The 57,011-nt window shown below is 65.6% G+C and carries 51 protein-coding genes and 1 tRNA gene (1 of these 52 running past the window's edge); 35 read left to right on the top strand and 17 right to left on the bottom strand.

The window, feature by feature from the left end:
* Positions 1-417 precede the first annotated feature (417 nt).
* Genes CXQ91_RS18910 through recN form a run of 6 tightly spaced genes read left to right on the top strand, consistent with a single transcriptional unit; the run spans position 418 to position 7,189 of the window.
* Positions 418-2,313 carry a hypothetical protein gene (locus tag CXQ91_RS18910; RefSeq protein WP_104175434.1) on the top strand — a complete coding sequence of 632 codons (1,896 nt, stop codon included), beginning with the start codon at positions 418-420 and terminating at the stop codon, positions 2,311-2,313.
* 6 nt (positions 2,314-2,319) lie between these two features.
* Positions 2,320-3,312, top strand: a complete 993-nt coding sequence (locus CXQ91_RS18915; protein WP_104175435.1) for an HAD-IIA family hydrolase — start codon at positions 2,320-2,322, stop codon at positions 3,310-3,312.
* 22 nt (positions 3,313-3,334) lie between these two features.
* Positions 3,335-3,595 carry a hypothetical protein gene (locus CXQ91_RS18920; RefSeq protein ID WP_104175436.1) on the top strand — a complete coding sequence of 87 codons (261 nt, stop codon included), beginning with the start codon at positions 3,335-3,337 and terminating at the stop codon, positions 3,593-3,595.
* 2 nt (positions 3,596-3,597) lie between these two features.
* Positions 3,598-4,410, top strand: coding sequence for a TlyA family RNA methyltransferase (locus tag CXQ91_RS18925; RefSeq protein WP_104175437.1), 813 nt, complete (start codon positions 3,598-3,600; stop codon positions 4,408-4,410).
* Positions 4,411-4,423: 13 nt separating this feature from the next.
* A complete protein-coding gene (locus CXQ91_RS18930; RefSeq protein WP_104175438.1) occupies positions 4,424-5,446 on the top strand; it encodes an NAD kinase in 1,023 nt (340 codons plus the stop codon).
* 3 nt (positions 5,447-5,449) lie between these two features.
* Complete coding sequence (gene recN, locus CXQ91_RS18935; protein WP_104175439.1) at positions 5,450-7,189, top strand: DNA repair protein RecN; 1,740 nt, start codon at positions 5,450-5,452, stop codon at positions 7,187-7,189.
* A gap of 23 nt (positions 7,190-7,212) precedes the next feature.
* Here recN and CXQ91_RS18940 read toward each other — a convergent pair whose 3' ends face one another.
* Positions 7,213-7,731 carry a DUF2867 domain-containing protein gene (locus CXQ91_RS18940; protein ID WP_258074128.1) on the bottom strand — a complete coding sequence of 173 codons (519 nt, stop codon included), beginning with the start codon at positions 7,729-7,731 and terminating at the stop codon, positions 7,213-7,215.
* 78 nt (positions 7,732-7,809) lie between these two features.
* Here CXQ91_RS18940 and CXQ91_RS18945 point away from each other — a divergent pair, with 78 nt between their 5' ends.
* The 8 genes from CXQ91_RS18945 to CXQ91_RS18980 all read left to right on the top strand — a co-directional run bounded on the left by CXQ91_RS18945 (position 7,810) and on the right by CXQ91_RS18980 (position 15,666).
* Entirely contained in the window at positions 7,810-9,603 is a 1,794-nt protein-coding gene (locus CXQ91_RS18945) for a CTP synthase (protein WP_104175441.1), read from the top strand.
* A 27-nt stretch (positions 9,604-9,630) separates the two neighbouring features.
* Positions 9,631-10,293 (top strand): NUDIX hydrolase, encoded by a 663-nt coding sequence (locus tag CXQ91_RS18950; protein WP_104175442.1) that lies wholly within the window; start codon positions 9,631-9,633, stop codon positions 10,291-10,293.
* On the top strand, positions 10,293-11,348 hold the full coding sequence (gene xerD / locus CXQ91_RS18955; RefSeq protein ID WP_181038956.1) for a site-specific tyrosine recombinase XerD: 1,056 nt from the start codon (positions 10,293-10,295) through the stop codon (positions 11,346-11,348). Before CXQ91_RS18950 ends, xerD begins: the two co-directional genes overlap by 1 nt.
* Before the next feature lie 411 nt (positions 11,349-11,759).
* Positions 11,760-11,936 (top strand): sigma factor-like helix-turn-helix DNA-binding protein, encoded by a 177-nt coding sequence (locus CXQ91_RS25395; RefSeq protein WP_258074129.1) that lies wholly within the window; start codon positions 11,760-11,762, stop codon positions 11,934-11,936.
* Between the two features lie 22 nt (positions 11,937-11,958).
* Positions 11,959-12,984 carry a hypothetical protein gene (locus CXQ91_RS18965; RefSeq protein ID WP_104175443.1) on the top strand — a complete coding sequence of 342 codons (1,026 nt, stop codon included), beginning with the start codon at positions 11,959-11,961 and terminating at the stop codon, positions 12,982-12,984.
* A 25-nt stretch (positions 12,985-13,009) separates the two neighbouring features.
* On the top strand, positions 13,010-13,498 hold the full coding sequence (locus CXQ91_RS18970) for an 8-oxo-dGTP diphosphatase (RefSeq protein WP_104175444.1): 489 nt from the start codon (positions 13,010-13,012) through the stop codon (positions 13,496-13,498).
* A gap of 174 nt (positions 13,499-13,672) precedes the next feature.
* Positions 13,673-14,179 (top strand): RNA polymerase sigma factor, encoded by a 507-nt coding sequence (locus CXQ91_RS18975; RefSeq protein ID WP_104175445.1) that lies wholly within the window; start codon positions 13,673-13,675, stop codon positions 14,177-14,179.
* Complete coding sequence (locus CXQ91_RS18980; RefSeq protein ID WP_104175446.1) at positions 14,176-15,666, top strand: hypothetical protein; 1,491 nt, start codon at positions 14,176-14,178, stop codon at positions 15,664-15,666. The genes CXQ91_RS18975 and CXQ91_RS18980 overlap by 4 nt, the downstream gene beginning before the upstream one ends.
* Positions 15,667-15,772: 106 nt before the next feature.
* On the opposite strand, the gene CXQ91_RS18985 is transcribed toward CXQ91_RS18980, so the two are convergent.
* From CXQ91_RS18985 to CXQ91_RS19000, 4 genes are all read right to left on the bottom strand, one after another.
* A complete protein-coding gene (locus tag CXQ91_RS18985) occupies positions 15,773-16,912 on the bottom strand; it encodes a bifunctional 2-methylcitrate synthase/citrate synthase (protein WP_104175447.1) in 1,140 nt (379 codons plus the stop codon).
* A 66-nt stretch (positions 16,913-16,978) separates the two neighbouring features.
* The gene (gene prpB / locus CXQ91_RS18990; RefSeq protein ID WP_104175448.1) at positions 16,979-17,884 is read right to left on the bottom strand and encodes a methylisocitrate lyase; all 906 of its coding nucleotides are present in this window, start codon (positions 17,882-17,884) and stop codon (positions 16,979-16,981) included.
* Positions 17,884-19,404, bottom strand: coding sequence for an MmgE/PrpD family protein (locus CXQ91_RS18995; RefSeq protein ID WP_104175449.1), 1,521 nt, complete (start codon positions 19,402-19,404; stop codon positions 17,884-17,886). Before CXQ91_RS18995 ends, prpB begins: the two co-directional genes overlap by 1 nt.
* 10 nt (positions 19,405-19,414) lie before the next feature.
* The gene (locus CXQ91_RS19000) at positions 19,415-20,056 is read right to left on the bottom strand and encodes a GntR family transcriptional regulator (RefSeq protein WP_104175530.1); all 642 of its coding nucleotides are present in this window, start codon (positions 20,054-20,056) and stop codon (positions 19,415-19,417) included.
* A gap of 174 nt (positions 20,057-20,230) precedes the next feature.
* Between CXQ91_RS19000 and CXQ91_RS19005 the strand changes: the two genes are divergently transcribed.
* Positions 20,231-22,132, top strand: coding sequence for an AMP-binding protein (locus CXQ91_RS19005; protein ID WP_104175450.1), 1,902 nt, complete (start codon positions 20,231-20,233; stop codon positions 22,130-22,132).
* Between the two features lie 41 nt (positions 22,133-22,173).
* On the opposite strand, the gene CXQ91_RS19010 is transcribed toward CXQ91_RS19005, so the two are convergent.
* Complete coding sequence (locus CXQ91_RS19010; RefSeq protein ID WP_104175451.1) at positions 22,174-22,884, bottom strand: response regulator; 711 nt, start codon at positions 22,882-22,884, stop codon at positions 22,174-22,176.
* Positions 22,884-24,569 carry a sensor histidine kinase gene (locus CXQ91_RS19015; RefSeq protein WP_258074131.1) on the bottom strand — a complete coding sequence of 562 codons (1,686 nt, stop codon included), beginning with the start codon at positions 24,567-24,569 and terminating at the stop codon, positions 22,884-22,886. Before CXQ91_RS19015 ends, CXQ91_RS19010 begins: the two co-directional genes overlap by 1 nt.
* A 140-nt stretch (positions 24,570-24,709) precedes the next feature.
* Between CXQ91_RS19015 and CXQ91_RS19020 the strand changes: the two genes are divergently transcribed.
* From CXQ91_RS19020 to CXQ91_RS19065, 10 genes are all read left to right on the top strand, one after another.
* Positions 24,710-26,053: a cation:dicarboxylate symporter family transporter gene (locus CXQ91_RS19020; protein ID WP_104175452.1), complete on the top strand. Its 1,344-nt coding sequence runs from the start codon at positions 24,710-24,712 to the stop codon at positions 26,051-26,053.
* A gap of 233 nt (positions 26,054-26,286) precedes the next feature.
* The gene (locus CXQ91_RS19025; protein ID WP_104175531.1) at positions 26,287-27,186 is read left to right on the top strand and encodes a ParA family protein; all 900 of its coding nucleotides are present in this window, start codon (positions 26,287-26,289) and stop codon (positions 27,184-27,186) included.
* A 71-nt stretch (positions 27,187-27,257) separates the two neighbouring features.
* Positions 27,258-28,100 (top strand): ScpA family protein, encoded by an 843-nt coding sequence (locus CXQ91_RS19030; protein ID WP_258074137.1) that lies wholly within the window; start codon positions 27,258-27,260, stop codon positions 28,098-28,100.
* A gap of 101 nt (positions 28,101-28,201) precedes the next feature.
* Complete coding sequence (locus CXQ91_RS19035) at positions 28,202-28,786, top strand: SMC-Scp complex subunit ScpB (RefSeq protein ID WP_374953682.1); 585 nt, start codon at positions 28,202-28,204, stop codon at positions 28,784-28,786.
* 109 nt (positions 28,787-28,895) lie between these two features.
* Positions 28,896-30,089 (top strand): pseudouridine synthase, encoded by a 1,194-nt coding sequence (locus CXQ91_RS19040; protein ID WP_104175454.1) that lies wholly within the window; start codon positions 28,896-28,898, stop codon positions 30,087-30,089.
* Between the two features lie 3 nt (positions 30,090-30,092).
* Positions 30,093-31,202, top strand: a complete 1,110-nt coding sequence (locus CXQ91_RS19045) for a prephenate dehydrogenase (protein ID WP_104175455.1) — start codon at positions 30,093-30,095, stop codon at positions 31,200-31,202.
* Positions 31,202-31,915, top strand: coding sequence for a (d)CMP kinase (cmk, locus tag CXQ91_RS19050; protein ID WP_104175456.1), 714 nt, complete (start codon positions 31,202-31,204; stop codon positions 31,913-31,915). The genes CXQ91_RS19045 and cmk overlap by 1 nt, the downstream gene beginning before the upstream one ends.
* A gap of 64 nt (positions 31,916-31,979) precedes the next feature.
* Positions 31,980-32,663 carry a 1-acyl-sn-glycerol-3-phosphate acyltransferase gene (locus CXQ91_RS19055; RefSeq protein ID WP_104175533.1) on the top strand — a complete coding sequence of 228 codons (684 nt, stop codon included), beginning with the start codon at positions 31,980-31,982 and terminating at the stop codon, positions 32,661-32,663.
* A gap of 10 nt (positions 32,664-32,673) precedes the next feature.
* Complete coding sequence (gene der, locus CXQ91_RS19060) at positions 32,674-34,224, top strand: ribosome biogenesis GTPase Der (protein ID WP_104175457.1); 1,551 nt, start codon at positions 32,674-32,676, stop codon at positions 34,222-34,224.
* Between the two features lie 149 nt (positions 34,225-34,373).
* Positions 34,374-34,450 (top strand) — tRNA-Pro (locus CXQ91_RS19065).
* Positions 34,451-34,538: 88 nt separating this feature from the next.
* Here the strand turns inward: CXQ91_RS19065 and CXQ91_RS19070 are convergent.
* Complete coding sequence (locus tag CXQ91_RS19070) at positions 34,539-35,429, bottom strand: Fpg/Nei family DNA glycosylase (protein ID WP_104175458.1); 891 nt, start codon at positions 35,427-35,429, stop codon at positions 34,539-34,541.
* A 147-nt stretch (positions 35,430-35,576) separates the two neighbouring features.
* On the opposite strand from CXQ91_RS19070, the gene gcvH reads away from it, so the two are divergent.
* From gcvH to CXQ91_RS19095, 5 genes are all read left to right on the top strand, one after another.
* Positions 35,577-35,963: a glycine cleavage system protein GcvH gene (gcvH, locus tag CXQ91_RS19075; RefSeq protein WP_104175459.1), complete on the top strand. Its 387-nt coding sequence runs from the start codon at positions 35,577-35,579 to the stop codon at positions 35,961-35,963.
* A 134-nt stretch (positions 35,964-36,097) separates the two neighbouring features.
* Positions 36,098-36,574, top strand: a complete 477-nt coding sequence (locus tag CXQ91_RS19080) for an FHA domain-containing protein (protein WP_104175460.1) — start codon at positions 36,098-36,100, stop codon at positions 36,572-36,574.
* A gap of 23 nt (positions 36,575-36,597) precedes the next feature.
* Positions 36,598-37,314, top strand: a complete 717-nt coding sequence (locus CXQ91_RS19085) for a MerR family transcriptional regulator (RefSeq protein WP_104175534.1) — start codon at positions 36,598-36,600, stop codon at positions 37,312-37,314.
* A complete protein-coding gene (locus tag CXQ91_RS19090) occupies positions 37,314-37,817 on the top strand; it encodes a bifunctional nuclease family protein (RefSeq protein ID WP_011691403.1) in 504 nt (167 codons plus the stop codon). The genes CXQ91_RS19085 and CXQ91_RS19090 overlap by 1 nt, the downstream gene beginning before the upstream one ends.
* Before the next feature lie 241 nt (positions 37,818-38,058).
* Positions 38,059-38,655, top strand: coding sequence for a MerR family transcriptional regulator (locus CXQ91_RS19095; RefSeq protein ID WP_104175461.1), 597 nt, complete (start codon positions 38,059-38,061; stop codon positions 38,653-38,655).
* 110 nt (positions 38,656-38,765) lie between these two features.
* Here the strand turns inward: CXQ91_RS19095 and CXQ91_RS19100 are convergent, their stop codons facing one another.
* Positions 38,766-39,602: a ParA family protein gene (locus CXQ91_RS19100; protein ID WP_104175462.1), complete on the bottom strand. Its 837-nt coding sequence runs from the start codon at positions 39,600-39,602 to the stop codon at positions 38,766-38,768.
* A gap of 310 nt (positions 39,603-39,912) precedes the next feature.
* Between CXQ91_RS19100 and CXQ91_RS19105 the strand changes: the two genes are divergently transcribed.
* A complete protein-coding gene (locus CXQ91_RS19105; RefSeq protein WP_104175463.1) occupies positions 39,913-43,308 on the top strand; it encodes a pyruvate carboxylase in 3,396 nt (1,131 codons plus the stop codon).
* A 119-nt stretch (positions 43,309-43,427) separates the two neighbouring features.
* On the opposite strand, the gene CXQ91_RS19110 is transcribed toward CXQ91_RS19105, so the two are convergent.
* Positions 43,428-45,266 carry a long-chain fatty acid--CoA ligase gene (locus CXQ91_RS19110; RefSeq protein ID WP_104175464.1) on the bottom strand — a complete coding sequence of 613 codons (1,839 nt, stop codon included), beginning with the start codon at positions 45,264-45,266 and terminating at the stop codon, positions 43,428-43,430.
* A 226-nt stretch (positions 45,267-45,492) separates the two neighbouring features.
* Here CXQ91_RS19110 and CXQ91_RS19115 point away from each other — a divergent pair, with 226 nt between their 5' ends.
* Positions 45,493-46,584, top strand: a complete 1,092-nt coding sequence (locus CXQ91_RS19115; RefSeq protein WP_104175465.1) for an ROK family glucokinase — start codon at positions 45,493-45,495, stop codon at positions 46,582-46,584.
* A 3-nt stretch (positions 46,585-46,587) separates the two neighbouring features.
* Here the strand turns inward: CXQ91_RS19115 and CXQ91_RS19120 are convergent, their stop codons facing one another.
* The 3 genes from CXQ91_RS19120 to CXQ91_RS19130 are packed head-to-tail and all read right to left on the bottom strand — an operon-like array spanning position 46,588 to position 48,691.
* Positions 46,588-47,112: a hypothetical protein gene (locus CXQ91_RS19120; protein WP_104175466.1), complete on the bottom strand. Its 525-nt coding sequence runs from the start codon at positions 47,110-47,112 to the stop codon at positions 46,588-46,590.
* Positions 47,112-47,906: a carboxylesterase gene (locus tag CXQ91_RS19125; protein ID WP_104175467.1), complete on the bottom strand. Its 795-nt coding sequence runs from the start codon at positions 47,904-47,906 to the stop codon at positions 47,112-47,114. The genes CXQ91_RS19120 and CXQ91_RS19125 overlap by 1 nt, the downstream gene beginning before the upstream one ends.
* Complete coding sequence (locus tag CXQ91_RS19130) at positions 47,903-48,691, bottom strand: carboxylesterase (protein WP_104175468.1); 789 nt, start codon at positions 48,689-48,691, stop codon at positions 47,903-47,905. Before CXQ91_RS19130 ends, CXQ91_RS19125 begins: the two co-directional genes overlap by 4 nt.
* A gap of 111 nt (positions 48,692-48,802) precedes the next feature.
* Here CXQ91_RS19130 and CXQ91_RS19135 point away from each other — a divergent pair, with 111 nt between their 5' ends.
* Both CXQ91_RS19135 and CXQ91_RS19140 read left to right on the top strand, forming a co-directional pair.
* Positions 48,803-49,540: a 1-acyl-sn-glycerol-3-phosphate acyltransferase gene (locus CXQ91_RS19135; RefSeq protein WP_104175469.1), complete on the top strand. Its 738-nt coding sequence runs from the start codon at positions 48,803-48,805 to the stop codon at positions 49,538-49,540.
* Positions 49,541-49,646: 106 nt separating this feature from the next.
* Positions 49,647-51,038, top strand: a complete 1,392-nt coding sequence (locus CXQ91_RS19140; RefSeq protein WP_104175470.1) for a class II 3-deoxy-7-phosphoheptulonate synthase — start codon at positions 49,647-49,649, stop codon at positions 51,036-51,038.
* Positions 51,039-51,159: 121 nt separating this feature from the next.
* Here CXQ91_RS19140 and CXQ91_RS19145 read toward each other — a convergent pair whose 3' ends face one another.
* Together CXQ91_RS19145 and CXQ91_RS19150 are read right to left on the bottom strand one after the other, a co-directional pair.
* Positions 51,160-53,280: a Stk1 family PASTA domain-containing Ser/Thr kinase gene (locus CXQ91_RS19145; RefSeq protein ID WP_104175471.1), complete on the bottom strand. Its 2,121-nt coding sequence runs from the start codon at positions 53,278-53,280 to the stop codon at positions 51,160-51,162.
* A gap of 102 nt (positions 53,281-53,382) precedes the next feature.
* On the bottom strand, positions 53,383-54,741 hold the full coding sequence (locus tag CXQ91_RS19150) for a lytic transglycosylase domain-containing protein (protein WP_104175472.1): 1,359 nt from the start codon (positions 54,739-54,741) through the stop codon (positions 53,383-53,385).
* Between the two features lie 242 nt (positions 54,742-54,983).
* On the opposite strand from CXQ91_RS19150, the gene CXQ91_RS19155 reads away from it, so the two are divergent.
* Complete coding sequence (locus tag CXQ91_RS19155) at positions 54,984-55,337, top strand: Rv2175c family DNA-binding protein (RefSeq protein WP_104175473.1); 354 nt, start codon at positions 54,984-54,986, stop codon at positions 55,335-55,337.
* 54 nt (positions 55,338-55,391) lie between these two features.
* Here the strand turns inward: CXQ91_RS19155 and CXQ91_RS19160 are convergent, their stop codons facing one another.
* Together CXQ91_RS19160 and CXQ91_RS19165 are read right to left on the bottom strand one after the other, a co-directional pair.
* On the bottom strand, positions 55,392-56,486 hold the full coding sequence (locus tag CXQ91_RS19160) for a polyprenyl synthetase family protein (protein ID WP_104175474.1): 1,095 nt from the start codon (positions 56,484-56,486) through the stop codon (positions 55,392-55,394).
* A protein-coding gene (locus CXQ91_RS19165) for a hypothetical protein (protein WP_104175475.1) crosses the window boundary here: on the bottom strand, positions 56,483-57,011 show its 3' portion. Its footprint extends 2 nt past the window's final position; 529 of the gene's 531 nt are visible here — the last part of the coding sequence; its start codon straddles the right edge of the window (only 1 of its three bases is visible, at position 57,011); it ends in the stop codon at positions 56,483-56,485. The genes CXQ91_RS19160 and CXQ91_RS19165 overlap by 4 nt, the downstream gene beginning before the upstream one ends.

Consider the following 57,011-nt stretch of genomic DNA (forward strand, 5'->3'; position numbering starts at 1 on the left):
AGAGGCCGGCCAGCACCCAAGCCACACACCGCCGTCGTAAATTCACCGGAAACTGAGAGAGCGTCCGGGAATTTCCCGCAGGAAGTGAGAGAGCGTCGCCCCGAGATTTCGCTGGAATCCGGGAACCCGTTCCTCCATTGCCCTGGGCGCGCCTCGGTCAAGTCTCCCCAGGTTTCGTCCACCAGGCCGAAGGCTGAACCGGCACGCTACTGAGGTGGATTCGTTGGCCTTGTGAGGCTTGACACGAGAGTGCCTTGCGGGGCCGGGACGGTTAGTTCGTGAGCGGCGACTCGCCTAGAATTGCATGAGATGTACGGACTTGGAAGCGCTTTATTTCGGGTTGCGTAGGAAAACGAAACACGGATAAGAGCGGCTGCGATTGCGCCAGTGGTCGGCTCACAACAGGAGGAATCCAACATGGCTGAGCACAACGGCGGAAATCGAAGCGGCAAAGATCGCGGCAGTTACGGAGGCGGGCGGCCTTCAGGTGGCGGCCCGTTCCGGGCATCAAATAATTCAGGCGGCGATCCCCGCGGATTCCGCGCCAAGGATGACCGCGGTGAGCGTCCGTCGCGCGAGGGGACAGGTGACCGTAAGCCGTTCGGTGAGCGTCCGTCCCGCGAGGGCGGAGCAGAGCGTCGCAGCTTTGGTGCCGGTGATCGCGATCGTAAGCCGTTCGGCGCCGGTGACCGGGACCGTAAGCCGTTTGGTGACCGTCCGTCCCGTGAGGGAGACCGGGACCGTAAGCCGTTCGGCGAGCGTCCGTCGCGTGAGGGTGCGGGTGATCGCGATCGTAAGCCGTTTGGTGCGGGAGATCGTGACCGTAAGTCGTTTGGTGATCGTCCGTCCCGTGAGGGCGACCGCGATCGTAAGCCGTTTGGTGCCGGCGATCGTGACCGTAAGTCGTTTGGTGATCGTCCGTCCCGTGAGGGCGACCGCGACCGTAAGCCGTTCGGCGCCGGCGACCGCGACCGTAAGCCGTTTGGTGACCGTCCGGCCCGCGAGGGCGGAGCAGAGCGTCGCAGCTTTGGTGGCCGCGACCGTGACCGCAAGCCGTTCGGCGCCGGCGACCGCGATCGCAAGCCGTTTGGCGACCGTCCGCGCCGTGAAGGCGACGGCGAACGTCGCAGCTTTGGCGGCGGTGACAACCGCAAGCCTTTCGGTGACCGCCAGGAACGCGCCCCCCGGAGCTTTGACCGTGGCGAATCAGGCCCCCGCGAGTTCGGCCGCGACCGTCCCGAGGACCGTCCTACCCGTGTCCCGAACGCGCGCGACCTGCGCAGCGCCAATCGTCCGGACCGTGAGCGTTCTCCCGAGATCGACGATGACGTCACGGGCCAGGAGCTGGACCGCGCTACCAAACACGAGATCAAGACCCTCGAAGCCAAAAGTGCAGAGTGGGTTGCGCGCCACCTGGTAATGGCCGGACGCCTCATCGACGAAGAACCGGAACTTGCGTTCCAGCATGCCCTTGCTGCCAGCCGCCGTGGCGGACGACTGTCTGCAGTCCGCGAAGCCGTAGGCCTGACCGCCTACGCCGCGGGCCACTACGGCGAAGCCCTGCGGGAATTCCGCACCTACCGCCGGATCAGCGGCTCCAACGTGCACCTGCCTGTTATGGCCGACTGCGAGCGGGGCCTGGGCCGTCCCGACCGCGCCCTCGACGTCGCACGCTCCGACGAAGCCAACGACCTCGACGCACCGGGCAAGGTTGAGTTGGCCATCGTGGCCGCCGGCGCCCGCACGGACCTTGGCCAGCTGGATGCTGCCGTGGCCGAACTGGAAATCGCGCAGCTGGACATCAACCGCGCCTTCTCCTACAGCCCGCGTCTGTTCCGCGCCTACGCAGATGCCCTTGCAGCTGTAGGCCGCGAACAGGAGGCCGGGAAGTGGCAGCGCCAGGCGGTTGTTGCGGAGAATGCGCTCGGTCTCGGAGGCGACGAGGAACCCGACATCATCGACCTTGGCTGGGACGAGGAAGAGGAAGCCCGCGAGGAGGAAGCACGGCGCCGCCTGCTCGCCGAGCAGAAGGCTGACAGCGCTCCCGCCCCCTCCGCGGCCGTTCAGGACGCAACTCAGGCAGCCGTTGTCGAGGCCGCCGCGTCCGACGCCGCCGCTCTCGATGAAGGCTCCGACGACGCCGAGTCCGATCACTTTGAGTCCGACGACGCTGAATCGGACGAGGACTCCGTGGAGGAAGACGAGTTCGAGGCCCGCGGCACCAATGAAGCCGGCACCGATGCAGGTACCGACGAAGGCGCCCACGATGCCGGCGATACGGATTCCGCACAGTCGGACAGCGAGAAGGAATAGCCGCGCATGAGCGCTGATTCATTGATCTCAAGGTTCGACGCCCTACTGTCGGACCTCGACGGTGTTGTCTATGCCGGCCCCCACGCGATTCCGGGTGCCGTGGAGGCACTCCGCCAGCTGGCCGAAATCGACGTCGGGCTTGGCTACGTGACCAACAACGCCTCCCGGACACCCGCGCAGGTGGCGGCTCACCTGCGAGATCTTGGCGCTCCCGCCGAAGACGAACAGGTTGTCAGTTCGTCGCAGGCTGCCGGCGAGCTGCTGGCCGGCCTGCTCCCTGCAGGGGCCCGGGTGCTGATAACGGGCAGCCCGGCGTTGGCACATGAGGTGGAGCTGGTGGGGCTGACACCGGTTCACAGCGCCAAGGAAAATCCGGTGGCCGTGGTCCAGGGTTTCAATCCCGAGATCGGCTGGAAAGACCTCGCCGAAGCCTCCTACGTCATTGCCGGCGGCGCCCTCTGGGTGGCCACCAACACGGACATGTCCATCCCGCAGGCCCGCGGCATCGCTCCGGGCAACGGAACGCTGGTGGCTGCCGTGGCGGCGGCCACCGGGCAGCGGCCGCTGGTTGCCGGAAAACCCGAGGCCCCGCTGTTCCGCACCGCTGCCAAGCGGCTCAGTTCCGAGCGGCCCCTCGTTGTCGGCGACAGGCTGGACACCGACATCCTCGGCGGGAACAACGCCGGGTTCGCCACCGTGGCGGTGCTCACCGGCGTCGACACCCGCGAGTCGATCCTCGCCGCCCGCACGGCCGAGCGGCCTGACTACCTCATCAATGACCTCAGCGACCTGTACCGCCCGTACTCCGTTGTAGAGGAGCACGACGGCGGCACGTTCCGTTGCGGTGCGGCCTCCGCCGTCGTGCGGGGGGAAGCAGTCCACATCAGTGGAGTTCCGGGGGACCTGGACTCGTGGCGTGCGGCCTGCTCGGCGTGGTGGACAGCCAATCCGCAGGCAGCCGCTCCTCTGGCGCCGGCCGTCGAGTGGCTGACGCACTAGGCCGACTCACTAGACTGGGAATATGACCGAGCTGAACAATTTTCCGGAAACGGACTCAGATCGGGCTGGGGTCAGCTGGCCTGCAGCTCCGGCCGGCAACGGCGAGCCGGCCAGCCACAACACGGGCACAGTCCAGGACGCTACAGTTGCCGCTGTGCTGGGCCGCCTGGCTGACATTCCGGAGCTGCCCGTTGGCGGGCACGCGGAGGCCTATTCGGCACTTCACGATGCGCTGCTGGACGCCCTGAACGAAGACGACCCGTCGGCTGCGGGTGACGCCTGAGGATGGCCAGGCTGGACCAAATGCTCGTCACCCGGGGATTGGCGAGATCACGCACCCATGCCGCGCGGCTGATTGCCGAAGGCAAAGTCAGCTCGGACGGCACCGTTTTCGCGAAAGCCTCCACCCAGGTGGACGACCTCACACCCTTGGACATCGCCGACGACGGCCAGGACACCTACGTCAGCAGGGCGGGCCACAAACTGGCCGGGGCACTGGACGCTTTCCCGGAAGTCGCCGCGGAAGGAAAACGCTGCCTGGACGCCGGTGCCTCCACCGGCGGCTTCACGGAGGTCCTGCTGAGGCGCGGCGCGGAACACGTGGTTGCTGTCGACGTCGGGCACGGCCAGCTGGTTCCCGAGCTCAGGAACGACGCACGGGTCTCGGTGCACGAAGGCCTGAACGTGCGCTACATGACGCCGGACCAGATCGGCGGCCCGGCCGCGGTGACTGTCGCGGACCTGTCGTTCATCTCGCTGACCCTTGTCCTGGAGCCGCTTGCGGCGTGCACGGATCCCGGCGGCGACCTTGTCCTGATGGTCAAGCCGCAGTTTGAGATCGGCAAGGACCGCCTGGGCCGCACCGGAGTGGTGAATTCCGAGCGTGAACGCCGGATGGCGGTGGAAAAAGTCGCCAATGCGGCGCTCGACGCCGGGCTGGATCTGCACGGCCTCGCGGCGAGCCCGCTGCCGGGCCAGGACGGAAACGTCGAATACTTCCTGTGGATAAAGCGCAGGATCACCACAGACTTGCCTAAGATCGAAGAGCGGGACGCAGCCGTTGCTGCGTTGCTCGGAACAATCTGGCCGAACCACTAGAAAGCGGAACCCGATGAGCAGGCGTGTACTGGTCCTTGCCCACACCGGCCGCGAGGAATCACTGAAGGCTGCCTGGGAGGCGTGCATCCAGCTGCATGCCTCCGGCATTGTCCCCGTGATGCAGAAATCAGAGCTCGAGGACATGGAGGGGTTGTTCGGCAGGCTCGAAGACCCTGTGGAGATCCTCCACGACCACATCCAGCTTCCCGACGTCGAGCTGGTCATGGTCCTCGGCGGGGACGGCACCATCCTCCGGGCCGCGGAACTTGTCAGGGAAGTGGATGTGCCTCTTCTGGGCGTCAACCTGGGCCATGTTGGCTTCCTGGCCGAAAGCGAACGTGCCGACCTTGCCCAGACCGTCGAATGGATCGCGAGCCGCGACTACACGGTGGAGGAACGGATGACCATCGACGTCCAGGTCTGGGTCAGGGGACAGAAAATCTGGCACACGTGGGCCCTGAATGAGGCCGCCATCGAGAAGGGCAACCGGGAACGGATGCTCGAAGTGGTCACCGAAGTGGATGAGCGCCCGCTGACATCGTTCGGCTGCGACGGCGTGGTGATGGCAACGCCCACCGGATCAACCGCCTACGCCTTCTCCGCCGGCGGCCCGGTGGTGTGGCCGGAAGTTGAAGCCCTGGTGATCGTTCCCATCAGCGCCCACGCGCTGTTCGCCAAGCCGCTGGTGGTCTCGCCCCGTTCCAGGCTGGCCGTCGAGGTCCTGAACCGGACCGATGCCCAGGGTGTGCTGTGGTGTGACGGCCGCCGTTCGGTGGACCTCCCGCCGGGCGCCCGCGTCGAAGTGACCCGCTCGGCCACGCCGGTCAGGCTGGCGCGGACGCACCAGACACCGTTTTCGGCGAGACTGGTCCGTAAATTCCAGCTCCCCATCCACGGCTGGCGCGGGCCCATGCCCCAGGCAGAGTCCGTCCATACCGGGCCGGTACCCATCATCCGTACCCCCAGGCCCATGGTGCCGCCTGCGGGTCCCCGGTCCGCCGGGACGTCCGAGACTGATCCGACGACTGCGAAGTGAACCATGCTTGAAGAACTGAGAATCCGCGACCTCGGCGTCATCACCGACGCAACCCTCCCGCTCGGCCCAGGCCTCAGCGTGGTGACCGGTGAAACCGGCGCCGGCAAGACCATGGTGGTCACCGCCGTCGGACTCCTTTTGGGTGCCCGGTCGGATGCGGGCGCCGTGCGGAGTGGCGCGAAAAGCGCCTCCGCGGAGGCCGTGCTCAAACTCGACGCCGGACACGTGGCCGTCGTACGCGCGCTGGAGGCGGGTGCGGAGGTGGAGGAGTTCGACGGCGGCGCTGAACTGATCCTTGCCCGTCGCCTAGGTGCGGATGGACGCAGCCGGGCGTACCTTGGCGGCCGCGCCGCCCCCGTGGGGGTCCTTGCTGAGATCGGCGAAACCCTGGTGGTGGTCCATGGCCAGTCTGATCAGATCAGGCTGAAGGGGGCGCTTGCCCAGCGCGGTGCGCTGGACAAGTTTGCCGGCGATACCCTGGCAGGCCCGCTGGGTACATACCAGGCCCTGTACAGCCACTGGAAAGCCAGCCAGGCGGAGCTGGACACGCTGCGGGGCGCGGCCCGGGACAGGCTGCGGGAAGCCGAGTCGCTGGAGATCGCGCTGGCTGAAATCGACGAGGTGGACCCGCAGCCGGGCGAGGACGAGTCCCTCAAAGCGGAGGCCGTGAAACTGGCCAACGTCGAAGAACTCAGGATTGCGGCAAACACCGCGCACCAGGCGCTCATCGCGGAGGACTACGGCGATGAGGGCGACGCCACCACCCTGGTGGACTCTGCGAAGAGGACCCTGGAGCATGTGGCTGAGCACGACGCCGAACTCGGCGCGGCAGCCGCCCGCCTGGCCGAGGTGGGCTTCCTGCTGAACGATATCGCCACGGAACTGGCGAGCTACCAGGCAGGGCTGGACTCAGAGGGTCCGGAGCGGCTGGCGGAAATCGAGGACCGGCGGGCCGCCCTGGCCAAGCTGGTCCGCAAGTATGCCCCCAGCATCGACGAGGTCCTGGTGTGGGCGGAGAACGCGCGCGTCCGGTTCGACGAACTGCAGGACGACTCCACCCGGATCGAGGCGCTGGATGCGGAGGTCGCCCGGACCGAGGCGGAACTGAAGAAGCAGGCCGCCGCCATCAGCAAGGTCCGGGGCAAGGCCGCCAAGGATCTCTCGGCACGGGTCAGCGCCGAACTGAAGGCGCTGGCCATGGCCGACGCGACCCTGGTGATCACCATCGAGCCCGCCGCCCAGCTGATGCCGTACGGCGCGGACGAGATCTCGTTCCTGCTCCAGCCCCACTCCGGTGCGCCGGCCCGTCCGCTGGGCAAGGGCGCCTCAGGCGGTGAACTGTCCCGCGTGATGCTGGCCATCGAGGTGGTGCTCGCCGCAGTGGATCCGGTGCCCACCTTTGTGTTCGACGAAGTGGACGCCGGTGTGGGCGGGCGGGCCGCCGTCGAGATCGGCCGCCGGCTGGCCATGCTGGCTCAGCACGTGCAGGTCCTGGTTGTCACACACCTGCCTCAGGTCGCCGCGTTCGCGGACCAGCACATCACCGTCACCAAAACATCGGTCAGGGGGGCCGACGGCGGCACCGCCACCGGGTTCACCTCCAGCGACGTCCGGCTGCTCGATGGCCCCGAAAGGGTCAAGGAGCTCGCCCGGATGCTTGCCGGCCAGGAGGATTCCGAGACAGCCCAGGCGCACGCCCAGGAGCTGCTGGACGACGCCAAGCTGCTGCCCCAGCGGGCCTGAGGGCGGGCCGTGGGAGGCGGGGCTTAGGGATGCTGAAGGCGGCCCGCCGCCCGCACCATCATCGCGTGCACCACCAGCGGGTGCAGCACGCGGACAGGCGCGAAGTACAGCCGGCCCCGCCAGCCCTTGAGCCGCACTGTGGTGGTGACCCGAAGGAGCCGGGCTCCGGCGTCGAACGCCACCCCGCAGCGGAAGTCCAGGTGCTTGTCGTCGGCGCTGATGAGCGCCTCCTCGCCGCGGACATCCGAGACGGCGAAGACACCCTGCGGGGCCCTGTTGATTCCGACCACGCCCACCAGGGCCTGGCGCAGGCCCATCAGGGCCGTCACCCATGCCGGCATTGACTGCGGCGAGAAGAGCGTCTCCGCCCAGACCCGCGGATCGGAAGGGCACCCCGCCGGTACTGGGACAACAATCACATCGGCATAGTCCGGGACCGGGATCGACTCGAGCGCGAGGGACCTGAAGACGGGGCTGGGGCCCGCCCGGGCCAGGTCCTGCGGGTGTTCCGGGGTTTCGCCGGACAGATCCTCGGTGGTCACCCCTTGATCGTAGGGGGATGGCACGGGAGACTGAAGCATTTGGGGAATCCGATTTTCGACCCGTGGAAGGCTCAATTGATGATAGGCTCGAATTCCGTGGTGCAGCGATCAAATTCCCGTGTAAATTCCCGGTTCCCGGGCTCGTCCAAGACGACCAAACACATCTTCGTCACCGGCGGTGTGGCGTCCTCGCTAGGCAAGGGACTGACGGCTTCGAGCCTCGGACACCTGCTGCGGGCACGCGGTTTGTCTGTAACTATGCAAAAGCTCGATCCTTATCTGAACGTGGATCCGGGCACGATGAACCCCTTCCAGCACGGCGAAGTCTTCGTGACTGACGACGGTGCCGAAACGGACCTCGACGTCGGCCACTACGAGCGCTTCCTCGATGAGAACCTCGAAGGCTCGGCCAACGTGACCACCGGCCAGGTCTACTCCACGGTCATCGCCAAGGAACGCCGCGGCGAGTACCTCGGCGACACCGTCCAGGTCATTCCTCACATCACCGATGAAATCAAGCGCCGGATGCGCCTGCCCGCCGAGGGCAAGAACGCCCCGGACGTCATCATCACCGAGATCGGCGGCACCGTAGGCGACATCGAGTCGCAGCCGTTCCTCGAATCCGCCCGCCAGGTGCGCCAGGACATCGGCCGCGGAAATGTCTTCTTCCTGCACGTCTCCCTCGTGCCGTACATTGGCCCGTCGCAGGAACTGAAGACCAAGCCGACGCAGCACTCCGTTGCCGCCTTGCGCTCCATCGGCATCCAGCCGGAGGCGATCGTGATCCGTTCGGACCGCGAAGTCCCGCAGCCGATGCGCGACAAGATCGGCCGCATGTGCGACGTCGACATCGACGCTGTCATCGGCTGCCCGGATGCCCCGAGCATCTACGACATCCCGAAGACCCTGCACACGCAGGGCCTGGATTCCTACATCGTCCGTGCCCTTGACCTTCCGTTCAAGGATGTTGACTGGACCAGCTGGGACAAGCTGCTCGAAGCGGTCCACAACCCCAAACACGAGGTTGAAGTCGCCTTGGTCGGCAAGTACATCGACCTGCCGGACGCCTACCTGTCGGTCACTGAGGCCCTGCGTGCCGGCGGTTTCGCCAACGACACCAAGGTCAAGATCCGCTGGGTCCCGTCGGACGAGTGCGAAACCCACGAGGGAGCGGTTAACGCACTCTTCGGCGTTGACGCCATCTGCGTGCCCGGCGGTTTCGGCATCCGCGGCCTCGAAGGCAAACTTGGCGCGCTGAAGTTCGCCCGCGAAACCAAGCTGCCGGTCCTGGGCCTGTGCCTGGGCCTTCAGTGCATGGTCATTGAGTACGCCCGGAACGTGGTGGGACTCGAAGGCGCATCGTCCAGCGAATTCGAACCGGACTCCAAGTACCCGGTTATCGCCACCATGGAAGAGCAGCTGGACATCGTCGACGGCAAGGGCGACCTTGGCGGCACCATGCGCCTTGGCCTCTACGAAGCCAAGCTCGACGAAGGTTCCGTGGTCGCCGAGACCTACGGCAAGACCACCGTCAGCGAACGGCACCGTCACCGCTACGAAGTCAACAACAAGTACCGTGACCAGATCGCATCGAAGGGCCTCGTGTTCTCCGGAACATCCCCGGACGGCAAGCTCGTGGAGTACGTTGAGCTTCCCCGTGAAGTCCACCCGTACTATGTGGCCACCCAGGCGCACCCGGAGCTCAGCTCCCGGCCCACCCGGCCGCACCCGCTGTTCGCCGGCCTGGTCAAGGCCGCCCTGGACCACCAGAAGGGCGGGGACGTCCTTCCCGCCGCCAAGGGTGCGGCAACAACCAGTGCGGAATCACCGGCTGAGACCGGCGGCACTGCCCGCAAGGTCTCGGCCAAGTAAACACCAACTAAATCAAAGGACGGCGCGATGCCCGGTATGCCTGAAACCCCCAATGCTGCACGGCAGGTTTCGGATGCGCCGAGCCCGCGCCGTCTTTTGTCGTCCCGGAAGGTGTATGAAGGACGCATCTGGGACGTCGTCAGCGACAGCTTCCAGCTCAGTGAACACGGCGACGAACTGGTCCGTGACTACATCGACCACCCGGGGGCGGTGGCCGTCCTGCCGATGAATGACGCCGGCGAGGTGCTCCTGATGAAGCAGTACCGGCATCCCGTGGGCATGGACCTGTGGGAGATCCCGGCCGGGCTGCTGGACGTCGAGGGCGAGGACTTCGTAGTGGGCGCCGCGCGCGAGCTTGCCGAGGAAGCGGATCTGGTGGCCGGGACCTGGAACGTGCTGGCGGACTTCTTCAACTCACCGGGATCCTCCAGTGAGGCGATCCGTATCTACCTGGCCCGGGGCCTGAGCGACGTGCCCGATCACGAACTCCACGTCCGCACGGATGAGGAAGCCGAGATCGAACTGCACTGGACGCCTTTGGACGAAGCGGTGGCGGCCGTCCTGGCAGGCAGGCTGCACAACCCGTCCGCCGTCGTCGGAATTCTTGCCGCGGCGGCTGCCCGCGCCGACGGCTTCGAGCATCTGCGTCCGGCAAACGCCCCCTGGCCCGCCCATCCCAGCCAGCGTTGATGGGCAGCACCGTCACTCCCGCGCCGGAACGCTCCGGGGCCGAGCACGCACTGGCGGAATCTCCCTTTGCCCCGGCTTCGAAAGCCGCGCCGGCGCACACCGGCCAGGCTGACCGGCCGCGCAATGCCATTGACCGCGCCGTCAACGACTATCTCCAGCACATGGGCGTGGAGCGCGGGCTCGCAGCGAACACGCTCTCCGCCTACCGCCGGGACCTGGCCCGCTACGCAAACTACCTCGCCGCGCGCGGCCCTGAGCGCCCCGGCGAGGTCAACCGCCGGCACGTCACCGGGTTCGTGCAGGCACTCTCCGACGGCTCCGACGGCGGGACAGCCCTCGGCGTCAGGTCCGCTGCAAGGACCGTGGTGGCGGTCCGCGGCCTGCACAAGTTCTGGGCCCTGGAAGGAATCACGACGGCGGACCCCGCCAGCGATGTCCACCCGCCGATGCCCGGCAAGCGGCTGCCCAGGGCCATTAGCGTCGACGAGGTCACCCGGATCCTCGAAGCGGCCGGCACGGACACGGCAACAGGCCTGAGGGACAGGGCATTGCTCGAATTCCTCTATTCCACCGGCGCACGCATCAGCGAGGCGGTGGGCCTGGACGTCGACGATATTTCGCTGCAGCCGGACCAGGCCGGCCCGGCGATCGTCAGGCTGTTCGGCAAGGGGTCCAAGGAACGCCTGGTGCCCCTTGGTTCCTACGGCGCACGTGCACTTGACGCCTACCTGGTGCGCGGACGGCCGCTGCTCGCCGCCAAGGGCAAAGGCACGCCGGCGCTGTTCCTGAACGCCCGCGGCGGGCGCATCAGCAGGCAAAGCGCTTGGACCATCCTCAAAGCCGCGGCGGATAAGGCCAGCATCACCAAGGACGTTTCCCCCCACACCCTCCGCCACTCCTTTGCCACGCACCTGCTGGAAGGCGGGGCGGATGTCCGGGTGGTCCAGGAGCTCCTGGGACACGCCTCGGTCACTACCACGCAGGTCTACACGCTGGTCACGGCCGATACCCTGCGCGAGATTTACGCCGCGGCCCACCCCCGCGCACTCGGCTGAAACCCTCGCGGACACAGGGTGAGAATTATTTTTCCGCCAAATGTAATAACTGTGCCCCCGCCAGACACTTAACGGTTAGCAAGTGAGTATCAGGATTTTAGGGGGAGGAATGTTGGTTACTAGGGAACGCTCATTCACGGCGTTGCACTCGGAGAACTTCGGACGTATCTACCGGTACATCGCTTATCGAATCAGCGATACAGACCGGGCGGAGGAGCTCGCCGGGGACGTCTTCAGGATTGCCTGGGAGAAAGACCTCCCGGAAGAACCCGGGATTGGCTGGCTCATTGCCGCCGCCCGGAACGTTGTGGCCAACGAATACAAGGGCGCAACCGCCAGCAGCTTCTGCGGGAAGGCCTGCAGGAGCGGGCGAGGGTCGCAGCGGCGACCAATGACAATGAAAGCGACGCCGTGGCAGGCGTCCTCGCGAAGCTGAATGACAAGCATCGGGAGGTCCTGATGCTCGCCTACTGGGACGGGCTCACCACAGCTGAACTCGCCGAAAGCCTCGGCTGCTCCATCTCGCTGCAGGCGTCCGCCTGCACAGAGCCAGGAAAGCATTCGCCGGCGTGGTCCCGGCACACCTGATGCACGAAAGGACGGCCTAGCCATGGATCGGATCGAACAGCTCATGAAGAACGCAAAACCGCAGATTCCCGGTCCCCGGCAGCAGACCGTCCCGGCCAACCCTGAGCCCGCCGGCGGCGAACCTGAGGCACAGGCTGCCCACACGTTCTCCGGAACCTTCACCGACGGCGACGGCGACGGCGTCACTTCCCTGGACCGTGCACGGCAGTCCAAACGCCGCACCGCCATTCGCACCGGCGTCGCAGGACTTGCAGCGGCGGCCGTGGTGACACTGGCGGTCGTGGCCGGCAACATGGGAGCCATTAACTCTCCGACACCCGGACCGGCCGCCAGCAACACGGCCAGCGATGCAGCTCCGTCGCCCAGCCCGTCTGCAAGCCAGACTGCCACTGCGGCAACAACTTCGGCCTCACCGTCCGCGTCCGCAGCACAGTCATCGGCGCCGTCGTCGGAACCGGCGTCTGTGCCGGGAGCAGCAGCCTGGCAGACCTTCGCCAGCGCCAACGGAAAGGTCGCCTTTGACCACCCGGCAGGCTGGAAGGTGGTGCCGCTTTCGGGGGACGGAGTTGGCAACGTTGTGAAGCTCCAGGTGACCGACGGTGCCGGCAAGCCCGTCGCGGACCTCGTCTACGGTGATACCGGCGGCGCCCTGGGCGGCGCGTGCAGCAGCGAACCCCGGGCGTACACTGTCCTGGACACCGTGGAGATGCAGTTGCCCTACAACTCCGGCGCGAGCGAGGTCACGCCAAGATTCACCTTCCGCGCCCTCGAGACCGGATCCGGCGTCAACGCATCGTTCGGCATCACCACCCGCAGGGCCGGTGCAGACGGACGGTCGTGCATGTTCTACAACGTGGTGAACGGCCCCCAGGAGTCGCCGGTCTACATGTTCGCGGACTCGCTGCAGGTGAACTCCGCTCCTTCGCCGGACGGTGCAACGGGTGCCAAATCGTTCAGCAGCGTTGCCGAAGCCCGGGCATACATGCAGACGTCCGGATACCTCGACGCCAAACGCATGATCACGTCGCTGAAGATCACTGCGGGCTGAACCCGGCCGGGTTACGCTGTTGACCATGACCTCCGTTCCCGTGACCCTGTGTTTCCTGCTTCGGGACGCCGAAGCAGGGCTCGAGGTCCTGCTCGGCCTGAAGAAAACCGGATTCGGCACCGGCAAGATCGTGGGCCTCGGCGGTCACGTCGAAGCAGGCGAAAGCGACGCCGAAGCAGTGTGCCGGGAGGTTCTCGAGGAAGCAGGCGTCATGGTCCTGGAGGAGGACCTCCGGCACGCCGGCGTAGTGGAATTCGTGTTCCCCTCGCGGCCGGAATGGAACATGCATACGCGCCTGTTCACCACGCGGCGCTGGGAAGGCGAGCCTTCCGAGAGCGCCGAAATCGCACCGGAATGGTTCCGTGCTGGGGCGCTTCCCGCGGACCGCATGTGGCAGGACGCTGATCATTGGCTCCCGGTGGTGCTCTCGGGAACGGAGATCGACATTGTGATTGTCCTCAACGATGACAACGAAACGGTCCGGAAAGTGCTGGACAATGCGGCCAACCGCTAGACGGCGCATCAGGTAGACGGCAAGGCGCCGGCGTCATCCGCCGGCGCCTTTGCTATCCCCGGCAACCGGCAAAAACTGCAGGAGAATATTTCCAGCGGAATGTAACCGCACCACCGCCTGCCGGAAACTACACAGTTAGCCTGCAGATCAGGGCACTACGTAATAGGGGGAATCGTGCTTTCTGAGCGCGAACTGGCATTTATTGCCCTTCACAAGGACAACTACCCACGGGTGTACTCGTACATCCGGCGCCGGATCGATGATCCGGAGCTCGCCCAGGAGCTCGCCGCTGATGTCTTTCGGGTGGTCTGGCAGAAACCGCAGGCAACAGGGTCGGAAATCGCCTGGCTGCTGACCATCGCCCGGAACCTGGTGGGAAACGCCTACCGGGCCAGGGACCGCCAGCAGGCGCTCCAGGAGAAACTTCGGATCGCCACCACAACGACTTTCGAAGGCAGCGACGAGAACGCGACAGTACACGATGCCATGGCCGCGTTACGCGAAAAGGACCGGGACATCCTGCAGTTGGCCTATTGGGACGGGCTGACCATGGCCGAAATAGCCGGCGTACTGCGGTGCACTGAATCTGCCGCCAAGGTCCGGCTGCACCGGGCACGGGCGGCATTCAGAAAGCATCTGTCGGCCCACTCGGAATCGATCACACAGAAAATGGGTGCATGACCATGGATCCGATCAAGAACCTGATTGCAGGCGCGGACCCGCTCCACTCCGATCCTTCCGGCATCCCCGACGGTGAAACCGCCCTGCGCCGCATGCTCTCCGAGCCGGCAGCCTTCAGCGACGACGCAACCGTGGGTATCGCCTCCATGGATGACGCCCGACGGCGCCGCCGCGCCAAAGTTGCCGGGCTGGTGACCATTGCGGCAGCGGCCGTCGCTGCCGGTGTGCTGGTGGCCAGCAACCTCGGAGCCCTGACCTCAGCGCCCGAGCCCGCAAGCACCGTGGCAGCCACGGAAAGCGCCGCCCCGACACCGACTCCTTCGGCCACCGACACGCGCACTGCCACGCCTACTCCCACGCCCAGTGCTGCGCCCGTCGCGTGGACGAAATTCACCGACGCCACAGGCCAGGCGACGTTCGAACTCCCGGTCGGTTGGACGGTGACGGAGGCACCGAACACGATCCAGGGGGCCGGATACAACGTCATTGAGGTCAAAAATACTGATGGCAAGAAGGTCGCGAGCCTGGACCTTATTTATGACCGGGCGGCAGGCTACACCTGCCCGATGCCTAAGCCCTTCTCCACCTTGGATGCGGTGGTCTTGGACATTCCCCAGAAGGCGGCGAAGCTGAAGGACCGGGGTCCATCGGAGTTTGTGTTCCGCGTCATTCAGTCTGACAAGGTCTACGGAAGCATGGCCCTCAATGATGCTGAACTGGCGCACGGGACCACGACGTGTGTCCTCCACAACAGCATCCTGGGACCCGAGGGCGTTCCCATTGTCAGCTTCGGCGATACGTGGTCCTTGCAACAGGATGGCATGGACGCTCCACTGACGTTCGCCTCCATGGCAGAAGCTGAGGCCTTCATGCAGACCCAGGAGTACCGGGACATCAAGCGGATGCTGATGTCCCTTGAATTGCGGTCCGTCACGAAGCAGGTGGAGTGGAAGAGCTACACCAGCGGGAATGGACTGGGCACTTTCGAGTACCCGGACAACTGGACCGTCGCCGGCCGGGAAAACGGCCGCTATTCAGACGTCGTCAACGCATCAGGCCGGACGCTGCTCACGCTCGGCTTCAACCAGACCCGGAACATGCCGAACCTCATTTCTCCCTGCCCGCCTTTCACCGTTCTGGACAGCGCCCCCATGTCCTTCCCCAGCAACCGCCAAGGAGGGCGGGCCATTCCGCCGCAGTTTATCTTCCGGGTTTGGGATGTGACGTCTATTGCCGGTGACTCAGCCCCCTTCGCGGCCAACCTGGGCATCGCCGATGAGAGCTGGGGCGTGGACGGCACCACCTGCGACCCCCAGAACGTGGTGAGAGGCCTGCCGTCAGGAGAGTATTTCTTCGCCCAGAACTACAACACCGGCGCCGCGTCGGACCTGAAGTTCTATTCCATGGACGAGGCCCGCGCCTACATGGAAACCGAAGAGTTCAAGACACTCAAGCGCATCGTTATGTCCCTGAAGATCAACGGCTGAGAGCCCTGCTACCAGACGAACGACAGCGGGGCCGGTCACCTGTGAAAGGTGACCGGCCCCGCCGTCGTGCTCCGCCCCCAAGACCGTGTGGCCCCGGGCGGAGGGTTTACGAAAGGTGCCGTTCCTCCACGCCGTTGTACTCGCTCAGCGGTCGGATGAGGGAGTTGGCATCGAGCTGCTCCATGATGTGCGCGGTCCAGCCGGTGATGCGGCTGGCAACGAACAGGGGAGTGAAGGTATCAGTGTCGAAGCCCATGAGGTGGTACGTGGGGCCCGTGGGATAGTCGAGGTTCGGCTTGATTCCCTTGGCCTCGTCCATGGCGGTCTCCAGCCCGTTGTAGAGCCCCAGGAGTTCCGGACGGCCGTAGTGCGCGATCATCTTGTCCAGCGCGGCTTTCATGGTGGGGACGCGCGAGTCGCCGTGCTTGTAGACACGGTGGCCGAAACCCATGACCTTCTTCTTCTGGGCCAGGGCATCCTCCATCCACGCCTTCGCCCGGGCGGCGGCGTCCTCCAGGGATTCCTCCGGCCGGATGCCGATCTCGTCGAAGGTGTGCATCACGGCTTCGTTGGCGCCGCCGTGGAGCGTTCCCTTTAGAGCGCCGATGGCGCCGGTCACGGCGGAATGCAGGTCCGAGAGCGTGGACGTGATCACGCGGGCCGTGAACGTGGAAGCGTTGAAGGAGTGCTCGGCGTACAAAATCATGGAGACATTGAAGGCGTCGACCACTTCGGGGACGGCCTCCTCGCCGAACGTCATCCAGAGGAAATTGGCGTCGTAGCCAAGGTCATCACGGGGCTCAACCAGGTCCTGGCCGTGGCGGCGGCGCTGGTCGTAGGCCACGACGGCGGGCATCGCGGCGAACAGATCCATGGCCTTGGCCAGGTTGGCTTCGCGCGAGGAGTCCTCGGCGAGTGGGTGCCGTGCGCCCATGACCGATGCCGCCGTCCGGCAGACATCCATCGGGTGGGAGGTGGTGGGCAGGGCGTCGATCACCTGTTTGACCACCGGATCCAGGGCACGTCCGGCGCGTTCCTTGGCCGTGAACTCGGCCAGCTGCTCCGGCGTGGGCAGTTCGCCGTTCCAGAGCAGGTAGGCCACTTCCTCGAAGCTGCACCTGGCGGCCAGTTCCTGGACGGGGTAGCCGCGGTAGAGCAGCGAGTTCGTGTCTGAATTGACCTTGGACACCGCGGTGTAGTCCACCACGACGCCGGCGAGGCCCTTTTTGATCTCATTTTCAGCCATGCTGAAACTCCTTCGTTCCTTGTGCCTGTGGGCCGGCCGAAGCCGGAAGTCCGGGATGGTTGGGGGTCAGTGGGTACCTGGAATCTTGAAATTGAAGACTCCGGTGTCAAAGCGGTTGTAGGCTTCGTAATCCACGAGGTCGTACAGCCGCGCACGGGTCAGCATGCTCTCTACCTGTGCCTCCTGGGTGCCGTCGGACCTGATCGATTCCAGAGTACGCTCCGCGGCGCCCATGGCACTACGGAGCAGCGTGACCGGATAGATGACCATGTTGACGCCGACGCCCTGGAGCTGGTCGACGGTGAACAGTTCGCTCTTGCCGAACTCGGTCATGTTGGCCAGGATCGGTACGTCCACTGCATCACGGATGGCTTGGAATTCGCTGAGATCCTTCATGGCCTCCGGGAAGATGGCGTCCGCCCCGGCCTCGACGAGTGCCTTGGCGCGCTCCTGTGCCGCTTCCAGCCCGTCCGTGGCCCGGATGTCCGTCCGGGCCATGATCAGGAAGTTGGGGTCCCGGCGGGCGTCCGCCGCGGCGCGGATGCGCTTGGTGGCGGTGTCCAGGTCCACCACGTTCTTGCCGTCGAGGTGGCCGCACCTCTTGGGGTTGAACTGGTCCTCGATGTGGCAGCCGGCAAGGCCGGCGTTTTCGAGTTCCTGGACGCTGCGGGCAACGTTCATGGGCTCGCCGAAGCCGGTGTCGGCGTCGACGATGGAGGGCAGGTCGGTCATGCGGGCGATCTGCCCGGCCCGGGTTGCCACTTCGGTGAGCGTGGTCAGCCCGATGTCCGGCAGGCCGAGGTCGTTGGCCAGGACCGCGCCGGAAATGTAGACACCGGCGAAGCCCTTCTCCTCGATCAGCCGGGCCGAGAGCGGGTTGAACGCGCCGGGGAACTGCTGGATGGTCCCGGACGCCAGGAGCTTGCGGAACCGGATCCGCTTCTGTTCCGGGGTGACCTTGGAGTACAGCATCAGAAGAGTCCCTTCGGTGCTGCTGCCAGGTCGATTACGCCGTCGGCTGCCTTGATGTTGAGCTGGTCCAGCTCGCCGGCGGCCAGTTCCGGGAGCCGGGCTGCGGCGGCGAGGAACCGTTCGATCTCCTCTTCCGCCACCAGCCCCGCGGCGAGTGTGCGGAATTTGTTGACGTACTGTTCCCGGGCGAACGGCCGGGCGCCGAGCGGGTGGGCGTCGGCCACGGCGATCTTGTCGGTGATGACGGTGCCGTCGTTGAGCGTGATCTCCACGGAGCCGCCGAAGGCCTTCTCCGCGATGTCCAGGGAGTGGTAGCGGCGGGTCCATTCCGGGTCCTCGACCGTGGTGACCTTGTGCCACAGCTCCACGGTGTCCGGGCGGGCTGCGCGTTCCGGGGCGTAGGAGTCCACGTGGTGCCAGGCGCCGTCCTGCAGGGCGACGGTGAAGATGTAGGGAATGGAGTGGTCCAGGGTTTCGCGGCTGGCGGTGGGGCTGTACTTCTGGGGGTCGTTCGCGCCGGAGCCGATCACGTAGTGGGTGTGGTGGCTGGTTTTGATCAGCACGGACTTCACGTTGGCGGGGTCGGCGACCTCCGGGTGTTCGCCGTGGAGCTTCCGGGCGAGGTCGATCCACGCCTGCGCCTGGTACTCGGCGGAGTGTTCCTTCGTGTAGGTGTCAAGGATGGCGCGCTTGGCCTCGCCGGGAGTCGGCAGCGGCACCATGTAGGAAGCCTCCGGGCCGTCCAGCATCCAGGCGATGAACCCGTCTTCCCCTTCGTAGATCGGGACGGGGGAGGTCTGGCCGCGCATGGAGCGGTCCGCCGCCTCGACGGCCATCTTGCCGGCGAACGCCGGGGCGTGCGCCTTCCAGGTGGAAATCTCGCCCTTGCGCGACTGGCGCGTGGCGGTGGTGGTGTGCAGCGCCTGGCCGACCGACTGAAAGATCGTTTCGACGTCGAGCCCCAGCAGGGTGCCAATGCCGGCGGCCGCGGACGGGCCGAGATGGGCCACGTGGTCGATCTTGTGTTTGTGCAGGCAGATGGCCTTGACCAGGTTCACCTGGATTTCGTAGCCGGTGGCGATGCCGCGGATGAGGTCGTGTCCGCTGGAGCCGACGTGCTGGGCGACGGCGAGGATCGGCGGGATGTTGTCGCCGGGGTGGGAGTAGTCCGCTGCCAGGAAGGTGTCGTGGTAGTCGAGTTCACGGACAGCGACGCCGTTGGCCCAGGCGGCCCATTCCGGTGCCACGCGCTCGTCGATGCCGAAGACCTTGGATCCCTTGCCGCCCGTGGTGGGCCCGTGGGTCAGTGCCTGTGCGCGGGCGGCAACGATGGGGGCCCGGTTCAGGGAGGCGATGGCCACCGAGGCGTTGTCGATCACCCGGTTGATCACCATGTCGGTGACCTCCTCGGTGACGGCGACGGGATCGGTGGCAACCTTGGCGATCATGTACGCGAGCTGGTCCTCGCGGGGCAGGTTTTCCTCGCTCTTGTAAACGCGGACGTGGTGTTCCTTGACCATGGTGCTCCTTTTAGTGAGGTGTATGCGTGACTTTGACGTGGGAAAGACTTCGGTGCAGATGAAGGGTGGTGGCCGCTTCGGCCAGCCGGGGATTGCCTGCGGCGATCGCTTCCGCGATGGCGGCGTGCTCTGCGGCGGCCGCGGTGAGCCGCTGTGTGTCGTCGGCGGCCAGGCGGCGGACCCGGACCAAGTGCACACGGAGGCTGCGCATGGCCTGGGCCAGGTAGGAGTTGGAAATCGCGGCGTCGATGGCCGCGTCGAGACGGCCCGCCAGCTCGTAGTAGGCATGGCGTCCGGGATCGCTGCCGTTGATCAGCTCCGGAGCCTGGAGGAGCTCAAGGCGGAGCTGTTCAAAGGTCGCGGAGTCGCCGCGCTCGGCGGCCAGGGCGGCCGCCTTGCCTTCAAGGGTTTCGCGCAGTTCGAAAAGCTCGTCGATGTCGTCAAGCGAAATATCGGTGACGACGACGCCGCGGCCGCCCGCCGTTGTCGTCAGGCCCTCCGCGGTGAGCCGGCTCAGGGCCTCCCGGAGAGGTGTGCGGGAGATGCCCAGCCGCTCGGACTGCTCCACTTCCGCGAGGACAGTCCCGGGCAGGAGGCGCCATTCGATGATGTCATCGCGCAATGCCGCATAGGCCCTGTCGCTGGCGCGCATCTCTGCCTCCTTCATTGGTTGACGCTCCTCAGTGTATACACAGAAGGCTTGATTGCCCAGCAAAAGCTACACTTCCGCTATTTTCTTCCCTTCTGTGTATACAAAGAGCTTGTGCGTGCCACCGGCCGGGGCTAGCATGGGCGTCATCACAATGTCGTGGACGGGATGCATCTCATGGTTACCAGGAGTTATCAGGACACTTATGCACGGAGCCTGGAGGAGCCGGATGAATTCTGGCTGGATGCTGCCGGGAAGATCTCCTGGACGAGGCCGCCGCAGCAGGCCCTGGATTCCAGCCGGGCACCGCTTTACAGCTGGTTTCCGGACGGCGTCCTCAACACGTCCTACAACGCCCTCGACCGCCACGTGGCAGCCGGGCGGGGCGAACAGGATGCGCTGATCTACGATTCCGCCATGCTCGGGACCCGGCGCCGCTACAGCTATGCGGAGCTCACCGGACTGGTGGCCCGCTTTGCCGGTGTGCTGCGCAGCCAGGGCGTGGGCAAAGGGGACCGGGTGGTCATCTACATGCCGATGATTCCCGAAGCCGCCATCGCCATGCTGGCAACGGCGCGGCTTGGTGCGGTCCATTCTGTGGTCTTCGGCGGTTTCGCGCCCAAGGAGCTCGCTGCCCGTATTCGGGACGCCGCGCCCGCCGTGGTGGTCACGGCTTCCGGCGGAATCGAGCCATCGCGCCGGATCGAATACCTTCCTGCTGTCGAGGAAGCCCTCCGCCTCGCCGGCGCTCCGGGACTCCCCGTGATTGTCACGGCGCGGGATGGATTTGCCTCCTCAGTGTCTGACCACCCGGGCTGGCTGGACTGGGACACCGAGATGGCGGCCGCTGAACCGGCGGCGCCGGTGGACGTCAACGCCACTGACCCGCTCTACATCCTCTACACCTCGGGAACCACGGGTGCACCCAAGGGGGTGGTGCGGGACAACGGCGGCCATGCCGTGGCGCTGAGCTGGACCATGGAAAACGTCTACGGCGTCGGCCCGGGGAACGTCATGTGGACCGCTTCCGACGTCGGCTGGGTGGTAGGACACTCCTACATCGTCTACGGGCCGCTGCTGGCCGGCGCCACCACCGTCCTCTATGAGGGGAAGCCGGTAGGAACACCTGATGCGGGCGCTTTCTGGCGCGTGATCCGGGACCACAAGGTCAATGTCCTCTTTACCGCCCCCACAGCGCTGCGCGCCATCCGCAAGGCCGACCCCGAAGCGAAACTGCTGCGGGACTACGACATCTCCAGCCTGCGAACGCTTTTTGCCGCGGGGGAGCGGCTGGACACCGATACCTTCCACTGGGCAGCGCAGACCCTGGGTGTCCCGGTGGTGGACCACTGGTGGCAGACCGAGACGGGCTGGGCCATCTGCGCCAACCCGCGCGGGCTGGAAGAGCTCCCCATCAAGGCAGGCTCGCCCAGCGTTCCGATGCCGGGTTTCAAGCTCAACATCGTCGACGGACTGGGGGAGGACGTCGAAACCGGGACGGAAGGAAACATTGTGCTCGGGCTGCCGCTGCCGCCCGGTACGCTGACCACTCTCTGGGGCGACGACGAACGCTACGTCTCCTCCTACCTCCAGGCCTTTGAGGGCTCCTACGCCACCGGCGACTCCGGCTACCGGGACGAGGACGGCTACGTGTTCGTGATGGGCCGCACTGACGACATCATCAATGTGGCGGGGCACCGGCTGTCCACCGGCGCCATGGAGCAGGTCATCGGACAGCACCCGGCGGTGGCCGAGTGCGCGGTGATCGGCCTCGCGGATCCGCTGAAGGGCCAGCGGCCCAGCGGCTACGTAGTACTCAAGGCGGGCGTGGACGTGCCCGAGGACATTCTGGTCAAGGACCTGATCGCGCTGGTCCGCCGGGACATCGGGGCGGTTGCGGACTTCAAGCACGTGGCAGTGGTGGAGGCTCTGCCCAAAACCCGTTCGGGCAAGATCCTCCGCAAGACCATGCGACAGATCGCCGACGGCGAGGAGTACGTGGTGCCGTCCACGATTGAGGACGCCGGGGTCATCGACCAGCTGATCGGGACCCTTCGCCCCGCCGGCCCCCGGAAGTAACAGGTGGGATCAGCCCTGCGCTCGCCGGCAGTGTCCGGCCGTCAGCCCCGGTTCCAGCGGTACTCGTTCTCCGGCCTGCCCGGCGCGCCGTACCGGGCGGTCCGGGAGACGGTTCCGGCGTCCGCCAGGTATTCGAGGTAGCGCCGGGCGGTCACGCGGGACATCCCCAGGGCGTCCATTACCTCCGTGGCCGAAACTGCGTCCTGCTGCTGCTTCATGAACTCCTTCACGGCGTCGAGGGTCGACGTCGACAGGCCCTTGGGCAGCGGCAGCTCGCTCGGGGCCCGCAGGCTCGCGAAAGCCTGGTCAACGTCGCTCTGTGAGGCCCCGGACCTGGCCCCTCCCGAGCCGGCGCCGAGCTGCTCCCGGAACTGCTGGTAGCTGGCCAGCTTGTCCGCAAACGTGGCGTAGGTGAAGGGCTTGATGAGGTACTGGACAACGCCAATCGACACGGCGCTGCGCACGATGTTGAGTTCGCGAACGGCCGTAATGGCAATAATGTCGGCCAGCAGTCCTGAAGCCCGCATCCTCCGGGCAATGTCCAGGCCATGGAGATCGGGAAGGTTCATGTCCAGCAGGACCAGCTCCACCGGGTTGCCTGCGGCCGAGAATTCTGCCAGCAGACGCAGCGCCGATTGACCGTCGGGGGCCGTACCGGCTAGGGAGAAGCCTTTGAGCCTCCCCACGTAGGCGCCGTGCGCGGCCGCTGCTACGGGTTCATCCTCAACGACGAGGACTCTGATATCGCTCATTAAAGCTCCTTGGTGGTGCCGGCTGTTGTGCCGGCCGCTGCGCCTGGCGGGGCGTCGGAGGCGGTGCCTGAACCGGTGGCGGCGGGGAGGTGAATGTGGAAATGCGCCCCGCGGGGATTCGTGATGGTCATGGTGCCACCGAGCCGGTGGACCGCCTGCCGCACCAGCGCCAGGCCGAGCCCCCGTCCGTACTTCCCGGGCGCCTTTGTGCTGAAACCGTATCGGAACACGTCGTCCACCGCATCGGGGTCGATTCCGCGGCCGGAGTCCTCCACGGTGATGTCCACGCCCCGGACGCCCGTATCCACCGACAATTCGACCCACTTGGGGGCCGGCGCGTCGGCTGCAGCGTCAATGGCGTTGTCCAGCAGGTTGCCGAGGATGGTCACCAGGTCCTGCACGGCCACGCCGGAAGTCCCGGCCGTACTGTTCGCCTGCAGGCCAAATTCGACGCCACGCTCGTGCGCTTCTGCCGCCTTGCCCATGACGAGGGCGCTCAGGACCGGTTCCTCCATGGAGCCCACCATCTCGTCCGTGAGCTGCTGGCTGAGCTCGAGGTCCTTGGTGGCAAAATCCAGGGCTTCGTCCGCCCGCCCCAGTTCCATCAGCGAAACGATCGTGTGGAGCCGGTTGGCGTGCTCATGGGTCTGGGCCCGCAGGGCGTCGGAAAGCGTGCGCATGGTTTCCAGTTCGCTTCCCAGGGACTCGATCTCCGTACGGTCGCGGATGGTTGCGACCGTGCCAAACACCGCCGGGCGCTGCCGGCCGGCAGAGGATGCGGGTCCCACCGCGGGCCCCTGGTTGATCACCAGGACCCGGGGTCCGGCCAAATGGATTTCATCCAGCACGGTCCTCCCGGATTCGAACAGGTCCTTCAGGCTGGTTGCCAGCGGGAGGTCCCTGATCAGGACGGCGTCGGCAGGGTCGACCCCCGAGGAGCGCGGGGCCAGCCCCAGGAGTTCTGCGGCCTTGTCGTTGTACATCACCACACGGCCCTTGGGATCGATGAGGATGACCCCTTCCCGGACGGAGTGCAGGACGGACTCGTAGTACGCGAACAGCTGCGCGAGCTGTTCAGGCCCCCAGCCCCGGGTGACATTGCGCAGGTAGCGGCCCAGCAGCCAGGACGCCACTGAGCCTCCCACCAGGAGGGCAAACGCAATCGCCAGGATCGCCGGCAGCCGGGCGGCGAGGGCAACGTCCACTGTATTTACCGTCACTCCGGCGGCCACCAGGGCCTTCACGTTTCCAGCTGCGTCCTTGACGGGTGCGATGGTGCGTACGGACGGCCCCAGCGTGCCGGCCGTGATTTCGGTGAACACCTCGCCGTTCAGGGCGGCGTCAATCGAGCCGATGTAGGGCTTGCCGAGTTCCTCGTCCCGCGGGTGGGTCCATCGGGTCCGGTCCGGAGCCATGATGGTGATGAAATCCGCGTCGGCGTCGCCCATGACATCCAGGGCGTAGGGCTGAAGCACAGCGGACGGGTCGGCCGAGCCGGCGGCCTGCAGCACGAGGGGATTGTCGGCAATGGACGTGGCAATGCCGGACATGCGCCGTCCGGCCTCGTTGTAGGCATGGTCCCGGGCATCGATGAAGGTGGCCGTTCCCACTGTTGCGGTCAGCGCGAGCATGAACAGCAAATGCGCCACGAACAGCCGGCGCGCAATGCTCCACTTATGCCTCATTCCAACCTTCCATGACCAATATGAACGCAACGGTGAGCCAGGTCACCCTATGCCCAATGATGGATATCACACCGGACGGACGTGAAGAGCCCAGAGAATGTGCCGCAACGTCTTCCAGATTATCCATAAGGAGACACATCATGGCTTCTCAACGAGGAGAGTCAGCCGCGCCTGTGAAAGCAAAGCGCAAGGGACTCGACAAATCGCACTACCTCTACATCGCCGTCATCGTCGCCGTCGTCCTCGGTGCAGTGATCGGATTGCTGTTCCCGGAGGTCGGCAAGTCACTGAAACCGCTGGGCGACGGTTTCATCAAGCTGATCAAGATGATGATTGCACCCATCATCTTCTGCACCATCGTGCTGGGCATCGGTTCCATCGCCAAGGCCGCCACCGTAGGCAAAGTCGGCGGACTGGCCCTGGGGTACTTCATCCTGATGTCCACCTTCGCCCTGGCCATCGGCTTGGTCGTAGGCAACCTCATCCACCCGGGCGAAGGGCTTAACCTGACCCCGTACGATCCCAACAAGAAGGCGGCCACGGACAGCACCGTCGACTTCCTGCTTGGCATCATCCCGGGCGACATTCCGGTGCTCCCCACACTCCTGGCCGCCATCCTGGTCGGCTTCGCCCTCCAGAAGATGGGCCCCCAGGGTGCCCCCATCCTCAAAGCGATCGGACACGGGCAGGCCCTGGTCTTCCGCATCCTCATCATGATCATGTGGCTTGCCCCCGTCGGCGCCTTCGGTGCGATGGCCGCCGTCGTCGGTGCCACCGGCTTCCAGGCAATCGTGAGCATGTTCACCCTCATGATCGCTTTCTACATCACCTGTGCACTGTTCATCGTCGTGATCCTGGGCGGACTGCTGCAGGTTGTGGCAGGGGTCAACATCTTCCGGCTCATGAAGTACCTGGCCCGGGAATACCTGCTGATCTTCTCCACCTCTTCCTCCGAGGCCGCACTGCCGCGCCTGATCGCCAAGCTGGAACACCTGGGCGTCTCCAAGCCGGTTGTCGGCGTCACGGTTCCCACGGGCTACTCCTTCAACCTCGACGGAACCGCCATCTACCTGACCATGGCGTCGCTGTTCGTGGCCAACGCCATGGGCACCCCGCTGGACCTGGGCGCCCAGATTTCCCTGCTGCTCTTCATGATCATTGCCTCCAAGGGTGCCGCCGGTGTCACCGGCGCAGGCCTGGCAACCCTGGCGGCCGGCCTCCAGGCCCATGCACCGCAGCTGCTGGGCGGCGTGGGCATGATCGTCGGAATCGACCGGTTCATGTCCGAGGCCCGCGCCCTGACCAACTTCACCGGTAACGCGGTGGCCACGGTCCTGATCGGCACCTGGGTCAAGGAGATCGACGGCGGCCAGGTGGAACGTGTCCTGTCCGGCGAAGAGCCCTTCGACGAGCAGACCATGATCGCAGGCCACCACGTCGCCGAACCGGAAGCCCAGGCCAGGCCGGTTGCCGCGAACGCCTGAGCCGGTACCTGAGCCAGAACCGAAACCGCCCGTGCAGGGTCATCCTGCACGGGCGGTTTTTCGTGCCCGTGGCATCAACCTTCGACCTCTACCAGAAGGTAAAGGCTCAATCAAGGGCGCGTGTCAAGTTCCGTTGAATCACGGTTGCGGCGCTGTAACCTTGGGTGGAAGAACCATCGGCGCTGAACATTCAGCGGCAGGACATCAACGTCATCGAAAGTGTGGATAGATACGTGAGCAGCGAACAGGGTTCCGCAACTCTGGAAGGCACCGAACTCGACCTGGAAGACGCCATCATGGGTCCCACCGGGCGCCCCTACCGCGAATTTCCCGAGCCTGCGCCGCTGTCGTCCCACGGCCCCGCCCGTGTGATCGCCATGGTGAACCAGAAGGGTGGAGTCGGTAAAACGACTTCCACCATCAATCTGGCCGCCGCGCTCGCCGAATACGGCCGCCGTGTCCTGCTGGTGGATTTCGACCCCCAGGGGGCGCTGTCCGCCGGTCTCGGGACGAATCCGCATGAACTGGACCTAACGGTCTACAACGTCCTGATGGACCGCAAAGTGGACATCCGCGACGCCATCCAGCACACCGGCGTCGAGAATGTTGACCTGTTGCCGGCCAACATCGACCTCTCCGCCGCGGAAGTGCAGCTGGTCAACGAGGTTGCGCGTGAACAGGTGCTGGACCGTGCCTTGAAGAAGGTCGAGGACGATTACGACGTCGTCCTGATCGACTGCCAGCCATCGCTTGGCCTGCTGACGGTCAACGCCCTCACCGCCGCCCACGGCGTCATCATCCCGCTGATCTGCGAATTCTTTGCCCTGCGCGCTGTCGCGCTGCTGGTGGAAACCATCGACAAAGTCCAGGACCGGCTGAACCCCAGGCTGCAGGTGGACGGGGTGCTCGCCACGATGTACGACGCCCGCACATTGCACAGCCGCGAGGTCATCAGCAGGCTGGTGGAGGCGTTCGGGGACAAGGTCTTCGAGACCGTCATCAAGCGCTCCATTAAGTTTGCCGACGCCACAGTGGCCGCGGAACCGATCACCAGCTACGCCGCCAACCACATCGGCGCCGACGCCTACCGCCGCCTGGCCAAAGAGCTGATTTCGCGCGGCGGCGCGCCCTAGCCAAGGCTGTGGCACTGGCAGGCACCCCGCTCGCTCCCACCCGCCCCCAGGCAGAGCCGGAGGCAGGGCCGCTGGCGGATTCTCCGGCAGGCCCGGCGGCGGAGCCAGCGAAAAAACCCGGCTTCGAAGTCAGGCTTGCCAACTTTACGGGTCCCTTTGACCTGCTGCTCGGCCTGATCACCAAGCACCAGCTGGACATTACGGAAGTGGCCCTGGCCACCGTGACCGATGAATTCATCAAGTACATCAAGAACCTGCAGCAGCTGGGCGAGGAATGGGCGCTCGATGAGGCCAGCGAATTCCTGGTGATCGCAGCCACCCTCCTGGACCTCAAGGCCGCCCGGCTCCTGCCGGCGGGCGAGGTTGAGGACGATGAGGACATCGCCTTGCTCGAGGCGCGGGACCTCCTCTTCGCCCGGTTGCTCCAATACAAGGCCTTCAAGCACGTGGCCGGACTGATCAATTCCACCCTGGAGCTTGAAGCCCGCAGCTACCCGCGCCAGGTGGCCCTGGAAAGCCACTTCGCCGCACTGCTGCCGGAACTGGTGTGGCGCCATACGCCGGGGCAGTTCGCCGCCTTGGCGGAAGCCGCCCTGAAACCCAGGGAAGCCGCCCCGACCCAGATCGGCCTGGCACACCTCCACGGCAGCACCGTCAGCGTCAAGGAGCAGGCCGAAATTCTTGGACTGAAACTCCAGCAGGGAAGGCCGCTGTCCTTCCGGGCACTGATCGCCGACGCCGAGTCCACGCTCGTCGTCGTGGCCCGTTTCCTGGCCCTCCTGGAAATGTTCAGGGACAAAGTGGTCGCGTTCGACCAGCTCCTGCCGCTGGGCGACCTCACGGTGCACTGGACGGCAGCGGATGATGAGTGGAGCAGCCAACATCTCAGCGAGGAATACGAGGAACAGCCGTGAGCGCTACGTCGCCGGATCCAACCACCAGCGGGGACGGGGAGAGCGGACTGAATGTGGCCGATCTCCCCGGCGGCGAACGCGCCGCCATCGAGGCGGTGCTGATGGTGATTGACCAGCCGGCCACCGCCACGGAGCTCGCCGCCGGGCTGAACCTGACGGTCGACGCCGTCGAGAAGCTGCTCGCGGAACTTCAGCGCGAGTATAACGGCTATACTGTTAATGCCCCGGACACGGACGTTGCCAGCACTGCGTGTATCAACACTGCTGGCCACAAATCCAGCCCCCGGGGTTTTGAATTGCGGAATATCGCCGGAGGCTGGCGCATCTATTCCCGCACGGAGTTCGCCGACGTCGTCGGCGGGTTCGTGCTGGAAGGACAGACAGCCAGGCTGACGCAGGCGGCGTTGGAAACGCTCGCCGTCATCGCATACCGCCAGCCCGTATCAAGGGCCAGGGTGTCTGCAATTCGAGGAGTTAACGTTGACTCTGTCGTGCGGACGCTGCTGCAGCGGGGACTGATCGAAGACTCGGGAACCGATCCCGAGTCCGGAGCCATCCTTTACCGCACGACGTCGTATTTCCTGGAACGCATGGGAATCGGCTCGGTGGCTGAGTTGCCGCAGCTTTCACCCCATCTTCCGGGGCTTGAAGGCATCGAAGAGTTCTACGACGCCGGAAGAATGTAGGCAGTATCCCTGCCTGCGCACAAGTATCCACCAGGGCGGACTTAATCCGCCCGGCTGGCCAGTGTTGTCGGGAGACAACCTCGCCGGCCAACATAACGAAGGACGGGTCATGACACAGGCGGGACGCCAGGGTTCACCACGTAACAGTTCGGGACGCAACAGCACCGGACAAAACAAAGCCGGACGCAATCCGGCACAGGGCGGCAGTCGTGCAGGCGGTGCCGGCTACAAGGGCGGCGGCGACCGTCCCTTCAAGCACCCCAAGCCTCGGGAAGAGGCCTTCATCGATCCGGACCTGCAGGGTCCGGCCGGCGAAGCGGCAGACCGCCCGGCATCCGGTGACTGGAAGCAAGGCAAGCCTGCAGCCCGTAAGCCCGGTTCACGCAAGCCCGGCGCCGGCAAGGCCCCCGGCACTCCCGGAGCCCTCAAGCCCAAGCCACGGTCCGCCGCAGCCAAGACATTCGGTACGCGCGCATTCGGCGGCGAACGGTTCGGCCAGAACCTCGGAGCCGTCCGCAAGCCTTCGCGCAAGCGCGGACCCCGCGGCGATGTTCCGCAGTCCGAAATGCACGATGCCGACGGCATCCGCCTGCAGAAGGTCATGGCCTCCGCCGGCGTCGCTTCACGGCGCGTCTGCGAGGAAATGATCTCCGAAGGCCGCGTTGAAGTGGACGGCAAGGTGGTCACCGAACTCGGCGTCCGCGTCGATCCCAAGACTGCCGTGATCCACGTTGACGGCCTGCGCATCCAGCTGGACGAAAACATGGTCTACATGGTGTTCAACAAGCCCAAGGGCGTTGTGTCCACCATGGAGGATCCGGACGGCCGTCCGTGCATCAGCGATTTCGTCCGCAACAGCCACGGCGAACGCCTCTTCCACGTGGGACGCCTCGACGTCGCCACCGAGGGACTGCTGCTGTTGACCAACGACGGCGAACTCGCCAACCGTTTGACGCACCCGTCCTACGAGGTGCCCAAGACATACCTGGTCCAGGTCCGCGGTCCGTTCCCGCAGGGAATCGGCGCGCAGCTGAAGTCAGGCGTTGAACTCGAGGACGGATTCGCGTCGGTGGACTCGTTCAAGCTGGTGGACTCCACACCGGGGCACGTGCTGATCGAGGTTGTGCTGCACTCCGGCAAGAACCGCATCGTTCGCCGCCTCTTCGACGCCGTCGGCTTCCCTGTCCTGCGGCTCGTGCGGGTCAAGGTGGGCCCCATCGGTCTGGGAGACCAGCGCCAGGGGAGCATCCGCAACCTCGGCAAGCAGGAAGTCGGCCACCTGCTGGCATCCGTAGGGCTGTAGCGCATGTCAGCCTTTCGTACCCACGGCCGCGGGCACCTGAACGGCCCGGCGGTGGTTATCGGAACGGGACTGCTGGGAACCAGCATCGGCCTCGGACTCCGGGGGCGCGGCTTGTCCGTGTTCCTGTCCGATCCGTCACCCACCAACCAGGCGGTCGCCGTCGACATCGGTGCAGGCCTTCCCTTGTCGCGCCTTGGCGACGAACAGCCTGAACTCGTTGTCGTGGCCGCGCCGCCGGACGTAACAGCCGATGTGGTGGAACGGTCGCTGGCCGAGTACCCGGCGGCAACCGTTGTGGACATCGCCAGCGTCAAGGCCGGCATCCTGGCCGACCTGCGCGGTCGCGGCGTGGACCTTTCCCGCTACGTGGGGACGCATCCGATGGCCGGCCGGGAAAAGTCAGGACCTGTGGCGGCCCGTGGCGAACTGTTTACTTCCATGCCGTGGGTGGTGTGCCCGTCGGAGGAAACGTCGCCCGGCGCACTGCAGGCCGCCCGTGCCCTGGCGACGGATCTCGGTGCCATGGTCACCCAGTTCGGCGCCGAGGAACACGACCAGGCCGTGGCACTCGTGTCGCACCTTCCCCAGGTCATGTCCTCCCTCGTTGCCAGCCGGCTGCAGGGTACGCCCATACACGCCTTGTCGCTTGCCGGCAACGGCCTGCGCGATGTCACGCGGATCGCGGCCAGCGATCCCACGCTGTGGGTTCAGATCCTTGGCGGCAACGCGGCGCAGCTGGTCGACATCCTGCACGGGGTCCGCGAGGACCTCAACCGGCTGATCGGGACCCTCGAAGATCCCACGGCACCGGGCGCCCGCCTTGACCTGGCACAGCTGATCAGCGAGGGCAACGCCGGGCAGTCCCGCATTCCGGGCAAGCACGGCGGCCCCCCGCAGGCGTACTCCTGGCTGACCGTCCTCGTGGACGACCGGCCGGGGCAGATCGCCCGCCTCCTGACGGAGATCGGCGAGATCGGGGTCAACCTCGAGGACCTGCGGCTGGACCATTCCTCCGGGCAGAATGTAGGAATGGTGGAACTGTCGGTTTTGCCCAACAAGCATGATCTGCTGATCGAAGCACTCAACGACCGTGGATGGCGGGTACTGCAGTAATGACACAGGAACTCATCGATACCGTACCCATGCTCCGTCAAGGCAGGCCGTTGGTTGTTGCCATCGACGGCCCTTCGGGGTCCGGAAAGTCAAGCGTCAGCCGCGAAGTGGCACGCCGCCTGCGCCTCGCCTACTTGGACACGGGCGCCATGTATCGTGCCCTGACCTGGTTCTGCCTGGAGCAGGGCATTGACCTGAACGATGCCGCCGCCATCGAGCAGGCTTCCGAAGACCTGCCGCTGGAAGTCAGCACCACCCCGAACGAGGAATATGTACGGGTCGGCGGAACAGACGTCACCCTGGCCATCCGGGAACCGGCCATCTCCTCGGCTGTCAGTGCCATCGCCACCACCCTCGGTGCGCGAAAGGAACTGGTGCGCCGGCAGCGTGAGCTGATCGAGATCCACCACCGCCGCATCGTGGTGGAAGGTCGCGACATCACTACCGTCGTCGCGCCCGGCGCAGAAGTCCGCATGCTGCTGACTGCCAGCGAGGAGGCCAGGCTTCGCCGCCGGGGCGTCCAGCTGGGCGGCACGCAGACCGCAGAACAGCTGGCGGCCCAGGTCACCCAGCGCGATGCCAAGGACTCCACCGTAGTGAACTTCACCACAGCGGCGGACGGCGTTGTCACCTTGGATTCTTCGGATCTGGACTTCGACGGCACGGTTGACGCGGCCTTGGGCATAGTCAACAAGGTCGTTAATCGTGACTGACGCCGAAGGGCACGCGCCCCGCCCGTTCCCGGCGGGCGCTTCCGTCCTTCCGGGCGCCTGGACCATGGCCTGGAGCCGGCCCGTCGGCTGGTTCCTCGACCACGTTGTCTACCGGACAACTGTCCGCGGACGGGAGAACGTTCCAACGGCGGGTCCCGTGATCTTCGCAGGGAACCACATCAGTTTCCTGGACGGGCCGGTGATGTTCGGCGCCTCACCGCGCCCCATGCACATCCTGGTCAAGAAGGAAATGTTCAGGGGCTTCCTGGGGCAGGTTCTCAAGGCCTCGGGCCAGCTACCGGTGGACCGGTCCGGTGACCGTGCCGCACTGCAGATAAGCAAGTGCGCGCTCGACGCCGGCCGCTGCGTCGGCATCCTCCCGGAAGGAACCCGGGGGAGCGGCGAGGCATCCACCATCAACAACGGGGTGGCCTGGCTCGCGCTGAACTCCGGCGCGACGGTGGTTCCGGTTGCCATCCTGGGCACCAGGATCGCCGGGGAGCACCTCGACGCAGTTCCCCGGCCCGGCCGGAGACTGCACGTCAGTTTCGGCGAGGCCGTAGCAGTGGACCGCAGGCCCGGCGAGACAGGCCGTGTTTCAATGGACAGGGCGGGAAATGAGATCCGCGCTGCTCTGGCACGGCATGTCCAGCAAACGATTCAACTCAGCGGGCAGCCTTTGCCCGGCGCGGATTCCCCGCAAGAACGTCATGAAGAAGTAGCCGGGACGCCGGCAGATCACCACTAAGGAAAGTGCAATGAGCGATACGACTCAAGCCTCCGGCAAATTTGGCGCCGGCGAAGACGAATACACGCCCACCGGCACGGACCAGGTGGCAGAGCATCTTGCTGCCCTGGACGATGACGAGGCGGAGCTTCGTGCTGCCTCCCTCCGGGCAGGCCTGGACGACTACGAACTGGACGAGGAAGACGCCGCCCTCCTGAGCGGCGAATATGACGACCACGACTTCGACGGCCCGGTTAAACTGGATCCCGTCCTGGCGATCATCGGCCGGCCCAACGTGGGTAAGTCCACCCTGGTGAACCGTATCCTCGGACGCCGCGAAGCCGTCGTGGAGGACACCCCCGGCGTCACGCGTGACCGTGTTATGTACTCGGCCACCTGGAACGGGCGGAACTTCACCGTCGTCGACACCGGCGGCTGGGAGCACGATGCCCGCGGCATCCACGCCCGCGTAGCCGAACAGGCCGAGATGGCCGTGGAGCTTGCCGACGCCGTGCTGTTCGTCGTTGACTCCGCCGTCGGCGCCACCGCCACGGACGAAGCCGTCGTGAAGATGCTCCGCAAGAGCAAGAAGCCGGTCATCATGGTGGCCAACAAGGTGGACGACTTTGCCCAGGAAGCCGACTCGGCAACCCTGTGGGGCCTCGGCTTCGGCGAGCCGTATCCGGTGTCCGCACTGCACGGCCGGGGCGTCGCCGACCTCCTGGACCACGTTATGGACACCCTGCCTGAGTTCTCCACGATTGAAGGCCTGGAGCGCTCCGGCGGCCCGCGCCGCATCGCCCTGATCGGGCGGCCCAACGTGGGCAAGTCGTCGCTGCTGAACAAGCTGGCCGGCTCCGAGCGCGTTGTGGTGGACAACACCGCCGGCACCACGCGCGACCCGGTCGATGAGTTCATCGAGCTTGGCGGGCGCACCTGGCGCTTCGTGGATACCGCTGGTATCCGCCGCCGCCAGCACATGGCACAGGGCGCTGACTTCTATGCCTCGCTGCGTACCCAGAGCGCCCTGGAAAAGGCGGAGGTCGCCGTCGTGCTCCTCGCCGTGGACGAAGTGCTCAGCGAGCAGGACGTACGCATCCTGCAGCTGGCCATCGAATCCGGCCGCGCACTGGTTCTCGCATTCAACAAGTGGGACCTGCTGGACGACGAACGCCGCAGTTACCTCGAGCGTGAAATCGAGCAGGACCTGGCCCACGTGGCCTGGGCGCCGAGGGTCAACATTTCGGCACTGACCGGCTGGCATAAGGACCGTTTGGTTCCTGCCCTGGATACGGCACTGGAAAGCTGGGACAAGCGGATCCCCACCGGCCGCCTGAACGCGTTCCTCGGCGAACTGGTGGCGGCTCACCCGCACCCGGTCCGCGGCGGCAAGCAGCCCCGCATCCTTTTCGGCACCCAGGCGTCCAGCCGTCCGCCCAAGTTTGTGCTGTTCACCACCGGTTTCCTGGATCCGGGATACCGTCGTTTCATCACCCGGCGCCTCCGCGAAACCTTCGGTTTCGAGGGCACACCCATTGAGGTCAACATGCGTGTCCGCGAAAAGCGGGGCAAGAAGCGTTAATTCCGACACACCTTGCCCGTGACACCCCTAAAGTGTCACGAGCACCCTCCGGAATCGTGTAAGCTTTTGGAGGTGGTTCGGCCGGACTGCTGAGGTGAAAATCCCGGGGAAACCCGAGAGTAAACCGAGGCGGAGAACGGCGGAACTAACGGGCTGTAGCGCAGCTTGGTAGCGCACTTGACTGGGGGTCAAGGGGTCGCAGGTTCAAATCCTGTCAGCCCGACCAAAGAAACCGCTCCACCGCAGGGAAGAATCCCGGCGGCGGGGCGGTTTTTCTTTGTGCCGGTTTTTGGCGCCCCTGCCTTTGTGCGGCGCTACTTCAGGAAACGGGAGGTCCGCCGGTCGGCCAGGATCTTGCCTCCGGTCTGGCATGTAGGGCAGTACTGCAGGGCCCTGTCGGCAAAAGACACTTCCCGGACCGTGTCCCCGCAGACGGGGCAGGGCTGCCCGGTCCGGCCGTGTACCCGCATGGTGCTCCGCTTTGCATCCTTCAGTTCGTTTGGCGCCTTTCCCACGGCGTCTGTTACGGCCGCCCCCAGGACACTGTGAACGGCGTCGTACAGGACGCGGACAGTGTCGGGATCCAACGACTTTGCGATGGCGAAGGGCGAGATCCGGGCAGCGTGGAGGATTTCGTCGCTGTAGGCGTTGCCGATCCCCGCAATCACCCCCTGATTGCGTAACAGTCCCTTAATCTGCTGGGTGCTGGCGGAAAGAATTTCGGCGAACGCACCCAGGCCGAACGAATCGCCCAACGGATCGGGACCCAGGCTGGCAACCCCCGGGATATCCGTCGGATCCCTGACCACGTAGAGCGCAAGACTCTTCTTTGTGCCGGCCTCGGTCAGGTCGATTCCGAGATGGGTTTTGCCGCTGTCGGTTTCCGGGCTGTTCCTGGCGAATTCCAGCCGCGCGGCGATATACCCCTTGCCCCGCGGCATTACGGCATTCGAGGGCGATTCCGTGTACCGCAGCCAACCGGCCTTGGCCAGATGGAACGCCAGGTAGATTCCGCCGGTATCCAGGATGATGAACTTTCCCTGGCGCTGGACGTCGGTGATGGTCCGGCCTTCCAACGCCGTGTACGGCGGGTCCGCCGTCTTGAGGACCGCAAACGAGACGATCTGGATTTTCGTCAGCACGGCTCCGCGAAGCTGGGTGCCCAGGAAAGCGCTCAGCCCGGCCACTTCGGGAAGTTCTGGCATGTCACCACTGTGCCACAAGGGTCCGACAGGGCGCTCCCTGCCGCGGCAGTTGATATGCATATACTTTCAGCGGCGGCTTGTTCTGCAGACCTCCGATGACATTGCTGATTGACCGATATTCCTGGTTGACCCGATGAAAGGCCCCTGATGAGCAACATTCCCGAAGACCTGTCCTACACTGCCGAACACGAGTGGGTTACCGCGCCGAACGCTGACGGCGTGGTGCGCGTCGGCATCACCGATTTTGCCCAGGACGCGCTGGGTGACGTCGTCTACGCCCAGATGCCCGAAGTCGGCACGAAGGTCACCGCGAACGACGTCGTGGGCGAGGTGGAGTCCACCAAGAGCGTGAGCGACATTTATGCTCCCGTGACTGGTGAAATCGTTGCCCGGAACGAAGCGCTGGACACCGATTCGGCGCTCATTAACAGCGATCCCTACGGCGAGGGCTGGCTGATTGAAGTCAAGCTTGCAGAGGCTGATGCAGTGGAGTCCCTGCTCAGTGCATCGGAGTACGAACAACAGGTAGGCTAAAGACAACTGGCATGGCGGTCCGGCTGTTAAGCAATTAACAGCCGGACGACACGCCGATTACCGGATCAGCCAGGCTTTTCCGGAGGGTACGCGTTGTTTGCAGGGGGACATCTGCAACGGAAGAGGAGGAATCCATGGTTGGTCACGAGAAGAACCACAGCAGTGGTGATTACGGCACGGGCGGAGTGAAGGCTTCGGAGACCACCTCGATTCACCTCACGCCAATCCGTGACGAGCCGATCATTGAGCCCAGGCTGTCCCGGGAGGAACGGGTTGCCGTCGAGGCGCTTCCGTTCGGTTCGGCACTCCTGGTTGCCCACAGCGGACCCAATGCGGGCGCGCGTTTCCTGCTGGACTCGGACGTCACCACGGCCGGCCGCCACCCGGACGCGGACATCTTCCTTGACGACGTCACAGTGTCCCGCCGCCACGTCGAATTCCGCCGGACTGCCCGCAGCTTCGAGGTCGTTGACACCGGCAGCCTCAACGGCACCTACGTCAACCACGACCGCGTGGACAGCGTGGAACTCAAGTCCGGGAATGAAGTCCAGATCGGCAAGTTCCGGCTCACTTTCTACCTCAGCCCTGCCCGCGCAGCAGGCAACGTCTGATCCCGGGGTAGTTGCCTGTGGCACTGGCACAACCGGAACGGCGCGGACCCCAGGTCCTGAACATAGGGGAAGTACTCGCGCAGCTGAGCGACGACTTTCCCGGAATGACCGCGTCCAAAATCAGGTTCCTTGAAGAAAAAGGCCTGATTAACCCGCAACGCACGCCCGCTGGCTACCGGCAGTACGCGGACACCGATGTTGAGCGGCTTCGATTCGTCCTTGCCCTCCAGCGGGACCAGTATCTTCCGCTGAAGGTCATCAAGGACTATCTGGACGCCATCGACCGCGGCGAACGCCCGGAGAACCTTCCGCCTGGCGTCACGGTGTCGCCCCGGATCGTTTCCGACGAGCTCGCCGCCGAACTTCAGAACAAAGTGCGCAGGCTGAGCGAGGACCAATTGCGGGCCGAGTCCGGCGCCAGCGTGCCGCTGCTGCAGTCCCTGCTGGACTTCGGCCTGATCGGCCACGTCAACGGGAAGTTCGACGAGCACGCCCTGCAGGTGGCACGCGCGTGCGTGCAGTTGGAAAGCCACGGCCTCGAACCCCGTCACCTTCGGCCGTTCCAGGCCGCCGCGGAACGGGAATTCGGGCTGGTGGAGCGGGCTGTCGCGCCGCTGACCTCCCGCAAGGATGCTGCATCCCATGCCCGGGCCGCTGAGGCAGCCCGGGAAATCAGTGATCTGTGCCTGACGCTGCACCGTGCCCTGGTGCAGGACCGTATATCGCGAATGGACATCTGATGATTGAAGTGGAGATCGTGGGTGTGAGGATCGAGCTGCCCTCGAACCAGCCGCTGGTGCTGCTGCGGGAGATCCACGGAGAAAGGCACGTGCCCATCTGGATCGGCACCCCCGAGGCCAGCGCGATTGCGCTGGCCCAGCAGGGTGTGGTGCCGCCGCGGCCCATGACACACGACCTTCTGATCGACGTCGTCGAGTCGCTGGGCCACTCGATCGTCAGCGTGAACATCGTTGCTGTTGAAGACAACATCTTCTACGGCCAGCTGCAGTTTGAAGACGGCACCACCGTGAGTTCCCGGGCCTCTGACGCCCTCGCCCTGGCCTTGCGGGCCAAATGCCGCATCTGGTGCGCGGACTCGGTCATGGATGAAGCCGGTGTCCGGATTACCGAGCACGACGAAGGCGAGGACACGGAGCCCGGTCCCACCGTGGACGAGGAGCGCGAACTGCGGCGCTTCCGGGAGTTCCTGGACGACGTTGAACCGGAAGACTTCGACGGCTGAGATCACATTAAGGTTGAAGTTGAGGCTGAAAGTTTCGACACGCCCCCGAAATGGGGCCAACGTCTTTGACCTTGGGGCGTGGCAGGCCTAACGTCGAAGGTATCAAGTTCCCATTGCATACAACAGCCGCGCAAGTCACACTGGAATGTGCAGCCCCGGCTGAATTACACGGATGAATTTCAAATCTGTGATCGCTGTTGCTGCGACTTCCTTAGGGGAGCATACGACGAGGAGGGTCCACGTGAGTCCGAAAGGCGAAGCAGGCGAGCTAAAGCAGGCTTCAACGGCAGGCATAGCCCTGCCGGCGAGTGGTGCCCAGGGCCTCCTCTTCACGGAAGACCTCCCCGTCCTGGACGAGGACGCAGGTTACCGCGGACCGACCGCCTGCAAGGCCGCAGGCATCACCTACCGCCAGCTCGACTACTGGGCCCGCACGGGTCTCGTTGAGCCGGCCGTGCGCGGTGCCGCCGGCTCCGGCTCGCAGCGTCTCTACGGATTCCGCGACATTCTGGTGTTGAAAGTGGTCAAGCGGCTCCTGGATACTGGCGTCTCCCTGCAGCAGATCCGTTCTGCGGTGGAGCATCTGCGCGAACGTGGCGTTGAAGACCTCGCCCAGATCACCCTGATGAGCGACGGCGCAAGCGTTTACGAGTGCACGTCCGCGGATGAGGTCATCGATCTGGTCCAGGGCGGCCAGGGCGTCTTCGGGATTGCCGTCGGCCGCGTGTGGCGCGAAGTGGAAGGCAGCCTCGCGGCGCTTCCCAGCGAGCATGCCGTCGAGCAGTCCTTCCCGGATGATGAACTCAGCAAGCGCAGGGCCGCCCGCAAGATCGGCTGACCGGAGCAGCCTGGCTGGTTGTCAGGTCAACACGGGACCAACAGAAAAGGCCGCCTTCCATCAGGAAGGCGGCCTTTTCTGCGCTTTGACGTCCGGAACGCGGAAGCGCGCTAGCGCAGGCTGCGTTCCCGGGCTGCCCCGGTGGAATCCACGCCGTTGGAGGCCAGCAGGTTATCGAGCAGCGAGTTGAACAGGCTGGCGGCGTTCTTGGCGGAATCACCCGGCCAGTGATGAACAGAATGGGCGGCGCCCTGGATCTGCTGCCAGTTTGCCTGCTCCGGAATGTGCGGGGTCAGCAGCAGTTCGCCGAACATGGACTGCATCTCGGCCAGGCGGAAGGCGTGCTCGGACGAACCGGTGCGGACACGGTTCGCGATGATCCCGGCGGGGGAGAGGTTCGGGGCAAATTCCTGGCGGAAGAGCTGGATGGCACGCATGGTGCGCTCCGTGCCGGCCACCGAAAACAATCCCGGTTCGGCAACGAGGGCCACCTTGCTGCTGGCCGACCATGCCATCCGGGTCAGGCCGTTCAGCGAGGGCGGGCAGTCGACCAGGATCAGCTGGTACTTGTCGGTGCCGGCCAGGACTGCCGAGAGCCTGCGCAGGTCCCGGCGGCCGAGGTCCGGGCGGTCGTAAATGCCGGTGTACGCGGAACCGACGGCCACGTCCAGGACGGCGGGCCGGGCTCCGTTGTAGTTTTCGCGGGCCACCCAGCTGCTCGCGACGACGTTCTCCGCCAGGCGGGCCCGGCGCGGTGACTTGAGCATCCTGCCGATATCCAGTTGGTCATCGGGCTGGACGCCCAGTGCGGTGCTGGCGTCCGCATGGGGATCAAGGTCCACCACGAGAGTGGGGATGCCGGCGGCCAGGGCCGCAGATGCCAATCCGGTGGTGACGGAAGTTTTGCCGACCCCGCCTTTGAGGCTGCTGATGCTGACTACTTGCACTTGAAAAACCAATACCTAACGCCGGTTGCCGTGTTGGGGTAGTGCCGGCTCCGGCTTGCCCGGAGCGGAGGGCGGGCTTGCGCCACCCCCAACTCATCATATGTTGCCGCGCCGGTGAATCCCGTTTCATTGGGCGTGTGTGCGGCGCATCCGGCAGGACCCCGAACGCCGTTGCCACCCCGGCGTGCCTATTCCCGCCCGCATGACGGATAATTCTGTGATGGTCGACACAATGATTTGTGTTTCCCCGCGCACGTCTTACACACTGTGACCACTTACCGATACACCCGCGCAATGATGCAGGAGAAGTATGTTTTCCAAGATTCTGGTGGCTAACCGCGGCGAGATCGCGATCCGCGCCTTCCGTGCCGGCTACGAGCTGGGCGCCAAGACTGTAGCTGTGTTCCCCAACGAGGACCGTAACTCCATCCACCGCCAGAAGGCTGATGAAGCGTACCTGATCGGCGAAGAGGGCCATCCCGTCCGCGCCTATCTCGACGTGGACGAAGTGGTGCGGGTGGCCAAGGAATCCGGAGCTGACGCTATCTACCCCGGTTACGGCTTCCTGTCCGAGAACCCGCGCCTCGCCCGGGCCGCAAAAGCGGCCGGCATCACCTTTGTGGGTCCGCCGGCCGAGGTCCTTGAACTGGCCGGCAACAAGGTCGCCGCCCTCGAAGCAGCCCGCAAGGCCGGCGTGCCCGTCCTCAAGTCGAGCCAGCCCTCGAAGGACCTGGATGAGCTGATCGCCGCCGCGGACGTCATCGGCTTCCCCATCTTCGCCAAGGCTGTCGCCGGCGGCGGTGGCCGCGGCATGCGCCGCGTGGACACCCGGGACGCCCTGCCCGAAGCGCTGCAGGCCGCCATGCGCGAAGCCGACGCCGCGTTCGGTGACCCCACTATGTTCCTGGAGCAGGCAGTCCTGCGCCCCCGCCACATCGAAGTCCAGATCCTGGCCGATGCCGAGGGCAACATCATGCACCTCTTCGAACGCGACTGCTCCATCCAGCGCCGCCACCAGAAGGTCGTGGAGATCGCACCGGCCCCGAACCTGGACGAAGGCATCCGCCAGGCGCTCTACCGCGATGCTGTGAAGTTCGCCAAGGCGCTCAACTACGTCAACGCCGGCACCGTGGAATTCCTGGTGGACACCGTCGGCGAACGCGCCGGCCAGCACGTGTTCATCGAGATGAACCCGCGCATCCAGGTGGAGCACACTGTCACCGAGGAAGTAACGGACGTCGACCTGGTCCAGGCGCAGCTGCGCATCGCTTCGGGCGAGACGCTCGCTGACCTCGGCCTGTCCCAGGAGACCGTCCAGCTCAAGGGTGCTGCACTGCAGTGCCGCATCACCACCGAGGACCCGGCCAACGGCTTCCGGCCCGACGTCGGAAAGATCACCGGCTACCGCTCTGCCGGCGGCGCCGGTGTAAGGCTCGACGGCGGAACTGTGTACTCGGGTGCCGAGATCAGCCCGCACTTCGACTCGATGCTGGTCAAGCTGACCTGCCGCGGCCGCAACTACCCCGCAGCTGTGGCGCGTGCCCGGCGTGCCCTGGCGGAGTTCCGCATCCGCGGTGTGTCCACCAACATTTCCTTCCTCCAGGCCGTCCTGGACGACAAGGACTTTGTCGCGGGCGATGTGGCGACGAACTTCATTGACGAGCGCCCCGAGCTGCTCAAGGCCCGCGTCTCCGCGGACCGCGGCACCAAACTGCTGACCTGGCTGGCAGAGGTCACCGTCAACAAGCCCAACGGCGAACTTACGGTCCACTCGAACCCCGCTGCGAAGCTGCCCGCCGTCGGGGACACCCCCGCCCCCAAGGGTTCGCGCCAGCGGCTGCTCGAGTTGGGTCCCGAGGGCTTCGCCAAGGCCCTGCGCGAGCAGACTGCCGTGGCCGTCACCGACACCACGTTCCGCGACGCCCACCAGTCGCTGCTGGCCACCCGCGTCCGTACCCGCGACCTCGTCGCGGCGGGCCCCGCCGTCTCCGCGCTGCTCCCTGAGCTGCTCTCCGTGGAGGCCTGGGGCGGAGCCACGTACGACGTCGCCCTGCGGTTCCTCGGCGAGGATCCCTGGGACCGGCTCGCAGCCCTCCGGAAGGCCCTGCCCAACATCTGCCTGCAGATGCTGCTCCGCGGCCGGAACACCGTGGGCTACACACCGTACCCGGAGGAGGTCACCGAGGCCTTCGTCAACGAGGCCGCAGCCACCGGAATCGACATCTTCCGGATCTTCGACGCCCTGAACGACGTCAACCAGATGGCTCCGGCCATCCGGGCGGTGCGGGCCACCGGCACCGCCGTCGCCGAGGTCGCTCTCTGCTACACCGGCGACATGCTCGACCCCGACGAAAAGCTCTACACGCTGGACTACTACCTGGAGCTGGCGCAAAAGATCGTCGACGCCGGCGCGCACATCCTGGCAATCAAGGACATGGCGGGCCTGCTGCGCCCTGCGGCCGCTGCGAAGCTTGTCGCGGCCTTGCGGGACCGTTTCGACCTTCCGGTCCACCTGCACACCCACGACACGGCAGGCGGGCAGCTGGCCACGCTCCTGGCCGCCGTGGATGCGGGAGTGGACGCTGTGGACGTCGCCTCGGCGTCCCTGGCCGGCACCACCAGCCAGCCCTCGGCATCCGCCCTGGTTGCCGCCCTGGCCCACACCCCGCGCGACACCGGCCTGGGCCTGGCCAAGGTCAGCTCGCTGGAACCGTACTGGGAGGCCGTGCGGCGTGTCTACGCCCCGTTCGAGTCGGGCCTGCCGGGTCCCACCGGCCGCGTCTACCAGCACGAGATCCCCGGCGGCCAGCTCTCCAACCTGCGGCAGCAGGCCATGGCCCTTGGCCTCGGCGAACGCTTCGAGGCCATCGAGGACATGTACACGGCAGCCGACCGCATCCTGGGCCGGCTCGTGAAGGTCACGCCGTCCTCCAAGGTGGTGGGTGACCTCGCCCTGCACCTGGTGGGCCTCAACGCCGACCCCGCCGACTTCAACGAAAACCCGCAGAACTACGACATCCCGGACTCCGTCATCGGGTTCCTGTCCGGCGAACTCGGCGATCCTCCCGGAGGCTGGCCCGAACCGTTCCGCACCAAGGCCCTCCAGGGCCGCAGCATCAAGGTACGCGACGCCGATCTGAGCGCCGAGGACAGCGCCGCCCTGAAGGGTGATTCCAAGACCCGTCAGCAGACCCTCAACCGGCTGCTCTTCGAAGGTCCCACCAAGGATTACCTGAAGAGCGTGGAGACCTACGGCAACCTCTCGGTCCTGGACACCCGCGACTACCTGTTCGGGCTCCAGCGCGGAGCGGAACACGAGATCGAACTCGAGAAGGGCGTGCGCCTGATCGCCTCCCTCGAAGCCGTTTCGGAACCGGATGAGAAGGGCATGCGCACCGTGATGTGCACGCTCAACGGGCAGTCCCGGCCGGTTGTGGTCCGCGACCGCTCCGTTGTCAGCAACGTCAAGGCCGCTGAAAAGGCGGACCCGACGCAGCCGGGCCACGTCGCCGCGCCGTTCGCCGGTGCCGTCACACTGACGGTCAAGGTGGGCGACGCCGTCAACGCCGGCGATACGGTCGCCACCATCGAGGCCATGAAGATGGAGGCCTCCATCACGACGCCGGCGGCCGGCACGGTTTCCCGGCTGGCGGTATCCGCCGTGGAACAGGTCCAGGGCGGAGACCTGCTGCTCGTGGTCGAATAGGCCAGTGGAGTAAGCCATAAACGGAAAGGCCTCCCGGCGAACGCCGGGAGGCCTTTCCGTTTAATGACCGTCCCGGCAATCGCCGGGACGGTCATTTGCAGCCGGTGCTAGCGCTGGTTCTAGTGCTGTCCTGACGGCTCGGCACGGGCCGGGCGGGGTGCAGCGTACATGTCCACGATGACCGCTTCGAAGTCCTTCATCACCTGGGCCCTCTTGACCTTCATTGACGGGGTCAGGTGGCCGGATGCCTCGGTGAAGTCGGACGGCACGATCCGGAACGACTTGATGGCCTCGGCCTGGGACACTGACTGGTTGGCGTGCGTGATCAGGTCCTGCACTGCTGCCTTGACCACGGGATGGTCCGCCGCTGCTGCAAGGGTGGTGCTGGCAGGCAGCCCGTGGCGCTGCAGCCAACCCGGCAGGGCTTCCTCGTCCAACGTCACCAACGCGCCGATGAACGGCCTGTTGTCTCCCACCACGAGGACCTGCGACACGAGAGCGTTAGCCCGGATCTGGTCTTCCAGCAGGGCGGGCACCACGTTCTTGCCGCTGGCCGTTACGATGATTTCCTTCTTGCGGCCCGTGATGGTCAGGAAGCCGTCACTGTCCATTTGTCCGATGTCGCCGGTGCGGAACCAGCCGTCCACGAAGGTGTCGGCCGCGAGGTCGTCACGCTTGTAGTAGCCGCGCATTACGCAGACGCCCTTGGCGAGGATCTCGCCGTCGTCGGCTATCTTCACCGCATTCCCGGGCAGCGGGGCACCCACCGTTCCGATCCTGATCAGCTGGGGAGTGTTCACCGTGATCGGGGCCGTGGTTTCGGTCAGGCCGTAGCCTTCGAGGATCTGCATGCCGATGCCCTGGAAGAAGTGCCCCAGGCGTTCGCCCAGGGGTCCGCCGCCGGACACGGCGTGGGCCACCTCGCCGCCCATGGCCGCGCGCAGCTTGCTGTAGACGAGCTTGTCGAAGAGCGCATGCAGGAGCTTGAGGCCGAATCCCACGGACCCGGCCTGCCGGGCACGCGAGTAGGCGATGGCGGTGTCGGCCGCCTTGTGGAAAATGGCCCCCTTGCCGCCGTCCTCGGCCTTCGTCAGTGCGGAGTTGTAGACCTTTTCGAAAACCCGCGGCACCGCCAGGATAAACGTCGGTTTGTAGCTCTGCAGGTCCGGGAGGAGGTGCTTGATGTCCGGCGTGTGGGCCACGGTGACACCGGCAGCCACGGCCAGGACCGAGATGAAGCGCGCGAACACGTGGGCCAGCGGCAGGAACATAATGGTCCTGGCTTGCTCATGGACGATACCGGACAGCGAAGTGGCCAGGGCGTTTTCGGAAAGCTCCACGAAGTTGCCGTGCGTCAGTTCGCAGCCCTTGGGCCGGCCCGTGGTGCCCGAGGTGTAGATGATCGTGGCGACGTCAGAGAGCGAAGCCAGGCTCCTGCGTGCTTCCAGGTCTTCGTCGCTGACGGCCGTACCGGCGGCGCGCAGTTCCTCCAGCCCTGCGCCCTCAAGCTGCCAGACGTGGGCAAGCGAAGAGAGTCCTTCGGATGTGGCGGCCTGCCGGATGATGTCCTCGTGGTGCGCTGACTCGCCAAAGGCGGCGACTGCACCCGAGTCGCCCAGGTTCCAGGCCACCTGAGTGGGTGAGGACGTCTCGTAGATGGGAACGGAGATGCCGCCGGCGAACCAGATGGCGAAGTCCACGAGTGCCCACTCGTACCGCGTACGGGACATGATGCCAACGCGGTCCCCGGCTGCGACGCCGCTGGCCATGAGGCCCTTGGCCAGGACGCGGACGTCTGCGAGGAAGTCGGTGGCGGAAATATCCTGCCACTGCCCGGCGGCATCGAGACGCGAATACAGGGACGGGTTCGAGGCCTTGGCGGCTTGCCGCAGCACCAGGTCGGTGATGTTGGTTTCCGGGGGTACTTTGACCAAGGGCGGAACACTGAATTCGCGCACGATAGCTCCTTTGTTATCCATAGACCCGCAAGGGGTACTGCTAACACTAGTACGCCCGTTGCGGAGGTGTGTTCTGATTTACCTACTGGTGAGTAACTTTACGGTCAAGTGCAGGAATCCCGCCAGTCCGGCCCGCCTGGAGGCATCCCTGGAGCCCGGCCGGGAGCCGTTTGGCGCATGGCCGGCAGCGCAGGAAGACAAGGGCCGGGCAATAGAATGGGGAACCATGCACACACCTTCGCCCGGCGACCTGCCCAGACCCTACCGACGGACGGCCGCCTGGCGGCGGAGGAAGCCTTCCGCGCAGGATTCGCTCTCTGCAAGCCAGAGCTTCCGCGAGCACCTCCGGCTGGGCCGCAAGGGGTTGGCGATCGGCGTAGACATCGGGGGAACCAAGGTTGCCGCCGGTGTGGTGGATGCCGACGGCCGGATCCTCAGCCAGGCCAGGCGTTCCACGCCCGGGAACGATCCCCGGGCAGTGGAACAGGTGATCGTGGAACTCGTGGAGGAATTGGGCCGCGGCCACCGCATCTGGTCGGTGGGAATCGGCGCGGCCGGCTGGATGGACCTCGACGGCGGGACGGTGCTGTTCAGCCCGCACCTCGCCTGGCGCAACGAACCGCTGCGGGAAAACCTCCAGCGCCTCCTGCGCCGGCCGGTCCTGCTGACCAACGACGCCGATGCTGCCGCGTGGGCGGAGTGGCGCTTCGGTGCAGGGCAGGGACAGAACAGGCTCGTTTGCATCACACTAGGCACGGGGATCGGCGGTGCCATGGTGATGGACGGCAGGGTGGAGCGCGGACGGTTTGGTGTCGCCGGTGAGTTCGGCCACCAGATCATCATGCCCGGCGGGCACCGGTGCGAATGCGGAAACCGCGGCTGCTGGGAGCAGTACGCGTCCGGAAACGCCCTGGGCCGCGAAGCCCGTGAGCTGGCCGCTGCCAATTCACCCGTGGCGCAGGAACTCCTGAGAGCTGTGGACGGGCAGGTGGACCGGATCACCGGGGCCATCGTGACGGAACTGGCGAAGGCAGGGGACCCCACCTCGCGGGAACTGCTGGAAGACGTCGGCGAATGGCTGGGTCTTGGCCTCGCCAACCTCGCGGCGGCACTGGATCCCGGAAAGTTCGTGATCGGCGGAGGACTCTGCGACGCCGGCGAACTGCTGGTGGCGCCGGCACGCAAGGCCTTTGCCAGGAACCTGACCGGGCGCGGGTTCCGGCCCGCAGCGGAAATCGCACTGGCGGCGCTGGGGCCCAACGCCGGACTGATTGGCGCCGCGGACCTGTCCCGGGTCAGCAGTCGGATGCACGGCTAAACGCTAAACCCGGGCGCCGTCGTCGTGATCGTCCTTTTCCTGCGGCAGCTGCATGATCAGGTAGATCACTGACAGGACGAACGCTGCGACAATGCCCAAAATGGCCATCAGCGGCGCCGACCGCCAAAACATGGCGGCGAGCACCAGGGCCACGGGTCCGCCCACCGCCCCCAGCCAGGCCAGCATGGTCAGGGGATTTGTTCCGGCCAGGCTTGGCGGTTCCTCGGGAACGAACGGGTCGTCGTCGTCCGCTTCATAGTCCCGAGGCCCGGTGCCCGCCGCCGCGTGGTCCGCCCGGGGGAGCGGTTCATGGGAAGCGGCCTGGCGTTCCGACGCAGAGGGCTCCGTCGGGGCGGCGCCGGACAGCCCCAGGGGATCGAAGTCGCGGAACGGCCGTCTGGACGGGGCGCTGCCTTCTCCGGCCGGAGCCTCCGGGCCGCGGCTCTCGAGCCGCGAAACCAAATCCAGCCACACGGCGTCGTCCTGGTTCGCGCTCTGGTCCGAGGAATTGGAGTCGGATCTGGTCATCAGCCGTGTCCTTCAGGGCGAGAGGGGGTAGCGTCCACGTGTCCCGGTACCACTCTGCGGATGAATTCCGCGGTCCCGCGAAAAATCTCCTCGGCATCATTGTCCAGGGTGGCCACGTGGTAGCTGTTTTCCAAGGCGCTGAGCTCCAGCGGGGCGTTGGTCAGGCCACGGCGCAGCGCCACAATGCTGGAGTCCGACACCACGTGGTCCACCGTAGAGCGGAACACCCGCACGGGTGCGGTGATCAGGGGCAGCAGCCGCAGGGTGTCCTTGAACATCTTGTTGAGTTCGTGGGCCGCCGCCACCGGTGTCCGCGGGTAGGCGCCCTCGTCCATGTCCGGCTTCAGGATGTCGTTCGCAATGGCGGGAGTGCTTTTCATCACCAGCTTCAGGATGCCGGCGAGGGGGGCGCGGGGATCGTCGATGACCAGGCCCGGGTTGACCACGATTGTTCCCGCCACAGGACGCCGGGCGGCCACCCTCAGGGCGAGGGCCCCGCCCATGGACAGGCCGGCCGTGAAGACGTGGTCGCATTCGGCCTCAAGCTCCAGGTAGGCAGCGTCGTAGGCGGCATGCCAATCCTGCCAGCGGGTCCTCGCAAGTTCCTGCCAGCTGGTGCCGTGTCCTGGCAGGAGCGGCATCCGCACGGCAAAGCCGGCGTCGGCCAGGGATTGGGCCCAGGCCCGCACGCCGTGCGGGCTCCCGGTGAAGCCATGGGAAACGGCGACGCCAACCGACGGGCCATCGCCGGTAAACGGGCTGATAAAGGGGCTGTGGTCGGCGGCGATGCTCATGATGTCTCCGAGGATACGTGGTGCGGCGCGTGCTCATGGAAAAAGCGGGTCGAATTCTCGAAAATCACCGGCGCATCGTTGTCCAGCGTGGCGACGTGTCCGCTGTTTGGCAGCGGGATGACGCCAAGGTCGGCTGACCCCAGCCGCCGCCTGATCATCGCCAGGGACGACGGCGGCACAACGTCGTCGTTGTCCGATTTGAAGACCAGGACCGGAGCGGTCACGCGCGGCAGTCCGCGGCGGGCGGCAGCAAACAGCTTCTTCAGTTGGTGGACGGCCGCGAGCGGTGTCTGTGAATAGTCGCCATCCTCAGTCGTGGCCGCTGTGGGGTTGGCCTCCACAATCGGCAGGGTGGTCCGCTGGAAGTACTTCAGGATGCCGATGATCCGTATCCTGCGGTCGTAGAAGCTGAGCCCGGGGTTGACCACGGCCACTCCGGCAACGGGGTGGCGGGACGCCGTCCGCAGGGCGACGGCCCCTCCCATTGACAGCCCTGCGACGTAGCAGGCCTCAGTCCGGCCCGCCAGCTCAACGTAGGCGGCATCGAAGGCTCCGGCCCATTCCCGCCAGCCGGAACGGGCCAGCTCGCGCCAGTCGGTCCCATGCCCGGGCAGGAGGGGTACGGAGACCGCAAACCCCTGCTCGGCCAGGTGCAGGGCCCACGGCATGACGCTGAGGGGACTCCCGGTGAAGCCGTGGCAAATGGCAATGCCAATCCTGGCATTCCTGCCATGGCCGGGGTAACTGAAAGCGGCAGGCATCGACGGTTTGCTGCTTTCTCTCATATGCCCATCGTGTCACTCTTCGCCACAAATCTCACTAGAGTAGGGTTGCATTGAAGGCCTGGCCGGACCCGACGGAGGGCCGGTCAGACGCCCTCCGGAGAGGTACGCCACGTGTTTTATTGGTTCATGAAGACGTTCGTTCTGGGACCGGTGCTCAAGCTCCTGTTCCGGCCCTGGGTCAAGGGGCTCGACAACGTCCCCGCCGAAGGCGCAGCTATCCTGGCTTCCAACCATCTGTCCTTCTCCGACTCCATCTTTATGCCCCTTATGGTGCCGCGCCCCGTGATTTTTTTGGCGAAGTCCGAGTACTTCACCGGCAAGGGCCTCAAAGGCAGGCTGACGGCCCTCTTTTTCCGGCTGACGAACCAGCTGCCCATGGACCGTTCCGGCGGAGCGGCCTCCGCCGCTTCGCTCAACGCCGGAATGGACGTCCTCACGCACGGTTCGCTGCTTGGCATTTATCCGGAAGGAACCCGAAGCCCCGACTCGAGGCTTTACCGCGGAAAGGTCGGCGTGGCGAAACTCGCCCTGCAGGCCAGGGTTCCCGTGATTCCAGTAGCCATGATCGGAACGGACAAGGTCCAGCCCATCGGGAAACGGATGCCGAACATCCGGCGCATCGGCATGATCTTCGGTGAACCGCTGGACTTCAGCCGGTATTACGGCATGGAGGAAGACCGCCTGATCCAGCGGTCCGTCACGGACGAAATCATGTACGAACTCATGCGCCTGTCCGGGCAGGAGTACGTGGACGAATACGCGGCCGTGGTCAAACTGCGGCTGGCGGGCAAACCCACTGAGGGCCCAGCCGGCTCCGGCAGCGGCCCCGCGGAACCCGGGAAAGCGTGACGCCGGTTCAGCGACGCTTGTTCCCGTACCCCGGTTCTGTGACGCCTGTTTGGGACGAATGACGGGTACGGTGCGGAAACCCGGATCCGGGAACTAGTCTTGTAGTGTGACTGAGCTATCTGCAAAACCTGCCTCCCTGCTGACCAGTACCGCCCAGAGCGGTGCCGCCAACTATCCGGGACTGGACCACTGGCGGGAACTGCCGGTCTCCCAGCAGCCCAGCTGGCAAAACAAAGAGGTCTTTGACGCGTCCGTGAAGGAACTCTCCGTCCTTCCGCCGCTTGTCTTCGCCGGCGAAGTGGACATCCTGCGTGAACGGCTCGCCGCTGCTGCGCAAGGCAAGGCCTTCCTGCTCCAGGGCGGGGACTGCGCGGAAACGTTCGAGGCAGCCACCGCTGACAAGATCAGCGCGCGGGTCAAGACCATCCTGCAGATGGCCGTCGTCCTCACCTACGGCGCGGCGATGCCCGTCATCAAAATGGGCCGCATGGCCGGACAGTTCGCGAAGCCGCGCTCCTCCAACGACGAAACGCGCGACGGCGTGACGCTCCCCGCCTACCGCGGCGACATCGTCAACGGCTACGACTTCACCCCGGAATCCCGCGCCCACGACGCCAGCCGGATGCTGAAGGCGTACCACACGTCCGCCTCCACGCTGAACCTCATCCGTGCCTTCACCCAGGGCGGCTTCGCGGACCTCCGCCTGGTGCACCAGTGGAACAAGGGCTTCACCGAAAACCCGGCCCACGCCCGCTACGAGTCGCTGGCGCGGGACATCGACCGTGCCATCAAGTTCATGGCGTCCTGCGGTGCGGACTTCGAGGCCCTCAAGCGCGTGGAGTTCTACGCCAGCCACGAGGCGCTGCTGCTGGACTACGAACGCGCACTGACCCGCATCGACTCCCGCACGGGACTTCCGTACGACACCTCGGCGCATTTCCTCTGGATCGGGGAACGCACCCGCGAGCTCGACAACGCCCACGTCGATTTCCTCTCCCGCGTCCGCAACCCGATCGGCGTCAAGCTGGGCCCCTCGACGTCCGACGACGACGCCCTGCGGCTGATCGACAAGCTGGATCCGAACCGCGAACCGGGCCGGCTCACCTTCATCACCCGGATGGGCGCGGGCAACATCCGCGAGAAGCTCCCCGCCATCGTTGAGAAGGTCACGGCCTCCGGCGCGCAGGTCCTCTGGGTTACGGATCCCATGCACGGGAACACGGTCACCTCGCCCAACGGCTACAAGACGCGCAACTTCGATGACGTCATTGACGAAGTGCGCGGCTTCTTCGAGGTCCACCACTCGCTGGGCACCATTCCGGGCGGCCTGCACGTCGAGATGACGGGTGACGACGTCGCGGAGTGCCTCGGCGGCGCCGACCCCATCGACCAGGAAGCATTCCTGGACCGCTACGAATCGGTCTGCGATCCGCGCCTGAACCACATGCAGTCCCTGGAAATGGCCTTCCTCGTCGCAGGGGCACTGTCCAAGCGCTGACCCCCGCAACGGTTGACAGAAAAAAGCTCCGCCCGGCTGGTCCAGCCGGGCGGAGCTTTTTTGTGGGGACGCCATTCAGACGTGACCCGAGCGTTGCGGCGGTCCGCCGCCCCCATACCGCCTAGACGACGGTGAGGGTTACGACGGAACCCTCAGGCACCTGGGTGTTCACCGGATCCTGGTCCCGCACTGTTCCGAAGAAGCCGCCCAGGATGTTGTTCACCCGGACTTCGAAGCCGAGCTTCTCCAGCGCCTTGCGGGCATCGTTGGCCTGTTTGCCGATGTAGCTGGGGACATCCACGAGCTTGGGGCCCTTGGACACCGTGAGCGTGACGGACTCGCCGCGCGTCAGGGCGCCGGAAGACGGCTCCTGGGCTACTACAGCGCCCTTGGGGACCTTCTTGTCGTTGACCGTTTCAGGCGAGATGACGGCCTTCAGGCCTGCGGCCTCAATCGCTTTGACCGCGGCGCCCTGGTCCTGCCCACGCACGTCAGGCACCGGTATGGGCTCGGGTCCCTTGGAGACGGTCAGGCTGACGGGCGTACCGCGCCGGGCCGGAGTGCCGGCCGCAGGATCCTGGGCAAGGACGGTGCCTGCGGGCTCTGTTTCGCTGAAGGTCTCGGTGACGGTGCCCAGTGCCATCTCGGCGCCGTTGAGCTCGTTCTTTGCCTCGTCCAGGGACTTGCCGCTCATTCCGGGCAGGGGAAACAGCTGGGGACCTTTGGAAACGAAGAGCGATACCGGCTGGAACTTGCGGATTTCCCGCCCCGCCTCAGGTTCGGTGCCCACCACGAGACCGGCCCGGATGTCGTCGTCGAAAACATCCTTGGTGGTGGACTGGAATCCGGCGGTCCCCAGCAGCTGCTGGGCTTCCGCCACTGTCTTGTTGGCGACCCGGGGAATCGTCCCCGGGGACCCGGGCCCCATACCGAAGAACCAGCCTGCGCCCGTTGCCAGCAGCGCCGCGATCACCAGGATGATGATCCAGAGGAGGCCCCGACGGCGGGGGTTGCCTTCGCGGAGCGACCGGACCGGCGTAGACGCTGCCTTTGACTGCGCCCTCGCCGCGTCGCGGTCAAGCTTGCGCTGTGCCCGTTTGCTCATCGGGGACGCGGTGTCCGGTTCGTCCTCGGTATCCCCGAAAGCGGCTTCCGGCTCAGCCGGGGCCGCCAGGGCACCGAACTGGCCCGGGTGCCGCGGTGACGACGAGAGTACCGTGGTGGGATTGCTCTGGCGCGAGATGATTTCTGTTGGATGCTGTCCGGCGGACAGGACCTCTGTGTGGTCCTGATGTGCAGGAGGCGGCGACCCGACAGGCGGGTGTGCAGGCGGGCGCACCCCTGCCGGTGAATGGGCGACGGCGGCGGTCGCGGCCGGTGGCTGAAGATCCAGTTCGGCATCGGTGAGGTTGGTACGGATGTGCCTTAGCTCCGACAGGAGCGCGTTGCCGTCCACCGGGCGCTGCTCGGGGTCCCTCGCCGTGCACCACTGCACCAGCTCGTCCACTTCGGCAGCCAGCCCCGGCACGTTGGCCGAAGGGGCTTCCACCGAGGAATTCACATGTTGGTAGGCCACCTGGATGGGGACTTCGCCGTCGAACGGCTGCTTGCCCGTGATCATTTCGTACAGCATGATGCCCACCGAGTAGATGTCGCTGCGGGCATCCGCGGTCCTGCCGAGCACCAGCTCCGGCGACAGGTATGCCACCGTGCCGATCAGGGCTCCTGTGCTCGTTGAGGTGGTGACCGCCCGGGCCAGGCCGAAGTCACCCAGTTTGATGCGCCCGTCATCGGCGATCAGGACATTCTCCGGTTTGATGTCCCGGTGGATCAGGCCGGCTGCGTGGGCCGACCCCAGCCCTTCCACCACGGGGTCGATCAGCGCCAGGGCAAGGCGGGGAGACAGCGCGCCTTTCTCCCTGATCACGTCGCGGAGGGTGTGGCCCTTGATGTATTCCATCACCAGATAGGCGGTCGGTCCATCGGAGCCTTGGTCCAGGACGCCTACGACATGAGGGTGGGACAGCTTGGCCGCGGCCTTAGCTTCCCGGCCCAGCCTGTCCAGGAAGTTACCGTCGTTCACCAGGTGCGGATGAAGGACCTTGAGTGCAACGTCGCGCTCGAGGCGCTGGTCCGTTGCGAGGTAAACGGTGGACATTCCGCCGCGCGCCAGTCTGGACTGGACCCGGTAACGGTTGTCCACCAGCGTTCCAACGAGGGAGTCCGACACTTTTTCCTGCACCCTACGATCCTAAGTGCTACACGGAAACGGGCCCGAATCGACATGCAATCCGGACCCGTATCGTTACCCACCCGGCACGCTTTTGACGCGTGCCGGAACGGATTAACTGAAGTTCTTCTTGTGTGCCTTGATCGCAGCGACGTAGGACTTGGTGTCTTCGTACATGCCGTACTTGCTGACCGAGTACTGGCCCTGGTAGTACCCGGCGATGGCGTGGTCCATGTCCTTGCTGGTGCTGATCAGCTGGCGGATGATGGCCACGCCTGCCGTTGCGTTGTCATACGGATCGAGCAGGTTCAGTTTGCGGCCCACAAGGTCCGAAGCCCATTCGCCCGACGTCGGGATGACCTGCATGGTGCCAATCGCGTTGGCCGGTGAAACGGCGCGCTGGTCGAAACCGGACTCCTGGTACGCGAACGCCAGAGCGAGCGAGGGATCCACGCCCATCCGCCGTGCGGTGTCCGCGACGATCGACTTCATCTGTTCCCGGCTGGGCACGGGGGAGGCGTTGAGCAGGGCCTTGTTCTGGTTGGCGGACGAGACCACAGCCGCGGGGTAGGTGAACCCGAGGAACGAACCCGGCACCAGGGGAGTGACGCTGGCGGCGGGCTGGATCGAGGCTCCGGGGATGACCAGCTTGTTCCCCGGGTAGATCATGCTGGACATGGTCAGCTTGTTCGCGGACAGGATGTCTGACAGTTTGACGCCGTGTTTGGCGGCAATGGCGGACAGTGTGTCGCCGGACTTGACCGTGTAGGAGCCGGAGCTGGCGGCCGGTGCCGGTGCCGGGGCTTGCGCCGGAGCCGGTGCGGGGTTGGCGGCCGGGGCCGCGGACTGGCCGCTGCCGATCTTGACCTTTTGTCCCGGGTAGATGATGGAGCTCATGTTGAGGCCGTTCCAGCTCAACACTTCCGACAGCTTGACGCCGTGCCGTGCGGCGATGGCGCCCAGTGTGTCGCCGGATTTGACGGTGTAGACGCTGCCGCCGGTGCTGGCTGTGGCTGCTGCGGGGGCAGCAGGCTTGGCCGCGGGGGCGGAGGGGGCCGCAGCCGAACCGGTCAGCTTGATCTTCTGCCCCGGATAGATGACGGTGTTCGCCTGCAGGTTGTTCAGCTTCAGGACCGCGTAGGTGTCCAGGCCGTAGCGGCCCGCGATGCTGCTGATGGTGTCGCCGCGGGCAATGGTGTACTCGGCCGGCGCCGCGGGCTGGGCGGGCCGCAGGGAGCTGGGAATGGACGTGGAAACCGACGCCGCAGGGATGACGCCTGACTTCAGTGCCGCTTCCTGGGCCTGCATGGCCGCAGCGAGCGTGGCGGGCACGGTCCGCGGGCGGGATTCGGCCGCTGCCGGCTGGGCCATGGCCAGGGAGGACAGGACGACTGCCGGAAGGGCGGCCGTAGTTGCCGCAATCACAGGCAGGCTCGGCCTGGGGTGCTGCTTTGGCGATCGGGGCGTCGTCATGGGGATGATCCTCTTCTCAGCGGCGAGTGCTGTCGGTCAGGCCTGTGTTACGAATGATACTAGTGTTACTAAAGTTAGTGTTGGTGCAAATGTGATCTATGTGAATCTCTCACGAATTACCGATTAGCACAAGAATTGTCGGGCATTGTCCATATGCCTTTTTTCGGAGTGTCGATTTGCGGGTTCAGGCCGCCGCCTCCCGCTGACTAGGCGCAATAGCGCTTCCGTGGCAATCTTGTTCCGTGAGTACTGTAGAAAGCCTTGTAGGCGAATGGCTGCCGCTGCCCGACGTTGCAGAATTGATGAACGTTTCCATCACTAAGGTCCATGGATTGCTGGACGAAAAGGCGCTGGTCGCGCTCAGGGTCGGCGACCGTCGAATCCGCTCGGTGCCCGCCGACTTTATGCAGGACGGCCATCCGGTGGAAAGCCTCAAGGGGACCATCGTCGTCCTGTCGGATGCCGGCTACTCCGATGAGGAGCTGATTACGTGGCTTTTCACCCCGGATGAATCACTGCGGGGCCGGCCTATTGACGCACTGCGTGAAGGCCGCAAGACGGAAATCCGCCGCAGGGCACAGTCCCTCGCCTGGTAGTACCCTCCAGGATCCCCGCTAAGTCCCGATGAGCGCCGGGCCGCGCCGCTGAGTTCAGGCGGCGCGGCTGACGGTTGCCTCGGCCAGCTTCCGCAAGGCCGTCTTGGGCAGGTCTTCCAGCGGCAGCAGGTCGAGTTCCGTGAATGCTGCCCGACCGAATTCCTCAATCAGTACTTCAGTTGCCTGGAGTGCTCCGCAGTCCACAATGATGCGCCGGATTTCCTCCACGTCCGCATCCGAGAGGTCCGGGCTTCCGAGCTTTGCGTCAAGGAAACGGGATTCTTCCGGTGCCGCCTGGTCGAGGGTGAAGGCCACCAAGACCGTGCGCTTGCCTTCCCGGAGATCATCGCCCGCGGGCTTGCCGGTCGTGACGGGATCGCCGAAGACTCCCAGGACGTCGTCCCGGAGCTGGAAGGCTTCGCCGAGGGGCAGGGCAAATGCCGAGTAGCCGCGGAGCAGTTCATCGGAGGCGCCTGCAAGCGCACCGCCCAGGGCAAGCGGGTGCTCTGTGGAATATTTTGCCGACTTGAACCGGATGATGGACTGGGCGCGGCTGACCGCACCGGCGCGGTCGCGCATGGGTCCCGCGACCTCTTCCAGGATGTCCAGGTACTGGCCCGCCATCACCTCTGCCCGCATCAGGTTAAAGATCAGCCGTGCCTGGCTTCCCGAGGCCGCCGCCTCGCCGATGTCCGTGAACGTCTCCTCGCTGAACGAGAGGCACAGGTCCCCGGTCAGGATGGCGGCGGCATGACCGAAGCGTTCACTGTCCAGGGCCCAGCCCTGGGCTTCATGCAGCTGGCTGAAGCGGCGGTGCACACTGGGGCCTCCGCGCCGTGTGTCCGAACGGTCAATGATGTCATCGTGGATCAGTGCCGCCGCCTGGAACAGCTCCAGCGCCGATCCCGCAGTGACCACCTCGGTGGCCGCCGCATCTCCGCCGGCGCCGCGCCAGCCCCAGTAGCACATGAGTGCCCGCAGCCGTTTGCCTCCGGTGACCAGGTTGGAGATGGAGCCCATCAGCGGATCGATGTCCTGGGATATGGCGGACATCACGGATTGGCGGGTGGCCAGGAAGTCGTTGAGCTTGCCGGCGACGGCGGCCACGAACGCCGTCTGCTCGAGGCGCAGCTGCTCGGCGACCGTCACTTGGCGGACTCGGCTGCGACGTTGGCGCCAATCGTGAACGTGGAGACCCCGCCGGTTTCCACCACTGCTATGTTCACGGTTTCGTTGTCACCACGGAGGAAGTCCTTTGACGCCACTGCACCCACATTCTCCCCGGGCACAGCCTTGAAACCCTGGGCTTCCATCTCTTTCGTATAGAAAGCCACGACGGCGGCAGCCGGGGAGGTGATGTTTCCCACCAGGGCAGCGGTCGCCGGAGTGGACGTCTTGTCAAAGCTGCTCGAGACCACCTTTGACCCGGGCATGACCGGCAGCAGTTTTTCCGGGAAGCCGGAGACGAGCGCGCCGACGGTTGCTGTGGTTCCGGGTGACGCCGAAGGGCTCGCCGGTGCAGTGGTGGATGCCTGTTCAGTGACGGAAGCTGAAGCGCTGGCCGTCCCCGAGGCCTTGGCGCCGGGATCGGCCGGGGTGCATGCCGCCAGGGCCAGCACGGCGCCGGCCACGATCACGGCACAGCCCGCAGGCTTGAGCTTTCCAATTACCTTC

It is taken from the genome of Arthrobacter sp. Y81 (assembly GCF_002929335.1).
In the GTDB taxonomy this organism is placed as follows: Bacteria; Actinomycetota; Actinomycetes; order Actinomycetales; family Micrococcaceae; genus Arthrobacter.

What these genes read in the sequence shown, in the direction of transcription:
- CXQ91_RS18910 (WP_104175434.1), top strand. Translation starts at nt 418, where the DNA reads ATGGCTGAGCACAACGGCGGAAATCGAAGCGGCAAAGATCGCGGCAGT.
- CXQ91_RS18915 (WP_104175435.1), top strand. Translation starts at nt 2,320, where the DNA reads ATGAGCGCTGATTCATTGATCTCAAGGTTCGACGCCCTACTGTCGGAC.
- CXQ91_RS18920 (WP_104175436.1), top strand. Translation starts at nt 3,335, where the DNA reads ATGACCGAGCTGAACAATTTTCCGGAAACGGACTCAGATCGGGCTGGG.
- CXQ91_RS18925 (WP_104175437.1), top strand. Translation starts at nt 3,598, where the DNA reads ATGGCCAGGCTGGACCAAATGCTCGTCACCCGGGGATTGGCGAGATCA.
- CXQ91_RS18930 (WP_104175438.1), top strand. Translation starts at nt 4,424, where the DNA reads ATGAGCAGGCGTGTACTGGTCCTTGCCCACACCGGCCGCGAGGAATCA.
- recN (WP_104175439.1), top strand. Translation starts at nt 5,450, where the DNA reads ATGCTTGAAGAACTGAGAATCCGCGACCTCGGCGTCATCACCGACGCA.
- CXQ91_RS18945 (WP_104175441.1), top strand. Translation starts at nt 7,810, where the DNA reads ATGATAGGCTCGAATTCCGTGGTGCAGCGATCAAATTCCCGTGTAAAT.
- CXQ91_RS18950 (WP_104175442.1), top strand. Translation starts at nt 9,631, where the DNA reads ATGCCCGGTATGCCTGAAACCCCCAATGCTGCACGGCAGGTTTCGGAT.
- xerD (WP_181038956.1), top strand. Translation starts at nt 10,293, where the DNA reads ATGGGCAGCACCGTCACTCCCGCGCCGGAACGCTCCGGGGCCGAGCAC.
- CXQ91_RS18965 (WP_104175443.1), top strand. Translation starts at nt 11,959, where the DNA reads ATGGATCGGATCGAACAGCTCATGAAGAACGCAAAACCGCAGATTCCC.
- CXQ91_RS18970 (WP_104175444.1), top strand. Translation starts at nt 13,010, where the DNA reads ATGACCTCCGTTCCCGTGACCCTGTGTTTCCTGCTTCGGGACGCCGAA.
- CXQ91_RS18980 (WP_104175446.1), top strand. Translation starts at nt 14,176, where the DNA reads ATGACCATGGATCCGATCAAGAACCTGATTGCAGGCGCGGACCCGCTC.
- CXQ91_RS18985 (WP_104175447.1), bottom strand. Translation starts at nt 16,912, where the DNA reads ATGGCTGAAAATGAGATCAAAAAGGGCCTCGCCGGCGTCGTGGTGGAC.
- prpB (WP_104175448.1), bottom strand. Translation starts at nt 17,884, where the DNA reads ATGCTGTACTCCAAGGTCACCCCGGAACAGAAGCGGATCCGGTTCCGC.
- CXQ91_RS18995 (WP_104175449.1), bottom strand. Translation starts at nt 19,404, where the DNA reads ATGGTCAAGGAACACCACGTCCGCGTTTACAAGAGCGAGGAAAACCTG.
- CXQ91_RS19000 (WP_104175530.1), bottom strand. Translation starts at nt 20,056, where the DNA reads ATGCGCGCCAGCGACAGGGCCTATGCGGCATTGCGCGATGACATCATC.
- CXQ91_RS19005 (WP_104175450.1), top strand. Translation starts at nt 20,231, where the DNA reads ATGGTTACCAGGAGTTATCAGGACACTTATGCACGGAGCCTGGAGGAG.
- CXQ91_RS19010 (WP_104175451.1), bottom strand. Translation starts at nt 22,884, where the DNA reads ATGAGCGATATCAGAGTCCTCGTCGTTGAGGATGAACCCGTAGCAGCG.
- CXQ91_RS19015 (WP_258074131.1), bottom strand. Translation starts at nt 24,569, where the DNA reads ATGAGGCATAAGTGGAGCATTGCGCGCCGGCTGTTCGTGGCGCATTTG.
- CXQ91_RS19020 (WP_104175452.1), top strand. Translation starts at nt 24,710, where the DNA reads ATGGCTTCTCAACGAGGAGAGTCAGCCGCGCCTGTGAAAGCAAAGCGC.
- CXQ91_RS19035 (WP_374953682.1), top strand. Translation starts at nt 28,202, where the DNA reads ATGGTGATTGACCAGCCGGCCACCGCCACGGAGCTCGCCGCCGGGCTG.
- CXQ91_RS19040 (WP_104175454.1), top strand. Translation starts at nt 28,896, where the DNA reads ATGACACAGGCGGGACGCCAGGGTTCACCACGTAACAGTTCGGGACGC.
- CXQ91_RS19045 (WP_104175455.1), top strand. Translation starts at nt 30,093, where the DNA reads ATGTCAGCCTTTCGTACCCACGGCCGCGGGCACCTGAACGGCCCGGCG.
- cmk (WP_104175456.1), top strand. Translation starts at nt 31,202, where the DNA reads ATGACACAGGAACTCATCGATACCGTACCCATGCTCCGTCAAGGCAGG.
- CXQ91_RS19055 (WP_104175533.1), top strand. Translation starts at nt 31,980, where the DNA reads ATGGCCTGGAGCCGGCCCGTCGGCTGGTTCCTCGACCACGTTGTCTAC.
- der (WP_104175457.1), top strand. Translation starts at nt 32,674, where the DNA reads ATGAGCGATACGACTCAAGCCTCCGGCAAATTTGGCGCCGGCGAAGAC.
- CXQ91_RS19070 (WP_104175458.1), bottom strand. Translation starts at nt 35,429, where the DNA reads ATGCCAGAACTTCCCGAAGTGGCCGGGCTGAGCGCTTTCCTGGGCACC.
- gcvH (WP_104175459.1), top strand. Translation starts at nt 35,577, where the DNA reads ATGAGCAACATTCCCGAAGACCTGTCCTACACTGCCGAACACGAGTGG.
- CXQ91_RS19080 (WP_104175460.1), top strand. Translation starts at nt 36,098, where the DNA reads ATGGTTGGTCACGAGAAGAACCACAGCAGTGGTGATTACGGCACGGGC.
- CXQ91_RS19090 (WP_011691403.1), top strand. Translation starts at nt 37,314, where the DNA reads ATGATTGAAGTGGAGATCGTGGGTGTGAGGATCGAGCTGCCCTCGAAC.
- CXQ91_RS19105 (WP_104175463.1), top strand. Translation starts at nt 39,913, where the DNA reads ATGTTTTCCAAGATTCTGGTGGCTAACCGCGGCGAGATCGCGATCCGC.
- CXQ91_RS19115 (WP_104175465.1), top strand. Translation starts at nt 45,493, where the DNA reads ATGCACACACCTTCGCCCGGCGACCTGCCCAGACCCTACCGACGGACG.
- CXQ91_RS19120 (WP_104175466.1), bottom strand. Translation starts at nt 47,112, where the DNA reads ATGACCAGATCCGACTCCAATTCCTCGGACCAGAGCGCGAACCAGGAC.
- CXQ91_RS19125 (WP_104175467.1), bottom strand. Translation starts at nt 47,906, where the DNA reads ATGAGCATCGCCGCCGACCACAGCCCCTTTATCAGCCCGTTTACCGGC.
- CXQ91_RS19130 (WP_104175468.1), bottom strand. Translation starts at nt 48,691, where the DNA reads ATGAGAGAAAGCAGCAAACCGTCGATGCCTGCCGCTTTCAGTTACCCC.
- CXQ91_RS19150 (WP_104175472.1), bottom strand. Translation starts at nt 54,741, where the DNA reads ATGACGACGCCCCGATCGCCAAAGCAGCACCCCAGGCCGAGCCTGCCT.